This is a genomic window from [Clostridium] cellulosi, assembly GCF_036762875.1.
In the GTDB taxonomy this organism is placed as follows: Bacteria; Bacillota; Clostridia; order Oscillospirales; family Ethanoligenentaceae; genus Ruminiclostridium_D; species Ruminiclostridium_D cellulosi.
Genome location: NZ_JBAIZF010000016.1, coordinates 1 through 57671, shown reverse-complemented (window position 1 = coordinate 57671; position 57671 = coordinate 1). Strand labels below are relative to the sequence as shown.

Below are 57671 nucleotides of genomic sequence, written 5' to 3'. Positions count from 1 at the left end.
GCCGTCAGCATCAAGGATACCATAAGGTACGAAAGAACCTGCGGGCTTCTGTCCGCCCTTGGCAACGTTCTTAACAAGATAATCCCTGTCGACAGCAAGAGTCAGAGCTTCTCTTACCTTCGGGTTGTCAAAAGGAGCTTTTTTCGTATTAAACACATAATAGTAAATACCGAGCTGGTCGTAAATCTTTGCGTCGCCGCTTGCCTGAAGATTTGCAAGCTCATTTGTAGGATATGAATCCGCAAGGTCAAGTTCGCCGTTCTTGAAAGCTGCGAGAATGGAGTTTGTGTCATCCATCAGCGTGAAATCAAGTTCAGCACCGACAATGTTCTTAGCATCATAGTAGTTCGGGTTCTTTACGAATACCATTTTGCTGTTGTGTTCCCATGATTTCAGGATATACGGGCCATTGCCGATATATGTTTTCGGATCATTTGCCCATCCGTCTGGATCTTTTTCAACAATGTCTTTTCTAACAGGATAAAGTGCCGGGAAGCCGACAATATCGAGGAAATAAATGCAAGGCGCCTCGAGTGTTACTACGAGGGTATGGTCATCAGTTGCTTTTACACCGAGATCGTCAAGCCAAATTGGAGATCCATCGTCTTTTGCGGAAATATATTTTCCGTTTGGATCAGCGACATAGTTGCCATCTTTGTCTTGAACGGGATTGCCGTCTTTGTCAAACTTTACTTTCTGGGGATTGCCAGATTCATCTATTGCCTGGGAGTTGATAGCTTCCGCATTTTTAATATAATAGAGCTGATACGCATAGGCTGAAGCAGTTGAAGGATTAACTGCTCTCTGCCAAGCATAAACAAAGTCGTTGGCTGTTACAGGTTTGCCGTCGCTCCATTTGGCATCTTCTCTGAGATGGAAAGTATAGGTCAGTTGGTCATCGCTGATATCCCAGCTCTTTGCAACACCTGGGACAATTTTGGCATTCTTGTCGTACTTTGTTAAACCTTCAAATGCATGGACAATATAAATTGAACCGTCAACTGCCTGATTAATTGCCGGGTCAATTGACTTCGGCTCAGAACCTACGCACACCCTGATCGGTGTTTCAGCAGGATTTGTGCTTCCTTGCGATTTGCAGCCAGTTAACACACCGACAATCATCGCAGAGGCAAGCGCCAATGAAATGATTCTCCTGATCTTCATATAACCTCTCCTCTTAATATATTTTTTGAAGTATTTCTCTATTTTAAAATGCAGGAACTATAATGCCCCGGCATTACTTCATGCAATTGCGGCACTACCTCCGCACATTCCGGCTTTGCCATTGGGCAGCGTGTGCGGAACTTGCACCCTGAAGGCGGATTAAGCGGTGAAGGAATCTCACCCTTTAGTATCTGCCTTTTTGTTGTGATTTCTGACTTCGGCTTCGCAATTGGAATTGCAGAAATAAGAGCCTGAGTATACGGATGTATCGGATTTCTGTATAATTCATCACTCGGCGCTAACTCAACGAGTGAACCCAAATACATAACTCCGACTCTGTCGCTTATATGTTTAACAACTGACAAATCATGGGCGATAAAAAGATATGTCAGCTTTAATTTTTTCTGCATTTCCTCAAGCATATTAATTATCTGTGCCTGTATAGAAACATCAAGCGCCGAAACCGGCTCGTCGCAAACGACAAACGACGGCTGCACCGCAAGCGCTCTCGCTATGCCTATACGCTGACGCTGACCGCCTGAAAATTCATGCGGGAAGCGCTGTGCATGGTCGGAGTTAAGCCCTACCATACGCAGAAGCTCCATTATACGCTCCTTGCGCTCTTTTTTATTCTTGTATAACTTATGGATATCGAGGGGTTCACCGACAATATCCGCAACAGTCATTCTGGGGTCAAGAGAAGCGTATGGATCCTGGAATATGATCTGCATCTTCCTGCGGTAGGGTGTAAAATCGCCTTTTGTTACATCCTTGCCCTCATAGAAAATCTTGCCGTCTGTCGGTTCAATCAATCTTAAAAGTGTTCTTCCAAATGTAGATTTTCCGCATCCGCTTTCACCGACAAGGCCTAATGTTTCACCTTTTGCTATGGAAAGCGATATGCCGTCAACAGCTTTGACGACTCCGCGGCTAAAATTATTTTTTACATGAAAATACTGTTTTAGTCCTTCTGTTCTTATAAGTTCCTCGCTCATTTAACAGCCTCCTTTCCCGCTGCTGCCTTTGCTCTCGGATCGTGAAGCCAGCAAGCACTCTCATGATTTTCTGAAATCTTTGTGTAAGGAGGCATGTGTGAAAGGCATACTTTCATACACTTCTGGCATCTTTGCGCAAACGGACATCCCTTCGGAGGATTGAGCAGGTCGATCGGCGTGCCTTCAATCGGCACCAGCGGATCGGAACTGTCAAGTTTCGGTATCGAATTCAAAAGCCCGATTGTGTAAGGATGCGCCGGATTGCGGAATATTTCCTCACACGGTGCAGATTCGACTATCCTGCCACCATACATAACTACAACTTTATCTGCCTTGTCCGCCACAATACCGAGATCGTGGGTTATAAGCATAACGGACATGTTTATTTTCTTCTGAAGTTCTTTTATTATTTCCAGAATCTGTGCCTGAATAGTAACATCAAGTGCCGTTGTAGGCTCGTCAGCAATAAGCATCTTTGGGTTGCCGGCAAGCGCCATCGCTATCATAACGCGTTGTCTCATGCCGCCGGAAAATTCATGAGGATACTGCTTTAAGCGCCTTTCAGGCTCATTTATACTTACGAGCTTGAGCAGCTCTATGGCTTTCTTGTCAGCCTCTTTGCCTTTTAATCCGTAATAAAGCTTTAATCCTTCTTTAATCTGAGCACCGATAGTATATACCGGGTTCAGCGAAGTCATCGGATCCTGAAAGATCATTCCGATTTCTCTTCCGCGGAGACTGCGGATTTCCTGTTTGCTCATCTTAGTGACGTCTTTTCCGTCAAAAATGACAGAACCGCCAACTATACGTCCGGGGCTCTCGACGAGTCCCATTACCGTACTCGCTGTAACACTCTTGCCAGAGCCAGATTCACCGACGACGCCGAGAATTTCGCCCTTGCCGAGTGTATATGATATATCGTTTACCGCCTTTACCTCACCCGCAGGCGTAAAAAACGATACTTTTAGATGTTTTATTTCAAGTAGATTTTCCATTTTTACCTCCTGACGTATTCCCTGCTGATAATCAGGATTTTGGCAGTCTAATTACCTTATTTATTTCTTCATTCTTGGGTCAAGAGCGTTTCTCAGTGCATCGCCGATAAGATAAAATGCAAGTATAATAAGGCTTATCAAAATTGAAGGACAGATAAGCAGATATGAATATGAGTAAATACCGGACAAAGCGTCACTTGCAAGTGAACCGAGTGAGCACATCGGTGCAGAAACTCCAAGGCCTAAGAAGCTCAGATACGCTTCCGTGAATATCGCGGTAGGAATGTTGAGCGTCGCGGTAACAATGATTACGCCCATGCTGTTCGGCAGAAGGTGCTTCCTGATAATGCGTCCCGGTTTAGCACCAAGCGCCTTTGCGGCCGCAACATATTCCTCGTTTTTGACGCTGAGTATCTGTCCGCGGACCATTCGTGCCATATCAGTCCAATACAGCAGTGCAAATGTAATGAAGATGCACAGCAGAGAACCGCCTATCGTCTTTAAGAATGTATTGTTAGGATGCGCGTCAAGATATGCCCTCAAGTTCGGAGATATTACAACCGACAGAAGAATGATAATGAGAAGTGACGGGATTGAAGAAATAATTTCAACAATACGCATCATTATATTGTCTACCCAGCCACCGAAGTATCCGGAAATCGCACCGTATATAACGCCGATTACCAGTATCATAAGGCTTGCCACGATACCAATGGCGAGTGAAATCCTGGCGCCCATCATCAGGCGTACAAACACATCTCTGCCGAAATTATCAGTTCCGAGAGGATGTGACCAGTTGACAAACGGGCGGATAAATTCACTGCCTTTAATTTGCTGGTCATATCTGTACGGCGAAATATAAGGGCCTATTATTGAAACAAGTATTACTACAACAATAAACCAAAAAGAAACGACAGCTACTTTATTTTTGCAGAACCTTTTATATACATCTTTCCAGTAAGAGGACGGCTCGCGCATAACCTGGATGCCTTCGCGCTCCTCTTTTGTGGCGGGCACAAACAGCTCGTCGGAAATCTTTAAATTCTCCATTTTATGCTCCCCTATTTCCCAAACTTAATCCTCGGGTCGATAACAGCGTAAAGAACATCGACCAAGAAGTATATTAAAATAAGAAGTGCAGCATAGAATACCGTAGTTCCCATAATCAATGGGTAATCGCGGTTGAATATGCTCTCAACGAATGATTTTCCGAGGCCGGGAATCGTAAATACCTTTTCAATAACAAAGCTTCCCGTAAGAACTCCTGCGGTCAGAGTACCGAGATATGTAATTACAGGCTGCAGTGCATTCCTTGCGGCATGCTTGATGATGACCACAGATTCACTGAGTCCCTTCGCTCTCGCCGTTTTAATGTAATCCTGATTTATAACATCAAGCATACTCGAACGCATAAGCCTTGCAATAAAGCTCAGCGGGAAAAATGAAAGCGCAAAAGCCGGCAATATATATTTCTGCGGCGTATCAAGCCCGTAAGTAGGAAGCCATTTAAGCTGTACGCCGAAAATTATCATGCTAACAGTCGCTATAACAAATGACGGTACTGAGGTTCCTATTGTCGCCAAAATCATTATGCCGTGGTCCAGCGCTTTTCCGTTTTTAAGAGCCGAACCGATACCCATGATTGTTCCAAGTACAAAGGCAAAGGCAATAGCTACCAAGCCAAGACGTGCTGATACAGGGAAATATGTACCTATCATTTCATTGACAGACCGGCCATGCTGTTTTACCGAATAACCCAGATCACCGTGAAGTATATCTACAAGATAATTACGATATTGGGTAAGCAGCGGCTTGTCATATCCATATTTTACTTCCATATTATGGATTATGTTCTGCGGCAGATTTCTGTCGCTCTGGAATGGTCCTCCTGGTACAAGATGCATTAGAAAAAATGTAGCAGTTATAATAAAGAATAATGTAATTAATGATAGTCCTAATCGCTTTAGAACATAGCGCAAATCAATCTACCTCCGAATATTTTCTCATCAACAAAGCCGCTTCCTTCTATCAGTCCTTGTTTTTGAATAATAAAATAAGTAACAAAAATTTAAATAAATTAGATTTAATGGATAAAACGATTTCGTGAATTTTACAATTGTCCAGCCGTCATATTATCCCTATATTTAAATCAGCATACAATGTATTATATATTGTAGCCACAAAGCGTGTCAACAGCTTTTTGCATATATATCCCACCGTAATATTTATCTAATTAACAAAGATTCGCGCATAAGTGTTTCGTTTTGTTTCATATATTGATATTTTAGCGATGTAATTTGTTAAACTGGCGCTCAAATGTTATAATATAAAGGTGAAAAAGCCAAAAGCTTAATAATTCTATTCTCAATGAATGACTTTGTCAACTTTCAGCCATTTATTTAACTTTTTGGAGGTACTATGAAACTGTTTTTTATCTCGGACATTCATGGCTCTTTATATTTTCTTAACAAAGCGCTTGAGCGATTTAAAGCTGAAGAAGCTTCCCACATAGTTATTCTGGGAGACGAACTCTACCACGGGGCCAGAAACCCGCTGACCCGCGATTACAACCCAAAAGAGGTCGCAGAAACGCTCAATACATATGCGGCAAAAATCATCGCCGTCAGGGGCAACTGTGACAGCGAAGTTGACGAAATGGTGCTCAAATTCCCGATGACGTCGACTTATTCGTCAATACTCTTTGAGAATAAAAGGCTGTTCTTGACGCACGGGCACATTTTTAACGATAAAAAATTGCCCCCTCTCAGCAGCGGGGACGTTTTCTTCTTCGGACACACCCACATTCCGGTGGCAAAAAAGGAAAATGGGATTACGATAATTAATCCCGGGTCCATATCGCTGCCCAAAGAAGGCAATCCAAACACCTACGGTGTTCTTGAAAATGGCACCTTTTACATCAAGAAGCTTGACGGTTCAGTATTCAAGCAGATTGCTATTTGATTAACCCTGGCTCACCGGCTTAGCAACACCGCGAAACGGTGCTGATCGCATTTCGATAATATAATATTACGCTTATATATTGCATTTCATTCTATTTTTTGTCATTTTTCTATGGAATAATTTTGTCGAACAATGTTTCAATTTGATTCCTCAGATGAATAATAGGATTTGAGACTTGCATAACTCAAAATTGTGAGTTGTGCAAGCCTCTTTTTTAGATTATGCATATTATTTGAATTGGCGGATAAAAATATTGTCTCTGTCAAGAAGACTTTCTAATGTGTCAAAACCCAATTTTTGGAGAATCATGAGCACATGTGGATTGTCAGCCGGCGTTTTACATGACGCAGATTTTGCATAATTATTTATGTGTTCCCTTGCCTCATCAACCGGTATAATTCGCTTCGGACCGCCTATACATCCGCCTTTACAGCCCATTCCCTCGATGAAATTAGCGTTAATATTTCCCTTTTCTATTTCCAAAAGCATCTTTTTGCAGTCGACAATGCCGTCTGCCTGCTGTGCCTTAAGTGCGATTTTCCTGTGTGGATTGAGTCTTTCTACGGTAGACTTTACAGCCTCACTGACACCACCCGTTTTTGCATAAATACGCCCGCCTTTTGAAGAATGGTCGCTTTCGTCCTCTGGCATCTCGGCGGGGTCTATGCCGCAGACCTCAAACAGCTCGGCGGTCTCCTGAAAGGTCAACACATAATCAACGGCGTCCTTGATATCCTCTTCCCTTGCCTCCGCCTTCTTCGCAATGCACGGGCCGATAAACACTGTCACGGCTTCTGGATGAATATGCTTTATTGAGCGCCCGCAGGCTACCATAGGCGACACCGACGGCGGCACATGGGGAATCAGCGAAGCATACTTCTTCTTTATCAGCGCGACCCACATGGGACAGCAGCAGCTCGTCATAATAAAATCGTTGTCGTCTTGAATGGCCCGGTCAAACTCCAACGCCTCTTTAAGCGTCAGTATATCGGCAAATAAAGCCACCTCAATCATTCCGTAAAACCCGGCCGCCTTGAATGCGCTCCTGAGTTTGCCGGCCGTTACTTTTTCACTGAACTGGCCTGAAAAAGCAGGCGCAATCATCGCATAAACAGGGGTCTTATGCTCGGCGAGCAGCTTCATTAATGGTATTAGATCTACTCTGCCAGCAAGGACATGATTTTCACAGTCTTCTATGCAAAGCCCACATCCCGCGCAGTCCGTTGAAACGATGAGTTTACCGTCTTTATCGCGCTTTATCCCATCAAAAAGGCAGTGTAACTCACATTTCGCTTCGCCGTCAGCACAGACACAATCGGAAAGCTGAACGACAGGCCCGTATCTTTCAGGGTGCAGAAGGCTGTCAAGCGCTCTTTGCTCTTCCTTTGGCACCTCATTCTTTAATTTCTCGGCAGTTTCCTCAAGCCTGTTGTTCTTTGCCGCCTCAAGCAAAGTCTTTCGCATCTTATCAAAATCGCCCATGCATGCAGTCATTCCTTTCTCTTTAGCGTAAAATTGTCTGGCGTCCAAGACTATAATGAATAAACTTACATTTTTGCAATTTGGATTTCGGGACTTATCTTTTATTAATTATATGCATTTCTACAGTTTTTACAGTTAAAAACGCAATAAAAAATCCGGTTCAAACCGAACCGGATTTTTTGTCTTTGCGCAAAAATTTCCTGTTTACATCAATGTACGGCATGATATAATATAAGGGAACGACGTTCCTTTTTGATATTATATGGAGTGGTTATTATGCGAAAGGTTTACGTCGCAGTAAATGCTGACTTTACCGCAGACGGCAAGGTTTTGCCGCGTTCCTTCACTTGGGAGGACGGGCGGAACTATGAAGTCGACCGCATTATTGATATACGCCCAGCAGCATCTCTAAAAGCAGGAGGCTGCGGAATCCGATATACCTGCCGGATACAGGGAAAGGAAGCTTATATGTTCCTTGAGGGCAACCGCTGGTTTATGGAGGGCAAGGATTAATTACTTGGCAATAAAACACACCCTATCGTCAGCGTTTCTTCGTAAACTCGTAAAGCGCTATGCCCGCTGCAATCGAGAGATTGAGTGAATCTATCTCTCCGGAATGTTTTATAACGACGCTTTTGCCTATCTGTTTGTAATGCTCGTCAAGGCCCGTCGCCTCGTTGCCGAAAATCAGCGTAAAGGGCTTGTCCGAACGCGGCGGCATATCCGAAAGCGACAGCTCGCCGTCAAGCATGAACGGATACAGCTCGTGAGATGTGAATATCTCTGCATATTGTTCAATCGTATCAAAATGGGAAAATCTTATACGGAATATGGCGCCCATTGAAGCGCGGATAACCTTCGGGTCAAGTATATCGGCACCGCCGCCGATAATTGCAAGGTCATGGACGCCGAAGCCGAGCATAGTTCTCATTATTGTGCCGAGATTGCCCATATTGCTCGGGTTTTGCAGCGCCACATGCGGGACATTCTTTTGAAGCTCGCACTCATACTTTTTGAAAGCCCCTATGACAAGGCAGCTCTCCTTTGGGCTTAAACGGGAGATGACTTTATCGTTTATTTCAAGCTCCACGTTATTTTTTCTGCAGAGATTCTCTAATTCTTCGCGTCCTTCCTCCCTGTAAGAGGTGCTGGCAAAAACCTTTATGACCTTTTCGGGCTTTGATTTTATTAGTTCTATTGTCGGAAATGCTCCGAATGAATAGGAATGTTCAAAATCTTTTTTATACGATTTAAATACTGTTTGCATTATAATCCTCCGATTTGATTGCAGTCATAGTTTAAAGAAGAAGCGTGCGCAGTTCATTGATGTTCTTTATTTCATAGTCCGGCTTGATAGTACCGTCGCTGCAAGTTCCGCTGGGGTTGACCCAGCATGTCGCAGTGCCGGCGTCAATGCCGCCCTTTATATCTGCCACGAGTGAGTCCCCAATCACCAGCGCGGCGCGGCGGGGAATATCGCTGTAAATCCTGAAAACATAGTCAAAAAAGCCTTTTTCCGGTTTTGGATACCCCGCGTCGTCGGATATTATTATGTGTTCGAAATATTTTCTGATGGACGACGATTCGATACGCTTCCGCTGCATATATGCTATGCCGTTTGTCACAATAGACATCCTGTAACGGCCAGACAGCTCCCTGCACAGTTCCTCTACCCCGTCATATAAAAACGGGCAGAAAGCGAGATTGTCTATATAAAGCGCGTCAAACTCTTCGGGGTCGCAGTCTATATTGAATTGGGACAAAAACTCTTCAAACCGGCTTTTCTGCATTTTAGGGCGTGATATTTTGCCGCTCTCATACATATTCCAGTACTTTATATTGATTTTATCAAAGGTGTCCAGCATTTCGGCACTGCACTCTACGCCGTAATGCTCAAGACAGCGCGAAAGCGACACGCGCATCGCCTTATTAAAATCAAAAAGCGTCTCATCAGCGTCAAACAAAAGCAGCTTATAGTCAGCCATCAGAACACACTTTCATCAAAATTTAGCCTTGTTTTTATTATAGCACAACCTGATAAAAAAAGAGAGCCAGACGGCTCTCTTTTAATATATGCGTTCCTTAAAGCAGGATGCAAATAAGCCCTCCGCAGCCCTCGTTGATTATTCGCTCGAGTGTCTCCTGAATCTTAAGTCTGGCGTCCGCGGGCATATGGTGGAGCTTATTGTGCAGCTCATCGGTGACAAGCTCGTGGAGCGACTTGCCGAAGATGTTCGAATCCCATATCTTATCCGGGTTATCTTCAAATTCTTTGAGGAGGTAGTTTACCAGCTCCTCAGACTGCTTCTCCGAGCCGACAAGCGGATTGATTTCCGTAACGACGCGGCATTTTATCATATGTATTGAATCGCTGCTGGCTTCGAGGCGTACCCCGAAACGTCCGCCCTGTTTAAGCATTTCTGGCTCTTCGAGTTTGAGTTCCTCTACCGTCGGCATTACGATTCCATACCCAGTCGCGTTCACTTCTTCGAGGGCGCCTTTTATCTTGTCATACTCCTTTTTCATCTTTGAAAGCGACATCATAAGCTCAATCAGGTCGCCTTCACCTGAAATGTTAAATCCGGTCGTCTCTCCAAGCACCTGATAAAACAGGCCGGGCGAAACAGTAATTGCGATTGATGCAGTACCGCTCCCGAGGTCTACGCCTGTAACCATAACATTAGTTACATTTTCATTTTGGGCGATGCTTTCAACCGTATTGCGGACTTCTCTTATCTTTGTAATATTCTTCGCGGCTTCATTTATTGTATTATACAATGAAGAGTGCAGCCAGTGGTCCATATCGAGGGCCGCTATCCAGTCGGGCAGGTCGACGCCAATTTCCTTGACCGGGAACTCGAACAGGACAGTCTCAATTATGCTCCTTATCTCGTTTTCCCCGAGCTCAAGGCAGTTTACGGGAATTACCGGCACGTTGTACTTGTTCTCCATCTCAGCGCGGAGGGCCAATGTCGAAGCTGCTGTAGGCTGCGTACTGTTGAGCAGTATTACAAATGGCTTATTAATATCCTTAAGCTCCTCAATTACCCGTTCCTCGGCCTCGGCATATTCATCCCTCGGGATCTCCCCGATACTGCCGTCGGTGGTGACTACAAGCCCTATGGTAGAATGGTCGGTTATTACCTTCCGGGTCCCGATCTCCGCCGCCATATTGAACGGAATCTCCTTGTCATACCACGGCGTCATAACCATGCGCGGATTGTCGTTTTCTATATATCCGAGCGCGCTCGGCACGATATAGCCGACGCAGTCGATCATCCTTACCCTGAAAACTGCGTTGTCCTTAAGCCTTATTTCCACAGCCTCATTTGGAATGAATTTAGGTTCCGTCGTCATTATAGTACGTCCCGCAGCGCTCTGCGGCAGTTCATCGGTTGCCCGCTCCCTCTTATAGGAATTCTCTATGTTCGGAATCACGAGACTCTCCATAAACCTTTTGATGAACGTGGATTTTCCCGTGCGGACCGGACCTACAACGCCAATGTAAATATCACCGTCCGTGCGCTGCGCTATATCCTGATATATGCTGCGGCTTTCCATACTTATCCCCCTTGTCAATTAATTTTTGTGCCGCTGCGGCAAGCTGAAATGAGTATTGCTTTCAGTTTTTCGCGCAGTGCTTTTTGGGTATAAGCAGCATTGAACGCTCTGGAAGCGTATCTTCTTCAAGATTGTTTTCGCGTTTGATTGCCTCCACCGACGTATTGTAGCGCTTGGCAATGTTCCACAGGCTCTCCCCGCCGTCGGCAAAATACAATGTAAGCGTTTTCTGTTTTATCTCCCGCGGCTTTGTCTCGTCAAGCGACATATCAGCGACGACATTTTCGCTGTCAACACTGAACACTATCGCGGACACCATGCAGTCACAGCGGATATCAATGCCGCCGGGAACAATGCTGAAGGTGGCTGCGACGACTGTAATATCCGGTTCGCAGCGGATATTGGCGCTCGGAGCACTCATCGGCTCGTTAATGGTAAAGGGAGCGGATCGTTCAAGGCATACTGGCCCGCCATTCATATCCGACGCCATTACCGATATACTCATTTCGCCGGTTATGACAAGATTCTTGCCCTCTGCCTTTGCCGTCACGGTTTCGGGTTTGACTACACAATCGGTAACGCTTGAAAAACCGTCGCCGGGCGCTTCAACCGAAAGTTTTACCGTTTCATTAGACTTAATGACGTCTGTAATGTATTCGACGGAAAGCGGCTTCATCTGGATTTCCATTTCATAAACAGGGCTATACGCATCTGCAACGACTGTAACCTCGCCGTTGCTCCGCGCGCTCGCCATAGCGTTTATTTCCGCCTTGACCGACATTATCCGGTTTTCACCGTCTTCATTAGCCGCCATCTCAACATTTATCTTTTTAACCTCATATTTAACGCTGACAATGCTTTGCTCATCAACGCCCTCGAGGTCAATTATCTGGCTCAGCGGCAGGGAATGGTCCATAACCTCAAGCCTTGAATCTTCCGCTTCCGGCGAATAAAGCGTATGTAGAACCAATTCGCCCTTTGTAATGATTTTATTAGCAATAACCTTGTAATCCTGCACAACCGCTGCCGCGTCACATCTCACTATCGAGGCAACAGGAGGTTTGCCGTAGCTTACCTCAAGTTCGTCCTCGATGCTGAATGGACGCTCGGCAAAACCTATCGGGCTGCTGACTTTTATGCGCCTGCTGAGCATCTCGACCCTGTCGTCGTCACACCCTGTGACAATTTCCTCGTCCTTGCGGCTCCATACCTTCGCAGAGATTGAAACCGAAGCCTTAATCTGAAATCTTCTCGGACTGATCGGCCTGCAGTTGACATAATCAACTCTGGCTTTCGCTTTCGCCATATCGTTGCGGTCGACGCCAGCCGCTTCAAAGGTGTGTGTAAGTGTGCTCTCATAAGTAAAACATCTTATCGAGCTCGAATTATCGGGGATATATATGATTCTGACACAAAACGTGCCGCTGACATTTAGACGTCCCATATCAAGCGTTTTTGTATCTATTTTTGCACATGCCTCAGTATTGAGTACCCTCGCGATATCCGGGCAGTAATCCGGCAGCAGGACATCGCCTTCAATGGGCAGGTCTGCTGTGCCATCAAACGCCAGTTTGTTTATACGAACAGCAGCTCGGTTTACTGGTAAGTCCATATCTCCATCTCCTTTTCAGAATCGTATCATGGACAAATCGGCGCAGTCCTCGATTTTTCGCAACATTTGCGCTTCCTTGTCACCGATTCCATGACATGCAGTAATGCAATATAAATATATTTGGATATGCACTCCGATATGCAAAAAAAATACCGCAAAGCCGAAACTTTGCGGTAAAATGCCTGTAATATTACCCGGATTTCTAATCCTGGCTTTTTATACCGAACAGTAAACGGAAAAAGCCGCGCAGAAATTTAGGGCTTTTCCAAACAACAACTTTCATAAAAACCCCCATTCTGCCGCCGGCACATATTTTTTCAAACAACCAAAGCCCCGCTTTGGCGGCAAAGCGGAACTTTATATGACATTATGCCGCCTTTATGTATTACCTCTTAAGGCAGCAGAACCCAATAATTATTATTGCAAGCGATATTACAATTACAAGAACAGAAGCGGGTAAAAAGCAGGCTAAGAGAATTCCGATTCCGAGAAAAATGGCAGATATTGCGACAGCAAATAGGCGCATTTTCATGTCGCATCACTCCACTTTTCCTCTAAGGCAATAACGGTCTAAAGCCGTTTGTTATATAATATGCAAGGCCGCACTTTTTGATACAAATTTTCACATTCATGCGTTTGCGGCTCACCCGCCAAAAAAGCGCCTTCCAGCGGGCAGCAAAAAGCCCCTCAAAGCCTAAAAGCTTTGAGGGACCGATACTGGTTTAAGTATTATACCGCTTTTTTGGAAGACGTCTTGACATCATTTATTATATTAAGTATTCCATTGTAGGTTAAGAATTTATACTTAGCAAGGGTTTGGTGCGGGATTTGTATATCGAACGCTTTTTGAACCTTGAAATACAGCCATAATAAATCGCGGGGAGTTAGGTGAAATTTTGATCCCAGTAAATTTTCGCTGCGGAGGCTTACGTCATCGGCGAAATAGTTCCCCATTGAAAATAGTTTATCGAACAATTCGCAGAGCTTTTTATCGTAAGCACTGCCAATCAATGACTGATTCATTAATCAGTACCTCCCAGCAAACATCTATATCCCGAAAACACTAATAATTATTCAATGTAAATATCGGCAATATTTTTATATATTTTATAGTTTCTGGGGAGGTTTTAGTTAAATCCTATAACAATCCCCGCTTTTTATTATATCAGATTATGAAAATTATTAAAATAACCAATCCATAAAAAAATTGACTATTATTTTTGAATAAACATAATTCCAATCGTTTCGGGCCCAGAGTGGGATGTTATTGTAGCACCCGCTTCGGTTTCGATGATTTCGTCAAAACTGATATATTGATTTATCCTGTCACGCAAAGCGTCAAGCTGTTCGCGGCTAACGCCATATGTATGAGCCAAAACTACTCTTCTGGTGTCAATATCGTCCTTGTCTTTGAACAAGGTATCAACATATTCCATCCGGACTTTTGAAAGCGGCCCTCTGAATTTCTTGCCCACTCTCATTGTTCCGCCGTCGACCACAATCTGGGGCTTGATTTTTAAAAGATTTGCGCCGAGCGCCGCTACGCTGGAGCATCTGCCGCCTTTTTTAAGATAATCGAGCGTATTTATAACAAATGATGTGTTTACTTTCTTTGTAAATTCGGCGGTGCTTTCTGCGATCTCAGCGGCACTTTTACCCTGCATAGCGAGCTCTGCTGAATTCATCACGCAAAGCCCTACGCCGGTGCAAAGGTTCCTCGAATCGACAACATACACACCATCAATGCCCTCAGAAGCAATTACCGCATTTTGATATGTGCATGACATATCGCTTGAAATCGTATGGCAGACTATCTCATAGCCTTCATTATGCCACTTTTCAAACTCTATTTTAAAATCTTCAACAGTGGCTCCAATAGTGCCCGGAAGCTCGCCTGTTTTTTCTACAAAATCATATATAATGCTCGGTGTTACATCTATCTTATTGTCTTTATATACTTTGCCTCCCAAATTTATGTACAGCGGAATTATGCCAATATCATATTTTTCAATGATTTCAGCTGGCAAATCGCATGTACTGTCTGAAAGTATTTTGACCTTTGCCATATTTTTTTATTAACCTCCAAGCAATACTTTTTATAATATCAAGCTTGTATAAGTTTAACACACTAAACAAAAACAATCAATAACATTGCAAACTATTGCAACCCCAACGCATAATCTATTTTTTGCCTACGTTGACAATAATAAGGCTGGGTATCATAATATTATCAAAGACAAATGGGAAGGTAATAGAATGGAATATTTTGATGTAGTTATAATCGGGGCCGGACCGGCAGGAATTTCCGCGTCCCTGTATACAGTTAGAGCTAACCTTAAAACGCTGGTCATAGGCTCATCGGGAAGTTCGCTCGAAAAAGCAGACAAAGTCGAAAACTATTATGGATTTGAAAATCCGATAAGCGGAAAAGAGCTGCTTGAGACCGGTATTAAACAGGCTAAGCGCTTAGGCGTCATTGTTGAAAAAGATGAAGTCACTGCTATTGAATTCGACAGAGTGTTCACGACAAGGACTGTTAAAACAGAATATCTGTCTAAAGCCGTTCTCATTGCCACCGGATTGCCGCCGAAAAGGCCGAAAATACCCGGCATGGATAAGTTTGAAGGCAAGGGGGTCAGCTACTGCACCACCTGCGACGGGTTCTTTTTTAAAAATAAAAAAGTAGGCATTTTAGGCAACGGAAATTACGCCGTTCAGGAAGCAATGGAGCTTTTACCGTTTACTAAAGACATAACAATTTTCACAAACGGTAAAAGCGCAGATTTTTCAGGGGTTTATGCGAAAGAAGCTGAAAGATATAAAATTTGTATCGACAAAGTAATTGAACTGTCCGGCGGCGAAAAGCTCGAAGAAATCGTGCTTGACAGCGGTTCGGAAAAGCTTGATGGCCTCTTTGTGGCGGGCGAGACGGCTTCAAGCATAGATTTTGCCACTAAACTCGGCGTCGCCACTAAGGGAAACATTATCATAACCGACAGCAGCAAAAAGACAAATATCGACGGCTTATTCGCGGCCGGCGACTGCACCGGCGGGTTCAAACAGATATCCGTCGCGGTTGGAGAAGGCGCTATTGCCGGAAGAAGCATAATAGAATATATACGCCGCAACAAATAGTTTACCTTGCCGCTCATATTTCCGGGAACTTAGCTGCCAATAAATTTTTTAATATGTCTTTTGTGTTTTGCATATGCTGTAACAAAGCCAGATTATTAAGACGGTTAGGTAGTGACTAATATGAGCGTTATGCCGGATTTTCATACTGTCCGCGGTTATCAAATTCTTGAGCAAAACCGGAAACTGCTGACTCCAGCGATGGAAGATTACCTTGAAATGATTTACAGATATAGCTTATCGCAAAATTACATGCGTGTAAATACCCTCGCTCAGCTTTTAAACGTGAGGCCGCCTTCGGCGACAAGCATGGTCAAAAAACTGACGGAACACGGGCTTCTCAAGTACAAGAAATACGATATCATCATTCTTACCGACAAGGGTGCCAAGCTGGGACGGTATCTGCTGGAACGGCATAGGATTATTGAGACTTTTCTCAAAAACCTCGGTATCAGCAAAAATCTGCTCATTGACACCGAGCGCATTGAACATATCGTATCCGACGAAACGCTTGAAAGGATTATACATTTTAATAAATGCGTAAGCGAAAAACCCGGCCTTTATGCCGAGCTTGCCGCTAAAACAGACTAATATAGGGCCGCGCCTTTGCGCGGCCCTTTTTTCTGTCAGTAAACGCTGGTAGCAAAAGCCATGAGATTGACATAGTCTGAATAAGACAAGTATTTTAGAGGCGCCTAAATTGTTTATTGAAAGTTAATGTCTCAACAAAACATCAATCTCATGGAGTGATAACCTTGGAAAGCGAAACTGATTTCAATCTGCACACCCAAAGCAACCGCATCGCTGTAAGGCATTTTTCCCGCAGAAAAACAGGGTTTGCAAACCTTTTAAAATACATAGGGCCTGCATTCGTAGTGAGCGTAGCCTATGTGGATCCTGGCAACGTCGCAAGCAACATAAGCGGCGGCTCAAAATTTAATTACGCGCTCATATGGGTAATCCTATGGAGCAACATTATGGCAATATTCTTGCAGACCTTATCCGCAAAGCTTGGAATAGCTACCGGACATAATCTGCCGGAAATGTGCGCTAAAGTATTCCCAAAAAGCTTAAACTGTTTTTTCTGGATGCTGGCTGAAATTGGCGCGATGGCGACTGACCTTGCGGAATTTCTCGGCGCTACGTTGGGATTAAACCTATTGTTCGGCATACCGATGTTTTATGCGGCACTTCTCTCCGGCGTTTTGACTTTCTTCATCTGCTATATGGAGAAATACGGTCAGAAGATTGTCGAAATAATAATAACAGTTTTGGTCGCAATAATCTGCATAGCCTACTTAATTGAAATCTTTCTTGCAAAACCAGATTGGGCACAGGTTGCGCTTCATACGCTCATACCCTCGATCCCGAACAAGGAAGCCCTCACAATAGCGGTCGGTATGCTCGGCGCAACTGTAATGCCCCATGTAATCTATCTACATTCGGAGTTGGTCCAATGCAGATGCAAAAAAGGCTCTTTTGAAGAAAAAAAGCACCATCTAAAAATGGAAAAAATCGATATAGTGATTGCAATGAATATCGCATTTTTTGTTAATGCGGCAATGGTCATAGTTTCTGCCGCAGTTTTTCACCGCAGCGGCATTGTTGTCGAAACGATGCAGCAGGCCCACAAGTCACTTGAACCACTATTGGGTTCGCTGTCAAGCGGGGTATTCGGCATTGCCCTGCTCGCCTCCGGGCTCTCTTCTTCAGCAGTCGGTACTATGGCCGGGCAAACTATTATGAGGGGGTTTATCAATTTAAATATCCCCGTAAATCTCCGAAGGCTTATTACCATGCTTCCAGCGCTGATTATAATCGGGTTAGGGTTAAACACGATGTACGCATTAGTAATCAGCCAGGTGGTGCTGAGCTTCATTCTGCCGATACCTGTCATACAACTGCTGATAATATCCGGCAGAAAAGATTTGATGGGCAGTCTTGTAAACAAACCTTGGGTACAGGCATTGGGTATTATTATAACCTGCGTAATAGTTGTCCTCAACGCCTTGCTTGTATTTTTTACGATAACCGGCCGAGGCTGATTTACATTAAATAAAAATTGTATGGGTCGATGTTTCATTGACGGCGGATTTGATACATTCCCCCACTATTTTAAGCCCGTCCGTCAGGCGCTCACTTGAAGCAAAGCTCAGGCGGAGATGGTGCTGATATCCTGCGGCAGGGGTGAGGTAGAAAGAGCTGCCGGGCGCTACAATTACCTTTCTCTGCTTGCATTTATAATAGATGTCCATATCGGTCACGTTCGAGGGCAGATTGAGCCAAACGCCAAAGCCGCCTTTTACCTCGGCATGGCCGATTCCATACCGTTTAAATGAATTGACCGCCCGAAGGGTTATCTCAAGGCGTTTGCGATAATATCCCACAAGGCCCTCTATGTTCTTATTCCAAAAGCCGTTTTTGAAATAAACGGCAAGAGCACGCTGAATAAAACCTGAACCTGATAAGTCTGTAGCATATTTTGCCTTTGCCATATTTTCAAAGAGTTTTTTGGGGGTTATGATAAATCCCGTCCTGATACCCGGCATCATCAGCTTTGAAAAGCTCTTTACATAGATAACCCTGCCGCAGGTATCTTCCTTCTTGAGTGGAAAAAGCCTTTCCCCGACCAAGTTCAAATCACTGAAAAGGTCATCTTCAACGATATAAAAATCATATTTTTCGGCAAGCTCAATCAGGCGGCGCCTTTTTTCCGCCGAAAGGCACACGCCGGTCGGAGTCTGATAAACCGGCATGATATAAAGGAACTTCGGTCTGCAGTTTTTTGCATAATATTCGGTGATATTAAGGTCAATTCCGTCATGTTCGACCGGAATACCAAGCATCTTTGCGCCATGGATGGTAAAAACGGACCTGATTCCTGTATATGACGGCAGTTCCGCCATAACCGTGTCTCCATGCTTTATAAGCGCCTTTGAAATAACGTCCAGTGCCTGCTGCGCGCCGGACGTTACAAGTATTTCGTCGGCGGAACAGTCTATGCTATAATGACTTTTCGAAAACTCACTGAGAATTTCCCGCAAAGGGCGGTAACCCTCACTTTCTTGATAAGAAAAAGCATATCCTCCGTCTGTGTCGAGAACCTCGTTCACAGCCTTTTTAAAATCAGAGACCGGAAAAACGCCGGCGCTTGGCGAATTACCTGCGAGATTTATCATATCGCCGGAAACAATAAGACGTCCGCTTTCAAATTCTTCCCGCAAAAAAAGCTCGCTCGCTTCTTCGTCGCTCTGTGCCGTCTGGGCGGGCGATGGCATACAATAAGTGCCGCTCCCCGGCTTTGTGTAGACAAGCCCATCCTCCTCCAGACTTTTGTATGCGGCAACAACAGTGGATATATTTACGCCGAGATTTTTGGCAAGATGCCTTACTGCAGGAAGCCTGCTGCCTCCTTTTATCGTCTGATCCTCTATTTTCTTTTTGATGCCGCGCGCTATGGATTTATACAAAGGTTTCGCATTCTTATCAAATTGTATCGATACAATTTCATTCATAATATCACCAAACTGCTTGAAATTGCCTTTTATGGTTAACTATAATGATACCATAGCATTAATTGTAACGCAACAGTTTGGAGGAATAATTATGAGTGACAGATATGAGCTCAACAAGAATCTTGCCCAAATGCTAAAGGGCGGCGTCATTATGGACGTTACAAACCCGAAAGAGGCGGAAATCGCGCAGGAAGCCGGTGCTGTTGCCGTTATGGCCCTTGAACGCGTTCCGGCGGATATCAGAAAACATGGCGGCGTGGCAAGAATGTCCGACCCGAAAATGATTAAGGAAATCAAAAATGCGGTTACCATTCCCGTAATGGCAAAGTGCAGAATCGGGCATTTTGTCGAGGCGCAAATACTCGAGTCCATCGGTGTCGACTATATTGATGAAAGCGAGGTCCTGACACCCGCGGATGACTGCTTCCACATCGACAAGCACGCTTTCAAAACCCCGTTTGTTTGCGGCGCACGCAACCTCGGCGAAGCATTGAGAAGAATCGGCGAAGGCGCTTCCATGATACGCACAAAGGGCGAGGCAGGAACAGGCAATGTCGTTGAGGCCGTCCGCCATATGCGCACAATCATGGCCGATATCCGCAGGATTTCAAGCCTCCCTGCCGAAGAGCTTATGACAGTTGCAAAAGAACTCGGTGCGCCTTACGAACTTGTCGCTGAAGTCGCAAAAACCGGGAAACTACCGGTTGTCAATTTCTCTGCGGGCGGCATTGCAACCCCGGCAGACGCCGCACTGATGATGCAGCTCGGCAGCGATGGCATATTCGTCGGCTCCGGCATTTTCAAATCTTCCAACCCAAAAAAGAGGGCCCGTGCTATTGTCAAGGCAACTGCATATTACGATAAGCCCGATATCATTGCGGAAGTTTCAGAGGACCTCGGTGAAGCAATGCCCGGAATTGACCTTTCTGCTTTAGATGAAAGCGACCGCCTTGCAAACAGGGGCTGGTAACATGAAAACAATAGGGGTACTTGCCCTGCAGGGCTCTTTCAGAGAACATCTTAAAATGCTGGGCAAACTCAGTGATATAAAGCCCATTCCGGTACGGACTTTGAGCGAACTCAATGAAGCGGACGGACTTATTATCCCCGGCGGGGAAAGCACTACTATAGGAAAACTGCTCAGGGATTTTGAGTTGCTCGAGCCGCTCAGGGAAAAAATTAATAACGGTCTGCCTGTCTGGGGCACATGCGCCGGTATGATACTGCTTGCTGACAGCATTGCGGGCGGAGAACCGGCACATCTCAAAGTAATGGACATAACAGTCAGGCGAAACGCCTATGGCTGCCAGCTTGACAGTTTTTCCACAAAGATTATTGTAAGCGAGGTTTCAAAAGAACCTATCAAGGCAGTATTTATCCGCGCGCCGTGGATAGAACAGGCCGGAAAAAGCGTTAATGTGATGGCCTCTCTCGACGGCAAAATTGTCGCAGCAAGACAAAATAACATCATTGCAACGTCCTTTCACCCAGAACTGACAGATGACTTGAGTTTTCACCGTTATTTTGTAAGCCTTATATAATTCTAAAACAGGGCCGTAAAATACGGCCCTGCTGTTTTTTAGGCGTTACTGAGCTTAAACGGATAAACCATTGATAATTTTTATAAAACAGCGTTATGTTGCAAGTCAGGTATATTTATAATATGAAATAAAATACATAATTGGTAATTTAATGTTTATATTATATAATTTTATATCTTAAATCATAAATATTGACAATCAAATTGGCATATGCGATAATCAAGCTAATAGTTATTTTTGCCGTAAATTCACAAAATACATTACGAAATTAAATTTCAGACACTTTCAAATAAACCATCCGCAAATTCATCAAAATGTTTCGGCATAAAATTTATGGGAGGTTCATGATTTGATAACTAAAGTTACACCCAGAAGCTGCAAATTGACACCTTTTGAAATTTTAAAACAAAAATTCGGCAGCATTATTGCGATGTCAGGCTGCGCCGACGCAATTTACAGTGATTCATCATGCAAGAATGTGATTGGCATAACGGGACTGCCGATTAAGGCTCCGGTTATCCAGGTGCTGCTTGAAAACAGTAAGTTGGCCGCGTTTTTAAATGAATATGTCCAAAATAAATCGGTTTGCCTGGCATTAGAGGGAATGCGTTATTGCCTTGTCTTTGAGGACGGGCAAAAAGTGAAGCTGCCCCAAGAATTAGACGACATTATCCAGTCAACTGTCAGCGACGTCAAAAATTGGGCCGGTACATTGACTGAAAACGGAGAGCATGTCATCGACCTTAAAAAGCCCTCTCCCGGGCCGCATTTTTATGTCAATCTCTTGATTGGAAACAGGCTCGGTTTCAACAGAACTTTGCAGACAACGCCAAAGAGCGTAGTCGACCGGTTCGGCAGAGGTTCATTCAGGTCGCACGCTGCAACACAGGTGCTTGCAACAAGATATGATATGCGCCAAGAGGAAAACGGCTTCCCGGCAAACAGGCAATTTTATTTATATGAAAACGGCAAGCAGATTTTCTATTCCGGGTCCGTTGACGACGACAATATCCTCGAAGCAAAGTGCATCCATTCCTGCAACAGAACGGTTATAAAATATAAAACGGCATGCAAACTCGAAATCACCAGAACAATTTTCCTCTGCCCTCAAAAGAAAGGGCTGCCCCTTGCAACTGAAATACAGATAATCAACATAAAGAATAATTCCGAACGGAAAAGGAACTTGAGCATTACATATACCGGCATGTTCGGAACAGCCGCGACACACGCGATTTTTGAAGACGTCACCTATACCAATGTTATTATGCAAAGCGCCGCCCTTTATAATGACAACGGGGAATTTATTGGCATTACGCCCGACTATTACCGCAAAAAGTATAATGAAGATACGCGCTTTGTGACAATGTTTGTCCGTAAGGATGGTAAGCGTATATTCCCGAAGAGCTTCTGCACAGATTACAATGATTTTGTCGGCAACGGGACATTGGAACATCCGGCGGGCGGCGAGCATTTAAACAATAAGCTGAACCGCAAAGGCCCGGGTTTCTTCGCGTTGGGAACGCCTTTCACCATTATGCCCGGACAAGACATCGAGATAGACACGTTTACTGGAATGTCTTCAAGCAAAGACAACCCTAACTACGACGACACAACGATGCCGAAGGAGCTTGAAGCCCTGCTCCGCTATTTTGAAGCCAGTGACTCCGTGCAGTCGGCACTGCGAGAAGTTATTGATTTTCAGGAAAAATACTGCAAATACATCGAATTCAAAACTGAAGACAAGATGTTTAATGCCGGATTTAATAAAAATCTGGCGTTCCAGATACTTTACCAGACCTTTATGTCGCGCTCATTCTGCCAGACCCAGAAAGGCTACCGCGAGATTGGTTTCAGGGAGATACAGGACCTTTACGCGTCCATGTACTACTTTATCAATCTCGGCTATCAGGATTTTGTGAAGAACCTGCTGTTCGAGTGGACATCAAACGTCTACAAGATGGGATACGCGAACCATAATTTCTACTGGGTCGGCAAACAGCCGGGACTCTATTCTGACGACAGCCTGTGGTTATTGCAGGCTTATTACCGCTATATTATCTATACTAAGGACACATCAATCTTGAACGAAGAAGTGCCGGTCGCTGACGGCAACAACGAAAAGAGGGCTGTCCGCGATACTCTTAAGGCGATAATCCAGTATTCCGCCTTTATATCTGTCGGAAACCATGGTCTCCCGCTCCTTGACTTAGCGGACTGGAACGATTGCCTGAAGATAGACAATGACTATGTCGACGGCGCACAAAAGGAAAAGCTTTATTACAAGCAACTAAAAGAAACCGGCGGCAAATACGGTGACCGCTTTATGAGTGATTACTCCGAGAGCGTTATGAATGCGTTTCTTCTGAAAGTCGCCGTAGACGATCTTGCCGAAATAGCGGAACTTGACAAAGACGCCGAACTTGAGCAGAGCATGAGGAAAATCTCCAGCGCCCTTTCAGAAAAAATCCAAAAATATGCTTGGAAAGGCAATTTCTTCGCGCGCGTGCTGCTTAACCGCTATAAAGACGGCTCTTTCACTTACATCGGCGCAAAAGGCGATAAACTTTCGGCCGACCCGAATATCGACGGCACATACTTCCTCAACAGTTTTTCCTGGGCAATACTGTCCGGAGTCGCAACCGACGAGCAGATAGGCATTATGGTCGATACGCTTAAAAAGTATATGCTGACCCCCTACGGAATCCGCCTTACAACCCCTGCTGACTTAAACAAGCTTGCAAATGATACGGCAACTGACCACTATTTCTATGGCGACAGAGAAAACGGAGCCGTTTTCAAACACGCCTCGATGATGGCGACTGCTGCGCTTGCAAAAGCGGCTAAAAGCGTTAAGGACAAGGCGCTTGCCAAGGAAATGGCAAGGTTAGCCTACTATATGATTGACCTCGTCTTGCCTTACAAAAACCTTGAAGACCCGTTTAAACTCGCTGGAAACCCCAGAATATGCACTCAGTATATCAACGCTGATTCCGGTGAGAATATCGGGCCTCTGCTCAGCGGAACCGCAACGTGGCTCAACCTTACAATCACTTCGCTGGCAGGCATTGAATATGTAAAAGACGGCATTATGTTCAGCCCCGTTTTGCGCGAGGATGAAACACGCCTTGAGTATTCTCTGAAAGCGCCTGGCTGCTCTTACAACATAACTATCACTAAGCCCCGCGGTTTTGCAAGGCTCATTGATTCTGCCTACGACTTACGTATTGACGGCAAGAAAACAGACAATTGCATAATTCCTATGTTCACTGACGGCAAAGAGCACTCTGTAACCCTTGAATTCAAATAAACATCGCGAATATTTTATAGCAGCTCCCCGTTTTCGGACTGAAAGTCCGGAAACGGGGAATTTATTAATTGTGAGGGATTTAAATTAAATTGAAAAAGCCTTATGCGTCATTTTGCGCATAAGGCTTTTTATATATAGGCAAATTATTATGACAATCTTGTTTTAAAATCATCGTAGCCAAAGCTGCGGATTATTTTGCAGTCTCCGTTCTTATCCCTCAGAGCTATGGACGGGAGGCGCATGCCGTTGAAGGTGTTGTTCTTCACCATCGAATATATAGCCATGTCGCCGAAAGTGAGCCTGTCCCCTACTTTGAGCGGTTCATCAAACGAGTAATCTCCGATGATGTCCCCCGCAAGGCAGGTAGGCCCGCCCAAACGGTAGGTGTACTTTTTCTCATGGGGCTCACCCGAATTTAGGAGGGGAGGACGATATGGCATTTCGAGTACATCGGGCATATGGCATGCAGCGGAGGTGTCGAGGATGGCAATATCTATGCCGTTTTTGAGCGTATCGAGGACTGTGGTTATCAAGAAACCGGCGTTGAGCGCAATAGCCTCACCGGGTTCGAGATAGACTGTGACGCCGTATTTGTCCTGTATCCTCTTGATACAATCTTCAAGCGCTTCAATATGATATCCCGGCCTTGTAATGTGATGACCGCCGCCGAAATTGAGCCATTCCATTTGCGAAAGCCACGGGCCGAACTTTTCTTCCACTACCTCTACGGTACTTATCAGCGCGTCAGAGTCTTGCTCGCAAAGTGTGTGGAAATGCAAGCCAGACACGCCGTCAAGAAGTTCTGGCTTAAAGTTAGATAGTGTTACCCCGAGTCGTGAACCGGGAGCACATGGGTCATAGATTGCATGCCCTTCCTGCGTTGAAAACTCGGGATTAATGCGCAGCCCGACACTCTTCCCAGCTTTAAGCACCTTGTCCTTAAATTTTTCAAGCTGGGAGAACGAGTTGAAGATTATATGGTCGCACAGCGATACTATCTCGTCAATTTCATCGTCACGGTAGGCCGGCGAAAAGATATGGTTTTCCTTCCCCATCTCTTCCCTGCCGAGCCTTGCCTCATATAAGCCGCTCGCGGCAGTACCGCTTAGATACTGCCCGATCAGCGGGTAAAGCGCATACATCGAAAACGCTTTTTGTGCGAGCAGAATACGGCAGCCCGTTCTGTCCATTACACCCCGCAGAATCTTAAGATTCTTTTCGATAAGCGCTTCATCGACAACATAGCACGGGGTTGGAAGTTCATCTATCCTCATCAGTCTACAAGCTCCGGATTAAAGCTTTCCTTCCACGGCAGCCCCCATTTGTTGAGCTCCTCCATAAACGGGTCGGGGTCAAACTCCTCAATGTTGTGGACGCCTGGTTTTTTCCACTTGCCCGTCATCAGCATCATTGTGCCTATCATTGCAGGTACGCCGGTCGTATAAGCGACGGCCTGGGAACCAGTTTCCTGATAGCATTTCTCGTGGTCGCATACGTTATAGAGGTAATAAGTCTTTTCTTTGCCGTCCTTCTTGCCGCGGAAAATGCAGCCTATATTGGTCTTGCCCTTTGTGCGCGGGCCAAGAGTGGCCGGGTCTGGCAGTACAGCCTTTAAGAACTGGAGCGGTACTATCTCCATGCCTTCATAATTTATAGGCTTTATTGAAGTCATACCCACATTTTGCAGGCAGCGGAGATGGTTGAGATAGCTTTCGCTGAAAGTCATGAAGAAACGAATGCGTTTTATGCCCGGTATATTGAGCGCCAAAGATTCGATTTCCTCGTGATGGAGCAGGTACATCTTTCTTTCTCCGATTTCCGGGAAGTTATAGGTGCGCTCGATCTCCAGCGGTTCAGTTTCTATCCACTCGCCGTTTTCCCAGTAGCTGCCGTTTGCTGTAACTTCACGAATGTTTATTTCAGGATTGAAGTTGGTAGCGAACGGATATCCATGATCCCCAGCGTTGCAGTCTAGGATATCAATATAATTTATCTCATCAAAATGGTGTTTGAGGGCATATGCGGAAAATACGCCGGTTACACCCGGGTCAAAGCCACTGCCAAGAAGAGCTGTTATGCCGGCCTTTTCAAAACGCTCACGATAAGCCCATTGCCATTTATACTCATACTTTGCGGTATCCTCTGGCTCATAATTCGCAGTATCAACATAATCGGTTTTTGTCGCAAGGCAGGCTTCCATGATAGAAAGATCCTGATATGGCAATGCGAGATTAAGCACTACATCAGGCTTTTCCTTATTTATCAGTGCAATCAGTGCGTCAACATCGTTTGCATCAATCTGTGCTGTCGTTATCTTTGTCTTTCCGCCGTCAAGCCAAGCCTTTACAGCGTCGCACTTTGATTTTGTACGGCTCGCAATGCAAATTTCATCAAATACTTCGCTATTCTGACAACATTTAAAAATGGCAACTCTGGCTACTCCTCCGCAGCCGATTATCAGTACTTTTCCCATCCTTATTACTCCTTTTTACAATTCCCCAATTTTCATTCAACAGCCTTCAAAATATCTTCCACATAGGTAGGCAGGGCAAATGCCCCAACATGAAGCTTCGTATTATAATATTTCGTCGGAATACACAATACATTCCATGCAGCAGAATTAAAATCGCGTATTGGATGATATTTTTTCGAGGCAAAACCAAACAGCCAATGCCCTGACGCATAGGTAGGTATATGGGCCTGATATACACGGCTGATAGGGAAACTCTGCGCTATGCGCTTATGAGCGCGCTGCATTGCCTCTGCGTCATTTTCATAGAACGGGCTTTCATGCTGATTTACCATGATTCCGTCCTCTTTGAGCGCTTTATAGCAGTTGCCGTAAAACTCTTTAGTGAACAAATCCTCGCCAGGACCGAACGGGTCGGTTGAATCAACGAGTATGAGGTCATATTCGTTCTCATGCCGGCGCGTATATTTCAGTCCGTCCTCATAATGGATATGAACCCTCGGGTCATCTAAGCGGCACGCTGTTTGAGGCAGGTACTTTTTGCATACCTTGACCACAAGCTCATCTATTTCAATAAGGTCTATATGCTCGATTGTATTGTATTTAACAAGTTCCCGGACAGCACCGCCGTCTCCACCGCCTATGACCAAGACGCGGCGGACACAAGGATGAACAGCCATCGGAACATGGGTTATCATTTCATGATAAATAAATTCATCCTTTTCGGTCAGCATAATGTACCCGTCAAGCGTCAGTATCCTGCCGAATTCTTTTGAATCGAACACGTCGATTCGCTGAAAGTCGCTCTGTCCGCAATAGAGCTGACGGTCAACATTGATAGAAAATTTTACATATGGTGTATGTCGTTCTGTAAACCAAAGTTCCATTCTTCAGACTCCTTTCAGCACATTTAGACGTTTTATTTCAATGTCTTCGGGGCCTGTTAAAGAACAGCCCTTTTCTTTTGCATATTTAATATAACGGAGAATATCTTTAGTAACCCGTTCACCGGGCGCCAATATCGGTATCCCCGGCGGGTAGCACATGACAAATTCACTGCATACACGGCCTTCTGTCTCATCTAAAGGAAGGGATTCCTTTTCCGCATAGAACGCATACTGCGGAGTAGTCACAACCTGCGGGCTGATATACTCCTGAGTAAGCATTCCGGCCTTATCCCTTTGATAAAGCCGTCTTATTTCAGACAGCGCTCCAACAAGCCGTTCAATGTCGCGTTTTCTGTCTCCCAGAGAAATGTAGGCCAATATGTTGCCTATATCGCCGAACTCTATCTGTATATCATACTCATCTCGCAGAATGTCGTAGACTTCAACACCGGCAAGGCCGACATCCAGAGTATGAATTGAGAGTTTTGTCACATCAAAATCAAAAACACTGTCTCCGTTAATAATCTCTTTGGAAAAGGCGTAAAATCCGCCGATTGCATTGATTTCGTCACGCGCGTATTGGGCAAGCTCAGACACATGCTCAAATATCTCTTCACCGCGCAGCGCAAGGTTGCGCCGGGATATATCAAGGCTTGACAAAAGCAGATACGAGCCGCTTGTCGTTTGGGTTAGATTTATTATCTGCCGCACATAGCCTTCATTCATCGCGGAACCGATTAACAGCAAAGAACTTTGCGTCAGGCTGCCGCCGGATTTATGCATACTTACAGCCGCCATATCCGCTTCCGCATCCATCGCTGTTATGGGCATATTTTTTCCAAAATAAAAATGCGTACCATGTGCCTCATCGACAAGCACAAGCATACCGTGTGCATGAGCCAGCTTTACGATTGAACGCAAATCGGAACAGACACCGTAATAGGTGGGATTATTCACAAAGACCGCTACGGCGTCAGGGTTCTCAGTTATCGCCTTTTCAACCTGCTTTAATGACATTCCGAGCGAAATGCCGAGGTCAATGTTCACATCCGGGTTGACGTAAACCGGTTCAGCCCCGCAAAGTACAAGAGCATTGATAACACTACGGTGCACATTCCGCGGCATTATAATCTTATCGCCCTTTTTGCAGGCGGAAAGTACCATTGCCTGAACAGCGGATGTAGTGCCGTTTACCATAAAAAATGCATGCGCTGCGTGAAAAGCCTCAGCAGCAAGCTCTTCCGCTTCCTTTATTACTGAAACTGGATGCACCAGATTATCGAGCGGTTTCATTGAATTGACATCAACCGAGACGCACTTTTCGCCCAAAAACTCTGTCAGTTCCGGATTTCCTCTCCCGTGCTTATGTCCCGGTACATCAAAAGGCACTACTCGCATCTGTTTAAAACGCTGCAAAGCGTCATATATAGGCATACGGTCTTGTGAAAGCCGTTTCATGCACCCTTCCCCCAAGTTATTATTTTGCTAAATACATTCGGAATTCTTCTAAGACTATTATTTGGATATTTACCAAAGTAAAAACGCAAGTGCAAAGCGGCAACCGCTCAATCACTTGCGTTTCCGATACATGGGCAATTTTGTTTATCATAAAGCGCGCTCTGATTCAGGGACACTTTAATATTCAAAATGCGGGACTTTCAGAGTCTATATAGCAAAAACTTACTTTTACCACTCTTATTGACCGTTTCACAAGTTGAGTGTGCGATTTTGCACTGGTTTTAAGTAACCAACTTATAAAATTTGAGCTTTAACTCAATCAATAAGGCAACGAAAGTTGCCAATCGGCATTTGACCCGGCTGTCCGTATGGCCTTTCCTTTCAATAAAGAAAGTGGTCAAAAAATCTTTGCATAGTAAGGCTCTTACTTACCGTCAGTTTTGAAAAAACTCGTATTATAAGACTTACAGCTTTCATTATATTTAGCTATTCCCCAAAAGTCAAGGATTTTTTTATATTCTATATTTTCTTCATATTTTGCATAATTATTGAGGGGAAAAAGTATAAAAAGCTCGCAAGTTTTATACAATTTTTTATTACGGAGGGAAGCAACGTGAATACCTGCAGCGTCATTTTGATTACCACCGCATCGTTTATTATCGCGTTTATCGGAGGAATACTTTTCAGCAGAAGCTTTGAGAATAAAACTATAAACGCAAAAAGTCTCAAAAGAGTAAGTTCGGGACTTACGTTCGCCCAGGCCCTTTCAATGGCAATAAAGCCGTTTTTGCCCGGTTATGCAGACAATGTAATCGACATTGTCCTCAAATTTGCAGAAGAAGCTGTAAAACGCGCGGAAAAGTCATACAAGGCTGCCATCGAAACCAATCCCGGCGCCGACGACCACCGAAGGTCAGAAGCTCAAAAGCTGATCATAGACAGCCTTGCCATGAACGGTATCAGCATAACGCCCGATGTACAAAAGCTCATTGACGCTGTAATCCCGCTTATTGTACGCTCCCTTCCCCCGACCCACTGCAGGACCGGCTCGGAAAAACGGTAAAATATTCGCTCACGAAATATACACTTTTTTGTTAATTGAAAGGCACAACGCATATCTTAATTAAGGACAAATTGTAGGGCGTGTACATAGTATGTATTAGTGATAAAAAAATCCGGGTAACAATTATATCTTACATCTTGGAGTGGTTAGCAATGAATAACGAATCATACAACTGCAATTTTGTCGAGCACTTAAGCCAATTTATCGGTGAAACAGTCACTATCTACACCACCAGCGGCGGCTTATCAGGACAAGGCGTCACCGGTGTTGTCCTCGGTGTAAATGACTGCTTTGTAAGGCTTATAACTGCCATTGGTCCTGCACCGACCAATACCCTTCTGGGCGCAAATACATATTCCAGCAGAGGGTGCCGCAGACGCTGCAGAAGAAGCAGAGGGTTCTCCAGTGTCTCTGGAAGCAGCTGCTTCAACGATTTCAGCGGTTTAGGTGGGTTCGGCAATTGCTGCAGAACCGGTGCTGTAACCGATATTCCGATTGACAGGATAGCGCAGTTTGTCCACAGCGCAGTATAACGCATTAATACCCCACCCGATGTAGGGGTATTAGTATTTGCCACAAGTATCGTCAAAAAGCAAATACCGCCGCCTGTTCATTCAGGCGGCGGTATTATGTTTTGTGCGCTCTCGTGCTTAAAAGTATATTAGTGGTTTTGTTCTGCGGCCATCGCGTCTGCCTTGGTCACATGCACTGTACCGAAAGGATGCTGCGGCGGCGCATAAATTGAATAAAGTTTCAGCGGTTCGTTGCCGGTATTGATTACGTTATGCCATATACCCGCAGGCACGATAATAGCGTCATCCTCCGCAATTTCTGCCTGCATATTCATATCATCGCGCCGATAGCCCATTTTGACAAGCCCCCGGCCTTTCTCAACTCGCAGAAACTGGTCAAGGTTCGGGTGATTCTCAATGCCGATATCTTCACCAACATTGATGCTCATAAGTGTTACCTGAAGATGACTTCCTGTCCATATTGCTGTGCGAAATGTATTATTTTGCTCCGCTGCCTTTTCTATATTGAGCACTAAAGGCCGCGGGCCATAGTCTTTAAGCACATATGTAATATCATTTGAATTGCTCACCTTTATCAACTCCTTTCTATCCGCTTATAGCATAATATGCTGCGCGCTTTCAAAATGTAAATGCGGAGAAAAAGTGAGAGAACACTATTCAAAGATAGCAACCAAATAAATCTAAATGGAGAATAACCCGTAGTAACTCAAATTTTAATACCGGCCTAAAAAATTTTTTTGATTTGTTGTTAAATTTTTTTAAAGTACTTAACAAAATTCACTCATGTGCCATCAGCCTGCATGATATCTAAGTTAACGATTAATTCGATAACTTAACAAAGTTTAAGTTAAGTTTAATTTTTTGTTTACTATGCACATTTTAACGCTGCTTTTTATAATATTTTTTATACATTTCGCTTGACAAGGGTAATTGCGTGTGCTATATTTGTTGCTGTAAAGTGGCAGCAGCCTATGGAAGAAGTGGCAATTCATGAACATGAATTTTACAAATCATGGTGCCTCACTTTACGCAAAACGGCTGATAACTTTGGTTGTTTCGTATATTAACTCGCCTTTCCATCAATGAATATTAAAGAAATATCTTTTTGTAGAAGTTCTCGTTCACGTGAGGAATTCAACTTAAGCACGGAAACCAAATACCATATTCTGCACTTTATTTCAGTTTTTACTTGCAGGCCATTCGCTCTGATAGAAAATTTTAGAATGTATGGATTACATAGCCTTGAATAGCTTGATCGCAGCCCGCCCGAATCCTCCATTTTAGCCGCCTGTTATTTCCGCCAAAAACGCCAATGGATCCTGTCGGTCCGCCTGGCTTTTTGGAAATATAATAACAATCATTTCATGAAAGGAGATTGGAAATGATAAGTTTCAAAAAATTAATCGCGGGTATCATTTCATTTGCTGTTATGCTGACTTCAGCGATAGCGATTGCCTTACCTGCATCAGCTGCAAGCAAAACAGTAACAATTTATTTTAAGAATACGCAGAACTGGAATACAGTTTATGCGTATATTTGGGCGGGTTCTGGTCCTGTAAAGGGCACACCGGCATGGCCTGGCCAAAAGATGACCAAAGTTTCCGGTACTGACGACTGGTACGAAATCAAATACACTGGCGGTACCGCTTTCAATGTCATCTTTAATGATAACGCCCAGCCAAAGCCGAACCAGACATCTGACCATACTCCAAAGGATCTCTCTCCAAACAAATCTGCTTACTGGTTCGTACCATCCGGCAAGACTGAAACAGACTCCAATGGTCTGACGCCTGCAGGTACTTCAGTTACCGTATATTCTGATCCGCAGGCAGGTTTCCCGACTCCTTCAACAGAAAGCACGACATCTAAGAGCGAATCCTCTTCTAAATCTTCATCCAGCAGCTCAAATGTTTCATCCCCGAATACAGGCGACGCCAGCGAAAGCACACTGATTACTGCAGCAACCGCAGCTTTGATTGCACTCGCTGGAGTAGTTACAGTTTTAGTACGTAAAAAAGCAAGAGAGTAATTTACAGCAACGGGTATAAAAAAACCGGGGGGCACAGCAAAAATGCTGTACCCCCGTCTTTTAGAATATGTATTACAGTTGCTCACTGTCCAGCAGAATACGGTTTGAGCTGCCGGCCTGATAATCCAAAAGTAGCATTTCCTGCAAAATCTCCGCGGCGACAACAGCCTTGGTTTTGTTCGGAACATGCAGTATTTGGGAACCAGGAGAAAAGATATGAGAATTCCCAAGTCCGGCACAGATCACAAGGTCCTGGCAAGGAAAAAGCTTTTGAGCCTGTATTCCAAGCATATCACCTATGACAATTCCCTTTTGCCCTTCATGTTGTCGCAGAAATTCGGGAAGGTCGGTAGAAGAAGTGTTGATAAATATATCATTTGAGGAAAAATACTGCAAAAAATGTTCCATGAGATTTTGGCTGCAGAAATCTTCTGTCAGCAAAAATGGATGTTCGGTTTTCAATAGCCTTTTTGCCTGCGCGATGAGAGAATCGTAATTTGGACGAATCTCGCAGAAAAGCGGGTCTATTATCATACAGTCCAAAAACAAAATCGGTACATAACACCCCGTCGTAATTTTCCGAAACATGCGGTTGTCAGTATCGATCATAACAACAGCATCCAGACTGTGCTTTTTTACAACACCCATATCCTGCGGTAGATTCTTAGTCGTAATAAGAATGGTTTCATATCCCCTGGCTCGCAGCTGATTGCTCAGCTCTGCGGCAAGGTCATAATAAAGTATTTTTTTCCCTATTGTGTTTGTTTCTTTCAAATTGATAATAACACCGATGAGTCCGGTTTTAGTTTTTTTGCAGCGCGTACACAGTGAGGTTCATAGTGCAGCCGTGTTGCTGCCTCCAGAACTTTCAGCCGAGTTTCATGGCTGATTTTTTCCCTCTCAGAATGATTCAATACATAGGAGACTGTTGCAACGGAGACACCGCAGTCCTTTGCGATATCCCGCATGGTAATTTTACGATACTCCATATACAACTCTCTCTTTCCTGTGCTGCGATTTATTATATCACCAAAAAAATCAATTCGCAATTTTTATTTTTTGTGGGAAATACTTAGGGAGGCCGAAATATGAAGAAAAAAGTCTGTTCTGTCATCCTTTCCAGCATATTCTGGGGAAGCGGACAGTTCTTCATTTCGAAAAAGAAAATCCGGGGACTACTTTTCTTCGGAGCGCAAGTCTTGATGCTTGCAATCGAACTGCTTACCGGATACTGGTTTAACTGGTTTGCCGGCCAGATCGACTATTTTGACATTGGCATTTACGGCGGATATTTTACAAAAGGGCTTTGGGGACTGATTACGCTCGGGACAACACCCGGTGTTGGCGGAGATCACTCCACCTTGCTGCTTATCAACGGCATTATTACGCTGATGGTTCTGATGGCATTCGCCGGAGTTTATGTCTGGAATATTCACGATGCATACAAACTGGGTAAACAGTTGGATGAAAAAGGTATCGTTATTCTGCCGCCTGGAAATATTCAGCGGCGTAAAGCATTCCCGTACCTTGCTCTATTTCCGGTTGGCGTGATTATCGCGTTGATTGTCTTTATGCCGATTGTGTTTTCTGTATTGACTGCTTTTACGAATTATGACGCAAATCATATGCCGCCGGCACATCTGGTAAGATGGGTAGGCTTTCAGAATATCGTTAAGCTGTTTAGCGTGCCAATTTGGTCAAAGACCTTTTTCAGTGTGCTAATCTGGACAATCGTCTGGACAGTTTGTGCAACGTTTTCTACATATATTCTTGGGCTGTTTCAGGCCCTTTTGTTAAACAGCCGTTACGTGAAACACCGTAAAATTTTTCAGGCAATCTACATCCTGCCCTGGGCAATTCCCGGAATGATTTCGCTCCTTGTATTCCGCAACTTGCTGAATGGCCAGTTCGGGCCGCTCAATCAGTTCCTTATGGATATCCATCTAATTAAGCAACGTATTCCGTTCCTTACCGATCCGACTATCGCGAAAATTTCAGTTATTATGGTAAATCTGTGGCTGGGCTTCCCCCAGTTCATGGTTATGCTGCTCGGCATTATGTCTAACCAAGATACTAACCTTTACGAAGCAGCAGAAATAGACGGCGCAAATAAATTTCAGGTGTTTGCATACATTAAACTGCCTTTACTGACATTGGCAACAGCACCGCTGATCGTCATGAATTTGGCAGGAAACTTTAACGCATTCGGTTCCATCTACTTCCTCACAAACGGCGGGCCAACCAATCCGTCCTATCAATTTGCCGGAGATACTGATATCCTCATCTCTTGGATTTACAAGCTGACTCTGGATCAGCGCATGTACAGCATGGCGGCTGTTATGAATATTCTTATATTTATTTTCATTGCTGTTGTATCTGTGTGGAACTTCCGCCGAACCAATGCATTCAAGGAGATATAAAGTATGAAAAACAAGATTTACTCTTTTTTAGTGCATCTGGAACTGATTATTATGGCGATACTGGTGCTGGTGCCGATTATATGGATTGTGCTTTCGGCCTTTAATCCGGGCAACGGCCTTGCTACCAGCTCATTGATTCCGCAATCACTGACGCTGGATAACTTCCGAAGACTATTTGTAGAGACAAATTACGGCCTATGGTTTCTTAACTCTATGTCGATTGCCGTCTTGAATGCCATTCTCAGCGTTATCTTGATTTTAATTACGGCTTGGATTATGTCCCGCTTCAAATTTAAGGGAAAGAAAGCAAGCCTGATGACAATCCTATTGCTGTCTATGTTTCCAACCTTTTTGTCCATGGCGGCATTATATACGCTCTACCTGAACTTAGGCCTATTAGATAAACCGATTGCTTTAGTTATAATCTACGTCGCCGGTGCAATCCCGTACAACGTCTGGCTCGTAAAAGGCTATTTGGACGGCCTGCCGAAGGAAATAGATGAGGCAGCCTACATTGACGGCTGTTCTTACTTCACTACCTTCCGCAAAATTATCCTGCCGCTTTCTAAACCTATTATTACATATTGTGCTGTATCGCAGTTTATGATGCCGTGGATGGATTATATTATGCCGAACTTTCTACTCTCAAGCGACACGAGCAAAACATTGGCAGTCGGCTTGTACGGCTTAATTACAGGGCATGAAAACACGAATTTCACTATGTTTGCAGCCGGTTCTTTGATTATAGCTGTGCCGATTACGATTTTGTTTATTGTATTCCAGAAGAATTTGGCACAGGGCATTGCTGCCGGTGCCAACAAGGAATAAAGTCTATTCACTTAAGGAGGATTGAGAATATGAAATTTAGGCAAATAATCGCTTTATCTCTCAGCGCTTTAATAGCATATTCCATGGCTGGGTGTCGCCCACTGCCACAGAACGCGAAAACTTCAGGCAGCACTGCCTCTTCCGGTGAACTCAAACCAGAAAGCGGCGCAAAGCTTACTTTTCGTATCAGTAGTTCCAATCAACTGAATTTTGCAAAAAACATCGCTAAAAAGTTTGAGCAAAAATATGGCGTAAAGGTTACCGTAGAAGACGGCGGTGTTTATGATCAAAACAAGGTTAACTTGGAAGTTGCTTCTAATATGGGCCCAGATGTCTTTATGAGCCCGCATGACAAAACTATTGAAAGCCAGCGTTCAGGTTTGCTTCTAAAACTCGACGAGCAAATTACAAAAGAACTGAAAAATGAAGTCAATGAGGTTGCAATGAAGACAGTCACCGTAGACGACGGCGTCTATGGCGTACCTGTGTCTATTGAAATATATGTCATGTTTTACAACAAGAAACTGGTTTCCGGCGATCCCGCTTCCAGTTTTGAGCAGCTTCTTAAAGAAGCAAAATCATTTAATAACGCAGCGCAAAATAAATTCTGGTTTTTGTCTAACGTCAGTGAAGGCGCAACCATGTTTCCGATGCTGAGCGTATATGGTTATAGGCCATTCGGCGAAGATGGAACAGATGACAACAAACCAGCATTTGATACAGACGAATTTGAAAAGGGTTTGGAAGTGTTGAAAAAATATCACGACCTGATGCCTATTAGTTCAGGTGACCTTGCGAACTGGGACTTCCTAACCAATCAGTTTATTACCGGAAAGACAGCTTATTTCATCGGCGGCCCGTGGAATGTTAAAGCTTTCCGCGACGCAAAGATTGACTTTGGTGTTACATCTCTGCCGACATATGACGGTAAAAAAGAAATTTCCTTTGCCTTCATCCAAAATGCACAAGTTTCTGCTTATACAAAGTATCCGAAAGCTGCACAGCTCTTTGCAAAGTATCTGGTCTCTCCGGAAGCAGCAGAACTGCTTTACACTGACGCTTCTTGCATTACTTCCCGCAAGGATATTTCTCAGGTCAAAGGCCTTTCAGATGATGAACAGCTTAAAGCAATTGCTAAGTGCTTCGACGATTCTATTCCAATGCCAACCGCAAAGCGTCTCAGCTACTTCTGGACGATTACATCAAGTATCGGGCCGGCAGTTTTCGACGGCAAAATGACACCGAAAGCTGCTGCAGCAAAGGCCAAAAGTGACTGGGATTCTTTGCTTAAGGCAGAATAAACCCTAAAATATCAAAATTGCTCGGCTCTGCAGCTAAAGCGCTGCGGTGCAGAAGGAGGAAAGTTTTGAATCTTCAAAGTATATATCACGTTCCAAAAAGTAATTATGCCTATGCTTACACAGAACATGATTTAGATATACGCCTGCGAACAGCAAAGAATGACTGTACATCAGTAAATCTGGTTATCGCGCAAAAATATCATTGGCAGAATAAAAAAACATTTCCGATGGAAAAGGTGGCTTCAGACCGATTATTTGACTATTATCAGTACCGCTACCATGCCGATGACACCAGATTGGGCTACTATTTCGAAATCAGCGACGGGAAAAGCACCGTAGTTTATTCTGAATCGGGCTTTACAAAAGAATTTGACGATAAAAACGCCTATTTTCATTATTTTCAGTATCCATATATCAACAAAACCGATTTGCATAGGATACCGGACTGGGTACATAGTACAGTGTTTTATCAGATTTTTGTCGATCGCTTCTACAATGGTGATCACAGCAATGACCCAAAGATTCTTGAACCGTGGGGCAAGCCGCCCACGCCGCAGAGCTTTTACGGAGGCGATCTTCAAGGTATTCTTGAAAAATTGCCTTATCTGCAGGAGCTGGGAATCAACGGCATATATCTGACTCCAATATTTCAGTCTCCCAGCAACCATAAGTATGACACCACGGATTACCGAAAAGTAGATGAATCCTTTGGCACCAAAGAGCTGCTCTGTACTTTAGTAAAAAAAGCACACCAAATGGGTATCCGTGTTGTGCTTGACGGTGTTTTCAACCACTGTTGCTGGACATTTCCCCCTTTTCAAGATGTGCTGAAAAACGGTGAGAAATCACCATATAAAGACTGGTTTCATATTGACAGTTTCCCGGTGGGACGTTTTACTGAGGAAGAAGCACATGATTATACAAAGCCGCTGGATAGTTCACGATTAAACTACCGTGTCTTCGGAATTAGTCCCAGTATGCCAAAACTTAACACGGAAAATCCCGAGCTAAAAAAGTATCTGCTTGACACCGTAGCAATGTGGACCAAAGATACCGGCATTGACGGCTGGCGGCTGGATGTTTCTGATGAAGTTAATCACGGATTCTGGCGCGACTTCCGCAAAACGGTAAAAGAAATTAACCCAGAGGCACTAATTTTAGGCGAAAACTGGCATAATGCATATCCATGGCTGCAGGGTGACCAGTTTGACAGCGTTATGAACTACCCGGTTACAAAATGCTGTATTCAGTTCTTTGCAGAGCATAAGGTAAATGCAGAACAATTTGCAGGGGATCTTTATGAATGCCTAATGCACAATACAGAACAGGTTAACTATGCAATGCTTAATTTGCTTGACAGCCACGATACTATGCGCTTTTTGACATGGTGCGGCGGAAACAAGCGCCTGCTGCGCATGGCAGTTATGTTTCTGTTCAGTTATGTAGGCATGCCATGTATCTATTACGGTAGCGAAATCGGCATGGAAGGTGGTGGAGACCCGGACTGCCGCAGAACATTTGACTGGAACCGCGAAAACTGGGACTTGGATTTGTTCCATTTTTATCAAAAGGTTATTTCACTGCGCAGAAATGAAAAGGCACTTCAGTATGGAACAATCCGCATGTATGCCAAAGATGACGTATTTTACCTTGTCAGATCATACAAAGGCAGCAGGCTGGTCACTGTAATTAATAATACAAGTCAGAGAAAGGCTGTTTCGCTGCATAATGATTTTGAAGTACTGCTGGGCAAAGAGGATATGGTGAAGGATACACTAATGCCATACAGCGGATGCATTTGCCGATTGTTCTGAAGCACTGATAATGCTGTACCGGAGTAGATTATATTAATATTGAGAAGGTTTACCTTATGTGTCAAAATGTACGACGTGGCAAAAAACTTCCCCGACTTTTAGCGGCGGTACTTGCTGCAGTTGTAACTTCTGCCAGTGTTTTTATCACAGGCGCTAAAAGCCATGCAACTGCATACGCTGCGGCACAAACTGTTTCAAGCGGAGTCGCAGACACAGATGTGGCAAATACGGCAAGCTTCTCAACGGATGTTATTTATCAGATAGTTACAGATCGCTTTTTTGACGGTAATTCCAGCAATAACCCCACAGGCGATATTTATGACAAAAGCAACTTGAAAAAGTATCACGGCGGTGACTGGGCGGGTATAACCCAGAAACTCAACAGCAACTACTTCACTAACATGGGCGTAACCGCATTGTGGATTTCATCGCCGGTAGAAAATATCACGACACTGGATCCATCAAACAATTCAGCAGCCTACCATGGCTATTGGGCGAGGGACTTTTTCCGTACAAACCAGTTCTTTGGTTCTCTCAACGATTTTAAAACAATGGTAAACACCGCGCACGCAAAAGGAATTAAAATAATCATTGATTTTGCACCAAACCATACTTCAACTGCAGAATATGGAGACATGGTGTTCCCTGAGGACGGCAGGCTTTATCGTGATGGGCAGTTGATAAGTGGATTTAAAACCGATACACAGAATATCTTTAATCACGAAAGCTGGACAGATTTCAGCACCTATGAGAACAGCATTTATCACAGCTTATATGGCTTAGCAGACCTTAACCAAATGAATTCCACTGTGGATACCTATCTGAAGGATGCAATTAATAAGTGGTTAAATCTTGGTGTTGACGGTATTCGTGTGGATGCTGTTAAACATATGCCGCTTGGGTGGCAGAAAAACTGGCTTAGCAATATTTATACCAATAAGCCAGTATTCGTCTTTGGTGAATGGTATAATGGCGGCACGTCCTCTGATCCGCTGATGGACAATTTTGCAAATACCAGCGGCATGAGCGTCTTGGATTTCCGTTTTGCCAATGCTGTCCGTAATGCGCTTGGCAATGGAAGCATGACCATGAAGGATTTGTACAACGTCGTAACAGCAACCAGCTCCGACTATAAGCAAGTAAACGATCAGGTTACCTTTATTGATAATCACGACATGAGCCGCTTTATGACACTGTCAAACAACAACCAGCGTGCAGTGGAAAACGCCTATGTAGTGCTGCTTACTTCTCGTGGCGTGCCGACAATATACTACGGCTCCGAGCAGTATGCAACCGGTTCCGCTGATCCTTATAACCGCGGCGACATGCCTTCCTTTAATACTAACTCTACTGCATATAAAGTAATCGGCAAACTGGCACCTCTGCGCAAGAGCAACCCAGCCCTTGCTTACGGTACAACAAGGGAACGCTGGCTCAACGATGACGTTTATATCTATGAACGCGAATTTAATGGCAGCGTGGTGCTGACTGCAGTAAACCGCAACCAAAGTGTTAGCTACAATATATCCGGCCTGTTAACCAATCTGCCTGCCGGCACCTATAATGATGTACTTGGCGGTCTTCTCGGAGGCAACAGCATAACTGTTTCCAGCTCAGGTGCAGTTCAGAACTTTACGCTTGGTGCAGGCGCTTCTGCAGTTTGGCAATACACAAAGTCACAAGTTTCTACGCCGAAAATCGGCAATGTCAACCCACTTATCGGCATTGCAGGCAACACAGTAACAATTTGCGGACGTGGCTTCGGAACAACTCCAGGCAGTGTTAAATTCGGTACAACAGCAGCAACTATCACATCCTGGAATGATAGCCGCATTACCGCTGTTATCCCTTCAGTAACACCAGGAACATACAATATCACTGTGACAACCTCCTCAGGTTTGACGAGTAACCAGTCCGCCGGATTTGAAGTTATGACCGGCCCTCAGGTAGCGGTCCGCTTTAAAGTCAACAATGCAACTACCAATTATGGGACTAACGTTTATCTAGTCGGCAGCGTAGAAGAACTCGGTAACTGGAATACGGATAAGGCAATTAGCCCAATGTTTAATAACACATCCACTATTGGTACATATCCGACTTGGTTCTATGATGTCAATGTACCTGCAGGAACGACCATCGAGTACAAATTCATTAAAAAGGACAGCAGCGGCAATGTCGTATGGGAAAGCGGAAACAACCACAAAGTTGTAACTCCCAGCAGCGGTACTGCTACAGTAACGGTAGATTGGAGTTACTGACGTCTTACTGCTACTTTTATAAATTAATTGTCAGCAGTCAGCAAACGAATTTTAACCCCCTATAGACACAACTTGTGGCTGACGTTAAAAAGAGGCATTCTGCAACAGCAGAATACCTCTTTTATTTTGTATAATACACCGAATTGAATCCAACGCCGCAGCGAGCTTTATCCATCATCTTTTATAATAGTAATTAACGTGCATTTGTTGTGAAAACCAACAGCCGCTCACCAGCTTTCAAATATTTTAACCCAAAGTTTTGTCATTTTGAAGTTGGCTTTTAGCTAAAGAGTTTATCAATAAGTTGCGGTATTTTATCTGAAGCAATGCGTATTGCCCTTTGTCGCTCTTGCTCTGTGTTACCTGTACCGTCCACCAGCAGTTCTTCATAGTTATTGATACCCATGAATTTCATCATATCCCGGACGTATTTTGTTCCCTTACAGAGAAACGGCTTTGTAAACCATGAAATATTTGCGCCGGAGGACTGGACATAAATAAATACCCTGTACTTGTCACCCAAAAGGCCATGGGGCTTATTGTTTTCAAAGGTGATTGTTTTTCCAGCCTGGATTATGCAGTCAAGATATTCTTTCACAGGCGCCGGGAATGATAAACTCCACATGGGAGCCGCAAGAACATAGATATCTGCTTCCCTAAACTGGTTGCAAAGCTCTTCAATTCTTGCAACCTCTTTCTGTTCTTCTTCACTTAGCCTATTTCTGGCATCTGAACTGACAACTGCGCTTCTGCCTGAAAAATAGCAGCCTTTTAACTGCGGGATATGTTCTTCATATAGGTTTAATTCCTCTAATTTCGTATCCGGCAACTTCCGCATAATCGCATTGACCAATTTTCTGCTTACTGTCCGGCTTGAGGACTGCTCTTCACTCTTCGAGTTTGCTATAATATAAAGCAATTTTCTCATGATCTCACCTTTTAGTACCTTTTTATATTAGTACTATTATGTATCTATTAAATCCCTTTATACTTATTTCAGCGCCAACAAACCATCTATAAAAATTGAGATATGTCACTGACATATAATATAAGTCTTTAGAAATAAAAAAACCGGATGCCATACTTCCGTTTAACAGAAAGTATGGCATCCGGTTATTATATCGGTTGTCACTTACCTGAGGGTCTCGAAGTTATGAGCTCAAATTACGCTTTTTTTCTTTCGCCTGCGTATTACGACCTCAGCGGCGAAGAAAATTACGCAAACAGCCGCCGCGGCGGAGCACATAAAGATAAGTTTTTCACTATCTCCTGTCAGCGGCAAAATGCCGCGCGGCTGGTCGGTAGGAGGTTTATAGGTGTTTGTAATGGTGGTGATGGTATCTCCTTCTTTTACCGAAGCCGTATATCCCTTCGGTACTGCCAATTCCTTTACCGACCACTTAAAATTATCGCTGAGGCCTGACCATGAATACGACCAGTTGTTTACCTCATTAAGCACAGCGACATCTACAAGGATTCCGTCCCTATATAAGCCAACCTGAACAGAGGGCGGACGTCTCTGACTATTTCCCTCGTCGTCCCAAATCTTCCTTGCAGTGCGCGTCGTGGTAACAATTTCGCCGCCTTCTGTACTAAAAACTGATTTGGGCTGTGCGACTATATTATACCGCCAACCGCCTTCTTTCTCATACATCGGCAGATAAATAAAAAACATATCAGAAGCGACTTTCACCCTTGCTTTATGGGAACAAACCTTGACCAAATACAGCCCAAGCGGCAGATTGTCAAATTCGGCAACTCCGTTTTTATCGGACACCGCCGTTATTCCGGATAATTTGTGTGTCATAATATAGACCATAGCCTTGCCCGCGGCGCTTATTTGCTTTTCGGATGTAGACAGGTCGTTTATATCAATCCCGCAGGCAGAATACTCTTTGAGCAGCGCCAACGAATCGGCATTGCAGGTTTTATACTCTGCAACACGGTAGAGAGTCAGTTCCACGCCGGCAATGGGCTGCGATGTGGTGCACGAAATCTCACATAGTTTTAATGACGCCGTCTGGTTTAAATCAATCTGCGGCGCCTCGGCTGACGACACCTGACGTACAGGGAGTATTATCAAAAGGATAAAAAGGCACAGACTTGCTGCCACCCACCGTATTAATTTTTGCTTCATTAAGATCGTTACCTCCCTGCAGCAGTTCGTATTTACACTATCCGTCTTTTGCCGAACTTAAAAATAATTAACCGAATTAAAAGAACAAGTATAACTGATGCCAAAATTAAAATCCACAAGGGTACCATCTGCAGCTCGTTCCGTATATCTGTTGCGTCGGCCTTTTTTTCACTCGAAGGCATTGACGGCACACGGATACCCCGGACGAGCAGCCTATGGGAGTTGATTCCATATGGCGTACATGTCATAAGGGTAGCGTAATCTTTCCCTGGTACGGCGTTGAGCGGTTCTGTTTCAGTCGGCTCTACAACATTGATCTGGTCAACCTGATAAGCAAGGGTTTCGCCCAAAACATGAAAGCAGAAATAATCACCGATCTGGAGCTGATCCAAATCTGTAAACAATTTTGCCTGGGGCAGGCCCCGGTGGGCGGTAATGACAGTATGCGTGCCTAAACCGCCGACGGGCAGAGCTGACCCTTCCAGATGTCCCGCTCCTTTTTGCAGCACATCCTGACTCGTCGTGTGATAAATCGGCAGATATACATTGATTGAAGGAATCTCAACGTATCCCATAATGCCGTTGATATTCAACACGTTCATGTATTCTGAGTTTTGGCTGCCGCTTGTCATATCAGTAAAGGAAAATGCGTCTTTTTCAATCACACCCGTGAGCTTTGCATTATATCTCTTTGCTGACTCAAGCATGTTCCGGCGGTTATTGTCGTCAATATTGGATACTGTTTGATTATAATTCTCGATCTCGACCGAAGTTGTCATCCTGCTTATCAGATTGCATACATGCGGGTAAAGCAGCACGCAGACGCCAGCCACCATCAAAATCAAGATTAGAACAAACGGCAGTCTTTTTTTCAAATATCGTACAGCTCCTTAAATCTTCCTAAGGCTTTTGTTAATCCCTAAAGGCAGGTTGGCCGCTGACCGCGGCCTTACCTGCTCAGTACATATCAGCGGGCGGCTGATTTGCGCTTTCTGCTGTAAACTACAAACATAGTACCCGCAGCGGAAATCAGCATGACACCGAGGACGGTAAACAAAGTCGTACCCATTCCGCCGGAGCCTGGCAGCTTAAAGCTGCTATTCTTAATAGTCGTGGTCAGTGTGCCATTGCAGTTATCAACTATAATAGCATTTGTACATTCGCCTTTTACAACCCAGATGGCTTTATACGAAGCGGCAACTTCGGCATTGCCGTGTTTGACAATTTCAAATTTTGTGTTTGGGATTCTCAGCGACCCACTGTTGTAAGCCTCGACATCAAAGACAATATCATTCATCTTGTTGTAACCAGCAGGGGCTTTGACCTCTGTCAGGACGTAATGGCCCTGCTGAATCTTGTCAAATACCGCAATTCCGTCATCACCGGTTGTCTGGGTATCTACCTTTACACCGTTGCGGTAAAGTTCAAAGACCGCGCCTTTAAGCCTGTTGCCTAACGTATCTGTTTTTACTATGACAAGTTTATTGGTATATGTTATAACAGTATCATAGTCGGTTTCACGGATATTTGACAGGTTTGCTGTATATTCAAGTTTAACCGAGTTGGGATTGCCGGTGCTTCCGAAGTTTACATTCGCAAGAGCGGCTCCCTTGCCGAGAATAGCGGAATAAGTGACGCGAATACGGTAGCCTTCCTTGCCCCATGCTATCAGGTTGCTGTCGCTGTTGGCTCCATTCATCGAGATTACAAATGTCTGCCCGTTATCTTTATAGCTTATAGTGTAATCTGTTGCTTCCTTGAGGTTCTTCACAACGGTTATACTGCCGTCTTTAGCTACGTCGACAACATCGACTTTAATCGGGGTATCTGAATCAAAAACAAGGCCATCACTCAAAGTATCTGTGATCTTATATGTAATATTTGTCGCGTCATCCGGATATACAGGGATAGTTGACAATGAGCGGTAATTGACCTTGTCCCCTACCGCCGCTGTGTTTGAATCAACATAGATCTTATTTTTCGAATCCGCCGGGTCAGGAACCTCTATCTTCTTTTCAATGTTAGCAGCTGATACCTTGACTTTGACTTCAGTTTCAGCTTTATCTATGAAAACAAGTATAGGATCTGAAAGAGCAGTTCCGTCGGCTTCACCGACACTTGTCTGTACTATTAAATAGTATCCGTAAGGCAAACTGCTGAATTTTCCGTCTTTTGACTGTGCGGTCGTCACTGCCTTTGGATTCATTGACAGGATACCAGCTTTGACGTCGGCAGCAAATTTTGCCGCGGCTGTGCCTTTGTCACGCAGGTTGCCAATCGCTCTCATGATATCTGCGTCATCAGATGAGGTAATTCCTAATGCATTCTTTATAATGCCCTTGAATGTTCCATTCACTGCCATATTTCCGGAATTCCATGAAATAATTTGATAAGCATCAAACGTGGAATTGCTCATGACATTTCCATGCGAATCCTTTAAAGTCAGTGATCCTGTTTTTGCGGCCGCAAAAGCAGTAACTATGCCGAGACTCATTACCAGCATAACCGACAGGAATATCGCACAAAACCGTTTTAATAATCTCATAATCATTTTCCTTTCTACTAAAGATTTAAAGATGTTTGACTGTTTAAAAACTAACTTATTAGTGCCTTATCCCTCCTTCTCAAGATAATCAAAAACAAAGCTGCTGAGATGATACTGACTAAGCCAGTACTGGTAAATTTATCTGTACCAATTCCTCCAACACTCGGAAGTGTATACGTAGGCAGATATGTATTTGTAATGGTGATAATATCGCCGCATGCCTTTTTACTTGTTGTAGTGTTCGATACATAACCGTCGACAGGCCGTTCCACTACTTTATAAAAGCCTGAATTCGGCAGGTTTGTAAAAGTATATTCCGGCCAGCTTCCGTCAGCATTTCTTTTTATTGTTACCGTTTGGAGCAAAGTACCTCTTATCCCGGCATCGCCGCTTTCGGAATGATAAAGGTCTATTATGATTTGCGAAGGCCGCTTATGCGCCGCATCGTTGTTGTCAGACCAAACCTTTTTTACTGTAAGGCTGTATGGTATATTAAAGTTCAAATTGCGAGTTACCGTTTTGGAGGGCCAGAACGTCATTTTGTGAATTTCTCCGCCCGGGTTTTTCACTTTATGTGCATAAATAGCCCCGGTCATACTTGAATTGACAATGACCTCTGCCTCGGGTGCAAGAATTGTTCCCAGCATGCCCGAGTTTTCATTAACATTGCCACTATACGGGGTATAATTTCCCGAACGGTCTTTATTGAAGAAATTCCAGATAACGCGACCGGCGATGACGGATTTTTCATCCCATGAGGCATAATCAACCCCGCCGATTTTACATTGAGGTATAGTGACGCTTGAATAGCCGTTGCAGTTGACATTAATGACGAGATACTGGTCTTCGCCTAAGGGTATTCCGGTTTTATCAAGGTAGTTTATATCACTCTCGTGAAGTGCCTCAAGAAGCGCATTACGAAGTGCGTTTTGACCTGAACTCTTGAGCTCTGCATTTATCACCTTGACATTGCTGTTAAAATCACCAGAGCTGAGCTCGGATGACAGGCTGTTCAGCCTTGTAAATATGCCGTCAAAATCAATCGGGAAACTTTCCGTTGCTATACTGACTTTATTGTTTGTTCCTCCGCCGATTTTCCCAAGGGCTTTTCCATTATTCTTTCTTATCAGTATGTATGTGCCGTCACCGGTAGTTTGATATGTTTTTTGGGGGTCTGTTGAACTGTTGAGCCGATAATCATTGCCAAAGACAACACGCTGCTGAAAATCCCCAGCCGATTGGAAAACCTCGTCCTTGAAGGCAATTACGTTTTTTATATAGGAATCGTTACTGCTCGAAACCGCCTGTTCACCTGTAACATTGCTTTGAGAAATGATATTGTTTTGACTGTCGAGCAAAAAAACATAATAAACTTTTGACGCATCAAGGCCTGTTGCCGTAATATGCTCGCTGCCGTTCGCATCTGTTATTGTCAATTCCTTTTTAAAAACCGGATTCCCTGTTCTGTTGGGATTATCAAATATGTAAACTGAATAGGTTCTGCCGACATTTAAGCTGCCTGCGTCGATAGAAATATTCAAATTGAATTTTCCTATGTTCTTAAATACCTTGTTTGAATTGCCAACATTGCCGCTTATGACCTCAAAATTGTTTACTGCGATATTGCCCTCCATATGGCACGACATTGTATAGTACTGGGCAAATACAGCGAAATCCTTGACAACACCTAATCCGTCCGCGATTGTATCAATTGAAAATTTCGGCGCTGATGACTGCTTCAGATTGCTTTTTGATTCTTTGGGCACATCTTGATTGGATTTATCTTCACCTGAATTGCTGTCGGATTCAACAACTACAGCCTCGGTGGAACCGCTGGCAAAAGACGATTCAGGCTTATCCGTATTTAGGCCTGACTCAGCCTTGCTTGTACCATCTTTTTGGGTGGCCTCATCATACGTGTTTTCGGTTATCTCGGCACTTGAGCTTTCAGGCGGCGATACCGCATAGGTCTTTACAACAGGCCCAATAACAAGCGATATAACGGTTGCTATTGATAGCGCAAACACTTTTATGCAACGACAAAATGGCTTGAGGCGCTTTATTGATTTCACTGTTTCATCAGCACCTTTCAACTCATGGCATTTTGAATATAAACAAAGCGGTACCTGCTACACGCCTGAGGTTAACAACGCCAATCCGGCGAGAATCTAATGCTTTCCCACCTTCATCGCCGAGTATAAAAATTGATTCAACCGGTACCGTCGTCGGATAATCAATCGTACCCCGCCCGTCTGCAGTGTTTTCAATCTTATATGACTTTTCGCTGCGATTGCCGCTCACAACAAGCGCATCTGCTTTGTTATTTATGTCTATCTTGTCGCCGCTTGCCGCTATGACGCGCCCGGCAAGATATCTTTTGCCGCTAAAGGCAGCAATTATTGCGGTATCGTTAACCTTGGGTCTTTTGTTTAGGCGGTTGAAAATAATAATGTTTCCTGCTTCGGCGCCGGGTTCTCCTTTTTCAAACGCAATGCCAAAAACCTGACCGAATAATATGTAAGCGATAATCCCGGCCAAAAAACAGTCTCTAAAAAGCCGCAGGACGCTCGTTTTGTTAATCCTGCGGCCTGTAATATCACTTTGTTTTTTTTGACTATGTATTTTTAATTTAAGAGGTTTAACGGCTTCATTTAGCAACTTTCGTTCCATCAATTTTTTCTCCAACAAAAAGTCCCGCAGTTAATTATATATTTGGTTAAATATGGAATTTGTCCGATTTTGACATTTGAGTTAAATTTTTTTATTACACTTGCTTGACCTATTCATGCTTATTTTCTCAATTGTCTTGTAAATTTGTACTAATTTTGTAAATGAGGCGTATAGAAGGGCGAATTTATCATGTACAGACAACGGTATATTGACAATAATTTTAAGTAATGGTATATTACAAAAAACTATTGAGGTATGATGACATTGAAGGTTAAGAAACGGCTGTTTTATTTTTGCTTATTTTCTCTTCTGACTTGTGTAGAGATCTTAATTGCCCTATTTGCCCACGATAACTTCATAAGGCCCTATGTCGGCGATATCATCATCGTTATGGTGATATATTGCTTTATAAGAATCTTTGAACCGAAAAGAATAAAATTACTGCCGCTGTTTATATTTATTTTTGCTTTCGCCGTTGAGGTTTTACAGCTCTTTCATATTGCAAGTTTGATAGGCATTAAGAACAGAGTTTTGAAAATTATAATCGGCTCTAACTTTGACACAGCCGACATACTTTGTTATTTAATCGGTTGTGCTTTGCTTGCCGTTTGGGAATACACAGTAAATCAAAAACAACATTTCGGTAATAAAAAGGCCCGCTAAAACTCTCCATTTCAGCGGGTCTTTAAAGTTATTAATGAATCTTGCAAAATAATACACTATATTTAGAAATAGAATACGACTCTTTATTTTTGTCAAAGCCTGTCATCATGTCTTATCGCCGTTCGGATATTCAGTGACTCCGGCTTTCTTGAACAGCATATAAATACCTTCTATATAACACAAAAAGAGATTCTCAAAATGAGAATCTCTTTTTTAATTTTAATTGCCCTTCTATTGATGGTACTATTATAACATGTTTACGAAGGCACTTTTCATATCACTTCTTGGCTCGCCTTACATCCATTCATCAAGACCTTCCGGATATATGGGAGCAAGAATCTTCAGTCGCCTTGTCATGATGACTGTTTTTACTACGCTGTGAAATGTTGATAAACAGTGGCCTTCATCTCCCTAAATGAGGCTTAGGAGAACGCGCCATTCCCGTATATCCGCCATACTGATTAACCTGATTAGCTGTTGCCTCAACGTGTAGTGGTGACCCGTATTTCAGCCTTTTTCCACGGCTGATTCGATTACAAACTTGTTCGCACTACATACAGATCATACACCCACTGCCTTTCCCTTTTATTTTGCTTTATTACATTTTAGCATGTGCATTTTTTGACTTCCTTCCAAATTAATAATAAGGAAAGAATGCTTCATATAGTCAGTGCGGCTAAGTTTTATCTGCATACCAAATCTATTAGTAACTAAGAGACAAAATCGCCAAAGGCTATTCTCATAAAGTCCATATTGTAAAAATTTATAATAAAAATTATATATTTTCCATGTCTTGTTGTATGACCATTATACTTGTTATTAGTATATTTGTCAATACAAAATCGCTTTATCTCTCCATGACAAACTCTTCCGATCTATACGCAATAAATTCAGCACGTTTTTATCTTCTTTCCCTGTACCATTGTCATGACAACATCAAGGTTATCATTCAGTAGATTAAGGTCAGCGTCATATCCCTCTTTAATGTAGCCCTTAAAGGAACTCACACCGGCTATTCTTGCGGGATTGACTATCGCCATTTTTAAAACTGAACAGAGATCAACGCCAACTTTTTGAACCATATTCTTGACTGCGTCCTTAATGGTAATGATACTGCCGGCAAGCGAGCCGTTCTCGATTCTCGCAACACCATTTTTTACGATCACTTTCTGCCCGCCAAGAGTAAAATTACCGTCCCCAAGGCATGCGGCAGATAAAGAATCAGAGATAAGAATACATTTGTCCGGACCCTTTACTTTTACAATAAGCTTTAATATATCCTTATCGATATGCACTAAGTCAGATATAAATTCAACATACACATTGTCATTCAGCAATGCGCTTCCTACAACTCCCGGATCCCTGTGATGAAGCGGGTTCATGCCGTTAAACAGATGGGTACATAACTTTAGCCCTTTATCTATACTCTTGTTAAAAATATCAGCCGGACAACATGTATGGCCCGCCGATACACATATGCCCTTCTGCGCAAGGTACTTTATAAGCTCAACACCTTTTCCGACCTCTGGGGCAAGCGTCACCCGTTTTATGCCGCGATAATCGCCTTTTACGAAAGCATCGAAATTCTCGATTGAAGGCTCTAAAATATATTTTTCATTTTGCGCCCCTTTTCTCTCTTTGTTGATAAAAGGGCCTTCAAGGTGAATACCGAGAATATTGGCGCCGCTGTTTTCTTTCATACAGGCTCTGATGTTTTCAATTGCCTTTTGGGTAACCGGAGCTGACATTGTAACCGTGGTCGGCAAAAACGAAGTCGTGCCGTTTTCTGCAAGGACAGCCGCAATCTTTTTAATTGATTCCGGCGTCCCGTCCATGACGTCACATCCGCCACAGCCATGCAAATGGATGTCTATGTAGCCGGGAACAAGAAGTCTTCCTTGCCCGTCTATTATCTCCTCATAATCTGATGAATCGCCGCAATCCGTTCCTGAAAATATTTTCGCAATCTTTGAGCCCGATACAGCAATGCTCGATTGCCCAACAATCTGCTCGCCATCAAAATATCTTACATTCTTAATAAGAATCATAATTGTATTCCTTCTTTGCCCGACAGATTATTACTTGCGCTCCTTCTCTTGACGCACAAATTATCTACAATTTCCTCGTCTTTATGGCCACTGCTGTTCACCTATGCATATAAAGCCGCACTGACACAGGGCTGAGCAGAAACCTTTACTTATTGATTTGAATAGGAGTACCTTAAAGAGCGCGCCACTTCAAACTGCAAAACCTCTGTAAATGCTGATAGCCTCGTTACAAGCACTTACAGAGGTTTTCTTAAAACATAATGGGATGGATTTTCAGCGCCTCTTGCCATTCCGCCAAAGCATATGTAAACGTTTTCATATATACCTTCCCACTTTGGGTGCCGTTTCATGGCAACACACACATCATTCAAAAGTCATATTTTCAATATAAAAGTTCTGGAACTCCGGTTTGTTTGACAGTTCGATATATGCCGCGCGGCGTGTTATTGTCTCCGCCTTTTCACGATATCTTTTTGAAAGCAGGTAGAGTACCGCGCCCATTCCGGCCGTATTGCCCACAAAACTAATCTTATCCTTTAACTCCGACGGGATAAGCCCTATATTAAGGGCGCTTTCTATATTCATATAGCTGCCAAATCCTCCGGCGACATATACTTTTTCTATGTCTTCGCAAGAAACACCGCTTTCTTTTAATAATACTTGTATGCCTGCCGCCACAGCTGCTTTTGCAAGCTGTACTTCCCTTATATCTTTTTGAGTAATTGCAATAGGATGACCCTGCTGCGATTTTTCAGCCAATATAAACTGTCGCCCGTCGTTGTCTTCAATAAGTCTGTCGCGCAGGTCAACATTGCTTATCTCTTCCTTATCCGCAAAACGGCCAGTATGGTCAATTATATCGTGTTTTAGCAGTTCCGAAACCGCATCAATCACGCCTGAACCGCATATGCCGCAGGCTTGTTCGTCACCTATGGTCTTGCAGATATCAGGTTTATCAAGGTCAACGCTGTAAATAGCGCCTTTTACACCGCCTACCCCGCATTTTATATTCCCGCCCTCGAAAGCAGGCCCCGCGGCAACAGCGCAAGAGGTTACTCCCTGTGAACTTCCAAGTGCTATTTCGCCGTTTGTACCAAGGTCTATCAAAAGCGAATATTTATTTGATTCCATCATTCCGCAGGCAAGTATCCCTGCAGTGATGTCGCCCCCGACATAGCTTGCGATTCCAGGCATTACGCTGACTATGCCGTTTATTTTTATGCCTACTTCTTCCGCGCGAAATTCAGCGGCTTCAGTAATTATTGGAGTAAATGGCGCGACGGCTATGCTTTTTGTGGGCAGCCCTAAAAAGAAATGAAGCATTATTGTGTTCCCCGTCACAGTCATTTCATATATATTATGCCTTTTTACGCCGCTTCTGGTGCACATGCTGTCGACCATACCGTTTATTTGATTTTTAATCAGGTTTGAAAGTATCTGCGTGCCGTCCGAATTTTTATCAGTAAAATCAATGCGTGAGATTACATCTGCACCGTAGCGCCGCTGGCTGTTGGTTTCCGCTTCTTTATCAATGATTTTGCCCGATGATAAATCTATAAGGAAACTTACAACAGTTGTTGTTCCGATATCAACCGCAATTCCGAATTTACTGGAAGTCGTATCACCGCTCTCAACATCAATAAGCGTGTTATTATACGTCGTAACAGTAAAATCACATCCGGAAAGTTTTATTTTCTTATTCAAATCCCTAAGAACAGCAGGATTCGCTGTTATTCTATTGATGCCCATTGAGTCCGAGACGCGTTTTAAGTCTGACCTTCCATCATTAAAATCATCTTTCTTCAATACGATATGGCACTTTCTAACGGGGGAAGCTATCTTGATTTTTTTCTTTTTCCCCTGCGTTAAAATTAAATAATCCTGCGGCACATTTGATACGGATATTTCTATAGGCGAAGTGATTTTTAATCGGCAAGAAAGCCTGTAACCTTCTTCAATTTCCCTATGGGTTAAATGTGTTCTGTCTTCATCAGTAACCTCCGCAACGCCGGAAACTACCTTGACCCTGCATTTCCCGCAGGTGCCATTCCCGGCACAGGGAAAATCGCCTATTAGGTTGTTTTCTTGTAGTACATTCAGCAGTGTTTCGCCGCGTTTTGCCATAACGGTTTTCTTAAAATCACCGTTGCTGACTGTAATCTGATATTTCATACAATACTCATCCTTGTTTAATTCAAAATATCCGTCATCAACGCTGCCGCCAGAAATTTCAAGAAGAATTAACCTATTAAGATTATCGTAACTTAAAGGGGCAAGGTTGTCAACAAATGTTTGCTGAAAATAGTGTCATAGTGATAAAAAGCCCCGAAAACCTTGGCAAAGGTTTTCGGGGAGAAAATTTATTTTTTAAACACAAACAAATATTCATGTGCTAATAATAAAAAGTTGTATTTGATACTATTTGTTTTCCAATATCCTGTTGCTTTACAATTATGCTGTTCTTTTATAATAATCTCCTTTAGTTTAAACCCTGCTGATTCAAAAATTTTCATAACCTCAAAACTCATGGGGATTACATGGCCCCTTTTCCTTGTATCACCCATAAGAATTGCACAGAACTTGTTCTTTTTTAGAACTCTAAAACTTTCAGAAGCTACCTTGTGCATCTCAACCAAAAAATCTTTTACGTTAAGATGAGATAGATCAGCTTCTATATCTTCGCTGTACCTAATAATATTGGCATACGGCGGATGTGTACAAATGAAATCAATACTTTCGTTTTTAATAAAATATAGATTTCGAGCATCGCCATTATATAAATAAACCTCTCCTGCATTATCATAATCAAAATCAATTTTCTCTTGGCAGCGTTCCAATGCTCTTGGGTTTACATCAACACCTATTATATTTCGCCCTAATAATTTTGCTTCGACAAGAGTTGTACCACCGCCAACAAATTGATCAAGAACCAGATCTCCCTTTGAAGAATATCTCAGCAATAAATTTCGCGGGATATACGGCGACCAATTGCCGCGATATTTAGCATCATGTGTAGCCCAATTTCCTCTCTCTGGAAAACTCCAAACTGTATTCATTTCAAGTTCGAAATTATCAGGTTCCCATTTTACAATTCTTTTCATATAAATACCTTATCAATTATTCCGTTTTCAAGATCTTTAATATTATAAATGTGCTCCATTACATCAAAGGTTTCTTCAAGGTTATTACGTGCACTTTTCCATCCTATACCATCAGTGAACCATACAAAAGTAAAACCTTCTATAGATTCTGCTTCCAATGCTAATGTTTTGTAACTTCGTGCTGTCTCGTTTAACTTTGAGCCACCAGCAGAATAAAAATTGGTTTCTATTGCATATATCATATTATCAGTTTTTACTACATAATCAAATCTTTTTTCGGCCTTACCCTGATTTGATATTGCAGATAAATCAATATTATAGCGCTTTTCAATACTACTAATGCATTCTTCTTTAAAATAATTTACATTCTTTATAAAACCTGCTTTTTTGATATAACTTTCCACTAAATTTTCCATAAGGTGACCGCCGCGATTTTTCCGGCCATTAGAATCAAGCCCTGTTTCCACACCCGTAGCATAGTCAACAAGATCTGAAACTATGTGATTCTGAATAAGATCAAATAGCCCTGTTTTTCTCATGAAAATTTTATATTGCTCTATCGAATAATTAAGCTTATTGAAAGAGTATGTAAATTCTCCATCACAATCAACCGCATGAATCTCATGTTCTCTTACTGCTAACAACAGAGGAATGCATTTTAATATTTCTGGATACCTTTTGAGCAATTCTTCAAAGTCATTTTCGATGTTTTTTGAACCGATAAGGGAATTAAGAATATTGAGCTCAACTTTTATTGATGAAACATTGCGATATATCTTTTCAAAATCTACATAATACCCGTAATCTGAGATACTTTCCCTAAATGTTTCTAACCACTCATTAAAGTTTCTTTTCAATTTATGTCACCTCAATAGTTGGTTATCAATAATTCGCTAATTTTACCACGTAAAGATGCATTACAGTTTATCATTCTTGAAGCCTGTACGCGAACTATTTTATGCTTTTGATATAGTTTTTCAAAAAAGTTGTCATTGCTATCCCAATTTTTAGGATCAGAATTGCTTACGATGACCTTTGCACCGATATTGTCCAATTTATCTACATATTCTGCAAGTTCGATCTGCGCTTTATCATCGAAATTGTTTTCTGTATAAGATGTAAAGTTTGAAGTTTCATTTAAAGGACGATATGGGGGGTCAAAATACACAAAAGTATTGCTATCTATAAAATCATAAGACTCTTTAAAATCTCCACAGACAATCTCAACATTTTGTAATGCTGCAGATACATCAACAAGATTTTTTTTATCACAGATTAATGGCTTTTTGTACGCACCTATAGGAACATTAAACTGCCCTTTACGATTAACGCGGTACAACCCATTGAAGCAAGTTTTGTTAAGAAAAATAAAAAGCGCAGCCTTTTCAACATTGTTACCGCCGTTGATTTTCATATCATTATAACGATCGCGTTTTTGATAATAATAATGCTTTCTTTCATCAGTATCCATAGGGATATATTCTTCCTGCAAGATTTCCAATTGTTTCACAAGTTCTGATACATTATCCCTAATAACTTTATAGGCATTGATTAATTCAGCATTAATATCGCTAATATATACTTCTTTCAATTTATAATTTGAAAGAATATCAAATAAAACTGCACCACCGCCTACAAAAGGTTCAGCGTACTTATTTATACTTTTCCCTAATTCACGAGGATATTTTTTTCTTATTTCTTCAAGCAATTGTCCCTTACCGCCAGCCCATTTAACAAAAGGCTTCAAGGCACGCTTATCACGTTCTGAAGCGTCAATATATTTTCCATTGGCACGTTCTTCTGAATTGCTCGGGGCGAACCACACATTACCATTCATAGTTTCACCAGGCACTCTATACTCAGAACATGAAGTAGTAAGGCGTCTCTGTGAAATGTTCGATTTATTTGCAGTTTCTATATCTGAAAGATAACTCATATATTTTCTCCCATTTTATACTCGAATATATTATATTTCATATCTCGAATAATAACAACACCTTGTATTGTATTGTTCTAATGCAGTAATTTTAGTGGTATTAAAGCTGAAAGCCGTCGTCCAGATGGACAACGGCTTTCTTGAGTAAGAAGTTACTTATTCTTTTTTCACTTTCTCTTAAGTACCTTTCTTATGCGTTCTTCCGCCCATCGATCGTTTTTTTGTCATTTCCTCAGGCGTTTCATTGTCAATCCAGTGTCGACCGTTGTACTCTGGTAGCGCGATACAACATAATTGTACAACATTTCAATAACTTAATTTTGGTGGAATGGCTTTTGAATCCAATTCTCTAACTTCATTATTAATCGCAATTCTAGCGTTACCAACTGTTATAATACTTTCTGTTGATAGTGAACCATACGCACTTAATACAAAGTTTTTAGCTTTATCCTCAAATAGTTCATTACTAATTTGTAATTTCATATTTTTATAACTCGTTGAATTTTTTATTCCTTTCAAATAATAACTGATAGCACTATTTTCTGGTGCGTCTATACTTTCAAAATCTTTAATCTTTTTCTTTAAATCCTTCACAATAAAAATCATATCATCCAAATTTACTTTAATTCCATCTCGCGTTTTTTTAGCTTCAAGATTATCCATATAAGCTATAAAATCTTTTACCTTATCAATCGCTTCATTTTCTCGTTTTATCTCATTTATCTTATTCTGACTTTCGGAAATCATTTGATTAATCTTTTTAGTTTTGAAAAAACATTTATTACATTCGCTTAATGCAAGGCTATATTTACCATTATCATAATATTCTCTCGCCTTGCTTAATTGGCAACTATCATAAGAATATACCAATCCAAAACCTATAAGTACGATGAGGCAAAGTCCACCTAAAATGCAAGACAATGTTGTTACAGTCTTCTTTTTGCTTTTCTTTTTTTAATTTTAAATCCGCAATGAACACATATTTTTGCAGTATCAGAGATTTCCTTTTGACACTCAGGACATTTAATCAGAGTCATATATGTACCCCCTATTTCAACCAATTATAACTCTTTAAATTATCTAATTCAACATTATTTTTCATATTAAACTACAATTTCCTGTAGGATTACAATAGATGTGTTACACTAGCGGATAAAAAAAGATAGCGAATAGGAAAAGCCTGTGCTATAGTTGAGCTGCAACCCACCAACAAAGCAAGGAGGTTTCCTATTCGCTATGAATAAG

Annotated in this window: 52 protein-coding genes and 1 pseudogene (1 of these 53 running past the window's edge); 17 read left to right on the top strand and 36 right to left on the bottom strand. The window is 43.0% G+C overall.

Going from position 1 to position 57671, the window contains the following annotated elements; genetic code table 11:
• The 5 genes in view from V6C21_RS04315 to V6C21_RS04295 are tightly spaced (at most 60 nt apart) and all read right to left on the bottom strand, a layout consistent with a single transcriptional unit that may run on beyond the window.
• Positions 1 to 1164 carry the 5' portion of a peptide ABC transporter substrate-binding protein gene (locus V6C21_RS04315; RefSeq protein WP_479268421.1) on the bottom strand. The gene continues 591 nt to the left of window position 1, outside the view, so the window shows 1164 of its 1755 coding nt (coding positions 1-1164); it begins with the start codon at positions 1162 to 1164; its stop codon lies off the left edge, out of view.
• Between the two features lie 38 nt (positions 1165 to 1202).
• Positions 1203 to 2159 (bottom strand): ABC transporter ATP-binding protein, encoded by a 957-nt coding sequence (locus V6C21_RS04310; protein WP_034837267.1) that lies wholly within the window; start codon positions 2157 to 2159, stop codon positions 1203 to 1205.
• A complete protein-coding gene (locus V6C21_RS04305) occupies positions 2156 to 3154 on the bottom strand; it encodes an ABC transporter ATP-binding protein (protein ID WP_034837264.1) in 999 nt (332 codons plus the stop codon). Before V6C21_RS04305 ends, V6C21_RS04310 begins: the two co-directional genes overlap by 4 nt.
• Positions 3155 to 3214: 60 nt before the next feature.
• Positions 3215 to 4204, bottom strand: a complete 990-nt coding sequence (locus V6C21_RS04300; RefSeq protein ID WP_034837262.1) for an ABC transporter permease — start codon at positions 4202 to 4204, stop codon at positions 3215 to 3217.
• An 11-nt stretch (positions 4205 to 4215) separates the two neighbouring features.
• Complete coding sequence (locus tag V6C21_RS04295) at positions 4216 to 5133, bottom strand: ABC transporter permease subunit (protein ID WP_034837260.1); 918 nt, start codon at positions 5131 to 5133, stop codon at positions 4216 to 4218.
• 439 nt (positions 5134 to 5572) lie between these two features.
• Here V6C21_RS04295 and yfcE point away from each other — a divergent pair, with 439 nt between their 5' ends.
• Positions 5573 to 6115, top strand: a complete 543-nt coding sequence (gene yfcE, locus V6C21_RS04290) for a phosphodiesterase (protein WP_034837258.1) — start codon at positions 5573 to 5575, stop codon at positions 6113 to 6115.
• A 228-nt stretch (positions 6116 to 6343) separates the two neighbouring features.
• Here the strand turns inward: yfcE and V6C21_RS04285 are convergent, their stop codons facing one another.
• Entirely contained in the window at positions 6344 to 7609 is a 1266-nt protein-coding gene (locus V6C21_RS04285) for a [Fe-Fe] hydrogenase large subunit C-terminal domain-containing protein (protein ID WP_479268420.1), read from the bottom strand.
• Between the two features lie 264 nt (positions 7610 to 7873).
• Between V6C21_RS04285 and V6C21_RS04280 the strand changes: the two genes are divergently transcribed.
• A complete protein-coding gene (locus V6C21_RS04280; RefSeq protein ID WP_479268419.1) occupies positions 7874 to 8110 on the top strand; it encodes a hypothetical protein in 237 nt (78 codons plus the stop codon).
• A 28-nt stretch (positions 8111 to 8138) separates the two neighbouring features.
• On the opposite strand, the gene V6C21_RS04275 is transcribed toward V6C21_RS04280, so the two are convergent.
• The 8 genes from V6C21_RS04275 to V6C21_RS04240 all read right to left on the bottom strand — a co-directional run bounded on the left by V6C21_RS04275 (position 8139) and on the right by V6C21_RS04240 (position 14836).
• On the bottom strand, positions 8139 to 8864 hold the full coding sequence (locus V6C21_RS04275) for a TrmH family RNA methyltransferase (protein ID WP_034837252.1): 726 nt from the start codon (positions 8862 to 8864) through the stop codon (positions 8139 to 8141).
• Positions 8865 to 8895: 31 nt separating this feature from the next.
• Positions 8896 to 9582 (bottom strand): YjjG family noncanonical pyrimidine nucleotidase, encoded by a 687-nt coding sequence (locus tag V6C21_RS04270; protein ID WP_479268418.1) that lies wholly within the window; start codon positions 9580 to 9582, stop codon positions 8896 to 8898.
• Positions 9583 to 9679: 97 nt separating this feature from the next.
• Positions 9680 to 11158: a stage IV sporulation protein A gene (spoIVA, locus tag V6C21_RS04265; protein ID WP_034837247.1), complete on the bottom strand. Its 1479-nt coding sequence runs from the start codon at positions 11156 to 11158 to the stop codon at positions 9680 to 9682.
• Positions 11159 to 11219: 61 nt separating this feature from the next.
• Positions 11220 to 12770: a DUF3794 and LysM peptidoglycan-binding domain-containing protein gene (locus tag V6C21_RS04260; RefSeq protein WP_479268417.1), complete on the bottom strand. Its 1551-nt coding sequence runs from the start codon at positions 12768 to 12770 to the stop codon at positions 11220 to 11222.
• A gap of 202 nt (positions 12771 to 12972) precedes the next feature.
• Positions 12973 to 13053, bottom strand: coding sequence for a stage V sporulation protein SpoVM (spoVM, locus tag V6C21_RS04255; protein ID WP_479268452.1), 81 nt, complete (start codon positions 13051 to 13053; stop codon positions 12973 to 12975).
• A gap of 102 nt (positions 13054 to 13155) precedes the next feature.
• Positions 13156 to 13302: a hypothetical protein gene (locus tag V6C21_RS04250; protein ID WP_479268416.1), complete on the bottom strand. Its 147-nt coding sequence runs from the start codon at positions 13300 to 13302 to the stop codon at positions 13156 to 13158.
• A 197-nt stretch (positions 13303 to 13499) separates the two neighbouring features.
• Positions 13500 to 13793 (bottom strand): hypothetical protein, encoded by a 294-nt coding sequence (locus V6C21_RS04245; protein WP_051492313.1) that lies wholly within the window; start codon positions 13791 to 13793, stop codon positions 13500 to 13502.
• A gap of 191 nt (positions 13794 to 13984) precedes the next feature.
• Positions 13985 to 14836 carry a DegV family protein gene (locus V6C21_RS04240; RefSeq protein ID WP_034837241.1) on the bottom strand — a complete coding sequence of 284 codons (852 nt, stop codon included), beginning with the start codon at positions 14834 to 14836 and terminating at the stop codon, positions 13985 to 13987.
• Between the two features lie 190 nt (positions 14837 to 15026).
• Between V6C21_RS04240 and V6C21_RS04235 the strand changes: the two genes are divergently transcribed.
• From V6C21_RS04235 to V6C21_RS04225, 3 genes are all read left to right on the top strand, one after another.
• A complete protein-coding gene (locus V6C21_RS04235; RefSeq protein WP_034837238.1) occupies positions 15027 to 15905 on the top strand; it encodes an NAD(P)/FAD-dependent oxidoreductase in 879 nt (292 codons plus the stop codon).
• Between the two features lie 120 nt (positions 15906 to 16025).
• Complete coding sequence (locus tag V6C21_RS04230; protein WP_034837236.1) at positions 16026 to 16493, top strand: metal-dependent transcriptional regulator; 468 nt, start codon at positions 16026 to 16028, stop codon at positions 16491 to 16493.
• A 209-nt stretch (positions 16494 to 16702) separates the two neighbouring features.
• Complete coding sequence (locus V6C21_RS04225) at positions 16703 to 17947, top strand: Nramp family divalent metal transporter (RefSeq protein WP_045085991.1); 1245 nt, start codon at positions 16703 to 16705, stop codon at positions 17945 to 17947.
• A 6-nt stretch (positions 17948 to 17953) separates the two neighbouring features.
• Here V6C21_RS04225 and pdxR read toward each other — a convergent pair whose 3' ends face one another.
• Positions 17954 to 19417 carry a MocR-like pyridoxine biosynthesis transcription factor PdxR gene (pdxR, locus tag V6C21_RS04220; protein ID WP_479268415.1) on the bottom strand — a complete coding sequence of 488 codons (1464 nt, stop codon included), beginning with the start codon at positions 19415 to 19417 and terminating at the stop codon, positions 17954 to 17956.
• Between the two features lie 91 nt (positions 19418 to 19508).
• Between pdxR and pdxS the strand changes: the two genes are divergently transcribed.
• The 3 genes from pdxS (at position 19509) to V6C21_RS04205 (ending at position 24265) form a co-directional block, all read left to right on the top strand.
• Complete coding sequence (pdxS, locus tag V6C21_RS04215) at positions 19509 to 20387, top strand: pyridoxal 5'-phosphate synthase lyase subunit PdxS (RefSeq protein WP_034837231.1); 879 nt, start codon at positions 19509 to 19511, stop codon at positions 20385 to 20387.
• A gap of 1 nt (position 20388) precedes the next feature.
• Complete coding sequence (gene pdxT, locus V6C21_RS04210) at positions 20389 to 20958, top strand: pyridoxal 5'-phosphate synthase glutaminase subunit PdxT (RefSeq protein WP_479268414.1); 570 nt, start codon at positions 20389 to 20391, stop codon at positions 20956 to 20958.
• 349 nt (positions 20959 to 21307) lie between these two features.
• The gene (locus tag V6C21_RS04205) at positions 21308 to 24265 is read left to right on the top strand and encodes a GH36-type glycosyl hydrolase domain-containing protein (RefSeq protein ID WP_052659865.1); all 2958 of its coding nucleotides are present in this window, start codon (positions 21308 to 21310) and stop codon (positions 24263 to 24265) included.
• 146 nt (positions 24266 to 24411) lie between these two features.
• Here V6C21_RS04205 and nspC read toward each other — a convergent pair whose 3' ends face one another.
• Genes nspC through V6C21_RS04185 form a run of 4 tightly spaced genes read right to left on the bottom strand, consistent with a single transcriptional unit; the run spans position 24412 to position 29080 of the window.
• Entirely contained in the window at positions 24412 to 25539 is a 1128-nt protein-coding gene (gene nspC / locus V6C21_RS04200; protein WP_479268413.1) for a carboxynorspermidine decarboxylase, read from the bottom strand.
• Positions 25539 to 26738 (bottom strand): saccharopine dehydrogenase family protein, encoded by a 1200-nt coding sequence (locus tag V6C21_RS04195; protein ID WP_034837215.1) that lies wholly within the window; start codon positions 26736 to 26738, stop codon positions 25539 to 25541. The genes nspC and V6C21_RS04195 overlap by 1 nt, the downstream gene beginning before the upstream one ends.
• Before the next feature lie 32 nt (positions 26739 to 26770).
• Entirely contained in the window at positions 26771 to 27622 is an 852-nt protein-coding gene (gene speE, locus V6C21_RS04190; protein ID WP_034837213.1) for a polyamine aminopropyltransferase, read from the bottom strand.
• Between the two features lie 3 nt (positions 27623 to 27625).
• On the bottom strand, positions 27626 to 29080 hold the full coding sequence (locus V6C21_RS04185; RefSeq protein ID WP_034837210.1) for an aminotransferase class I/II-fold pyridoxal phosphate-dependent enzyme: 1455 nt from the start codon (positions 29078 to 29080) through the stop codon (positions 27626 to 27628).
• A gap of 613 nt (positions 29081 to 29693) precedes the next feature.
• On the opposite strand from V6C21_RS04185, the gene V6C21_RS04180 reads away from it, so the two are divergent.
• Both V6C21_RS04180 and V6C21_RS04175 read left to right on the top strand, forming a co-directional pair.
• Positions 29694 to 30143 carry a hypothetical protein gene (locus V6C21_RS04180; RefSeq protein ID WP_045085565.1) on the top strand — a complete coding sequence of 150 codons (450 nt, stop codon included), beginning with the start codon at positions 29694 to 29696 and terminating at the stop codon, positions 30141 to 30143.
• Positions 30144 to 30295: 152 nt separating this feature from the next.
• Complete coding sequence (locus V6C21_RS04175) at positions 30296 to 30676, top strand: hypothetical protein (protein ID WP_045085566.1); 381 nt, start codon at positions 30296 to 30298, stop codon at positions 30674 to 30676.
• 128 nt (positions 30677 to 30804) lie between these two features.
• On the opposite strand, the pseudogene V6C21_RS04170 reads toward V6C21_RS04175, so the two are convergent.
• Positions 30805 to 31242, bottom strand: a pseudogene (locus V6C21_RS04170) (cupin domain-containing protein); the annotation flags it as partial.
• A gap of 815 nt (positions 31243 to 32057) precedes the next feature.
• On the opposite strand from V6C21_RS04170, the gene V6C21_RS04165 reads away from it, so the two are divergent.
• On the top strand, positions 32058 to 32705 hold the full coding sequence (locus tag V6C21_RS04165) for a starch-binding protein (RefSeq protein ID WP_479268412.1): 648 nt from the start codon (positions 32058 to 32060) through the stop codon (positions 32703 to 32705).
• A gap of 72 nt (positions 32706 to 32777) precedes the next feature.
• On the opposite strand, the gene V6C21_RS04160 is transcribed toward V6C21_RS04165, so the two are convergent.
• Both V6C21_RS04160 and V6C21_RS04155 read right to left on the bottom strand, forming a co-directional pair.
• On the bottom strand, positions 32778 to 33479 hold the full coding sequence (locus V6C21_RS04160; RefSeq protein ID WP_479268411.1) for a hypothetical protein: 702 nt from the start codon (positions 33477 to 33479) through the stop codon (positions 32778 to 32780).
• A complete protein-coding gene (locus tag V6C21_RS04155; RefSeq protein WP_479268410.1) occupies positions 33476 to 33694 on the bottom strand; it encodes a LacI family DNA-binding transcriptional regulator in 219 nt (72 codons plus the stop codon). The genes V6C21_RS04160 and V6C21_RS04155 overlap by 4 nt, the downstream gene beginning before the upstream one ends.
• Before the next feature lie 99 nt (positions 33695 to 33793).
• On the opposite strand from V6C21_RS04155, the gene V6C21_RS04150 reads away from it, so the two are divergent.
• The 5 genes from V6C21_RS04150 to V6C21_RS04130 all read left to right on the top strand — a co-directional run bounded on the left by V6C21_RS04150 (position 33794) and on the right by V6C21_RS04130 (position 41326).
• Positions 33794 to 35125 carry a carbohydrate ABC transporter permease gene (locus V6C21_RS04150; RefSeq protein WP_034837194.1) on the top strand — a complete coding sequence of 444 codons (1332 nt, stop codon included), beginning with the start codon at positions 33794 to 33796 and terminating at the stop codon, positions 35123 to 35125.
• A 3-nt stretch (positions 35126 to 35128) separates the two neighbouring features.
• On the top strand, positions 35129 to 35953 hold the full coding sequence (locus tag V6C21_RS04145; protein ID WP_034837192.1) for a sugar ABC transporter permease: 825 nt from the start codon (positions 35129 to 35131) through the stop codon (positions 35951 to 35953).
• A 29-nt stretch (positions 35954 to 35982) separates the two neighbouring features.
• Positions 35983 to 37254, top strand: coding sequence for a sugar ABC transporter substrate-binding protein (locus V6C21_RS04140; RefSeq protein WP_479268409.1), 1272 nt, complete (start codon positions 35983 to 35985; stop codon positions 37252 to 37254).
• Positions 37255 to 37319: 65 nt separating this feature from the next.
• Positions 37320 to 39068 carry a glycoside hydrolase family 13 protein gene (locus V6C21_RS04135; RefSeq protein WP_479268408.1) on the top strand — a complete coding sequence of 583 codons (1749 nt, stop codon included), beginning with the start codon at positions 37320 to 37322 and terminating at the stop codon, positions 39066 to 39068.
• Between the two features lie 56 nt (positions 39069 to 39124).
• On the top strand, positions 39125 to 41326 hold the full coding sequence (locus V6C21_RS04130; RefSeq protein ID WP_479268407.1) for an alpha-amylase family glycosyl hydrolase: 2202 nt from the start codon (positions 39125 to 39127) through the stop codon (positions 41324 to 41326).
• A 280-nt stretch (positions 41327 to 41606) separates the two neighbouring features.
• Here V6C21_RS04130 and V6C21_RS04125 read toward each other — a convergent pair whose 3' ends face one another.
• The 6 genes from V6C21_RS04125 to lepB form a co-directional block, all read right to left on the bottom strand.
• On the bottom strand, positions 41607 to 42254 hold the full coding sequence (locus V6C21_RS04125) for an FMN-dependent NADH-azoreductase (protein WP_034837184.1): 648 nt from the start codon (positions 42252 to 42254) through the stop codon (positions 41607 to 41609).
• A 231-nt stretch (positions 42255 to 42485) separates the two neighbouring features.
• Entirely contained in the window at positions 42486 to 43463 is a 978-nt protein-coding gene (locus V6C21_RS04120; RefSeq protein WP_479268406.1) for a Cna B-type domain-containing protein, read from the bottom strand.
• 32 nt (positions 43464 to 43495) lie between these two features.
• A complete protein-coding gene (locus tag V6C21_RS04115) occupies positions 43496 to 44338 on the bottom strand; it encodes a class C sortase (RefSeq protein ID WP_479268405.1) in 843 nt (280 codons plus the stop codon).
• Positions 44339 to 44430: 92 nt separating this feature from the next.
• Entirely contained in the window at positions 44431 to 46008 is a 1578-nt protein-coding gene (locus V6C21_RS04110; protein WP_479268404.1) for a SpaA isopeptide-forming pilin-related protein, read from the bottom strand.
• Between the two features lie 50 nt (positions 46009 to 46058).
• A complete protein-coding gene (locus V6C21_RS04105) occupies positions 46059 to 48035 on the bottom strand; it encodes a Cna B-type domain-containing protein (protein ID WP_479268403.1) in 1977 nt (658 codons plus the stop codon).
• Positions 48036 to 48102: 67 nt separating this feature from the next.
• Positions 48103 to 48678, bottom strand: a complete 576-nt coding sequence (lepB, locus tag V6C21_RS04100) for a signal peptidase I (RefSeq protein ID WP_479268402.1) — start codon at positions 48676 to 48678, stop codon at positions 48103 to 48105.
• Positions 48679 to 48942: 264 nt separating this feature from the next.
• Here lepB and V6C21_RS04095 point away from each other — a divergent pair, with 264 nt between their 5' ends.
• Positions 48943 to 49341: a ribosomal maturation YjgA family protein gene (locus V6C21_RS04095; RefSeq protein WP_479268401.1), complete on the top strand. Its 399-nt coding sequence runs from the start codon at positions 48943 to 48945 to the stop codon at positions 49339 to 49341.
• A 403-nt stretch (positions 49342 to 49744) separates the two neighbouring features.
• Here V6C21_RS04095 and V6C21_RS04090 read toward each other — a convergent pair whose 3' ends face one another.
• The 8 genes from V6C21_RS04090 to V6C21_RS04055 all read right to left on the bottom strand — a co-directional run bounded on the left by V6C21_RS04090 (position 49745) and on the right by V6C21_RS04055 (position 57463).
• Complete coding sequence (locus V6C21_RS04090) at positions 49745 to 49852, bottom strand: class II D-tagatose-bisphosphate aldolase non-catalytic subunit (protein ID WP_479268451.1); 108 nt, start codon at positions 49850 to 49852, stop codon at positions 49745 to 49747.
• Between the two features lie 379 nt (positions 49853 to 50231).
• Positions 50232 to 51389, bottom strand: coding sequence for an N-acetylglucosamine-6-phosphate deacetylase (gene nagA / locus V6C21_RS04085; protein WP_479268400.1), 1158 nt, complete (start codon positions 51387 to 51389; stop codon positions 50232 to 50234).
• Positions 51390 to 51752: 363 nt separating this feature from the next.
• A complete protein-coding gene (locus V6C21_RS04080; RefSeq protein ID WP_479268399.1) occupies positions 51753 to 53561 on the bottom strand; it encodes an ASKHA domain-containing protein in 1809 nt (602 codons plus the stop codon).
• A 188-nt stretch (positions 53562 to 53749) separates the two neighbouring features.
• Positions 53750 to 54490 carry a DNA methyltransferase gene (locus V6C21_RS04075; RefSeq protein WP_034837163.1) on the bottom strand — a complete coding sequence of 247 codons (741 nt, stop codon included), beginning with the start codon at positions 54488 to 54490 and terminating at the stop codon, positions 53750 to 53752.
• A complete protein-coding gene (locus tag V6C21_RS04070) occupies positions 54487 to 55347 on the bottom strand; it encodes a type II restriction endonuclease (RefSeq protein WP_034837160.1) in 861 nt (286 codons plus the stop codon). Before V6C21_RS04070 ends, V6C21_RS04075 begins: the two co-directional genes overlap by 4 nt.
• 11 nt (positions 55348 to 55358) lie before the next feature.
• Positions 55359 to 56426: a DNA adenine methylase gene (locus V6C21_RS04065; RefSeq protein ID WP_034837157.1), complete on the bottom strand. Its 1068-nt coding sequence runs from the start codon at positions 56424 to 56426 to the stop codon at positions 55359 to 55361.
• A 306-nt stretch (positions 56427 to 56732) separates the two neighbouring features.
• Positions 56733 to 57347 carry a hypothetical protein gene (locus tag V6C21_RS04060; RefSeq protein ID WP_479268398.1) on the bottom strand — a complete coding sequence of 205 codons (615 nt, stop codon included), beginning with the start codon at positions 57345 to 57347 and terminating at the stop codon, positions 56733 to 56735.
• 5 nt (positions 57348 to 57352) lie between these two features.
• On the bottom strand, positions 57353 to 57463 hold the full coding sequence (locus V6C21_RS04055) for a zinc-ribbon domain-containing protein (protein ID WP_479268397.1): 111 nt from the start codon (positions 57461 to 57463) through the stop codon (positions 57353 to 57355).
• Positions 57464 to 57671 lie beyond the last annotated feature (208 nt).

Excerpts from the sequence above, each read along its gene's own strand:
- V6C21_RS04285 (WP_479268420.1), bottom strand. The coding sequence starts at position 7,609 with ATGACTGCATGCATGGGCGATTTTGATAAGATGCGAAAGACTTTGCTT.
- V6C21_RS04305 (WP_034837264.1), bottom strand. The coding sequence starts at position 3,154 with ATGGAAAATCTACTTGAAATAAAACATCTAAAAGTATCGTTTTTTACG.
- V6C21_RS04145 (WP_034837192.1), top strand. The coding sequence starts at position 35,129 with ATGAAAAACAAGATTTACTCTTTTTTAGTGCATCTGGAACTGATTATT.
- V6C21_RS04075 (WP_034837163.1), bottom strand. The coding sequence starts at position 54,490 with ATGAAAAGAATTGTAAAATGGGAACCTGATAATTTCGAACTTGAAATG.
- pdxT (WP_479268414.1), top strand. The coding sequence starts at position 20,389 with ATGAAAACAATAGGGGTACTTGCCCTGCAGGGCTCTTTCAGAGAACAT.
- V6C21_RS04230 (WP_034837236.1), top strand. The coding sequence starts at position 16,026 with ATGAGCGTTATGCCGGATTTTCATACTGTCCGCGGTTATCAAATTCTT.
- V6C21_RS04185 (WP_034837210.1), bottom strand. The coding sequence starts at position 29,080 with ATGAAACGGCTTTCACAAGACCGTATGCCTATATATGACGCTTTGCAG.
- V6C21_RS04150 (WP_034837194.1), top strand. The coding sequence starts at position 33,794 with ATGAAGAAAAAAGTCTGTTCTGTCATCCTTTCCAGCATATTCTGGGGA.
- V6C21_RS04110 (WP_479268404.1), bottom strand. The coding sequence starts at position 46,008 with ATGAGATTATTAAAACGGTTTTGTGCGATATTCCTGTCGGTTATGCTG.
- V6C21_RS04130 (WP_479268407.1), top strand. The coding sequence starts at position 39,125 with ATGTGTCAAAATGTACGACGTGGCAAAAAACTTCCCCGACTTTTAGCG.
- V6C21_RS04140 (WP_479268409.1), top strand. The coding sequence starts at position 35,983 with ATGAAATTTAGGCAAATAATCGCTTTATCTCTCAGCGCTTTAATAGCA.
- V6C21_RS04120 (WP_479268406.1), bottom strand. The coding sequence starts at position 43,463 with ATGAAGCAAAAATTAATACGGTGGGTGGCAGCAAGTCTGTGCCTTTTT.
- V6C21_RS04270 (WP_479268418.1), bottom strand. The coding sequence starts at position 9,582 with ATGGCTGACTATAAGCTGCTTTTGTTTGACGCTGATGAGACGCTTTTT.
- nspC (WP_479268413.1), bottom strand. The coding sequence starts at position 25,539 with ATGAGGATAGATGAACTTCCAACCCCGTGCTATGTTGTCGATGAAGCG.
- V6C21_RS04125 (WP_034837184.1), bottom strand. The coding sequence starts at position 42,254 with ATGAGAAAATTGCTTTATATTATAGCAAACTCGAAGAGTGAAGAGCAG.
- V6C21_RS04080 (WP_479268399.1), bottom strand. The coding sequence starts at position 53,561 with ATGAAATATCAGATTACAGTCAGCAACGGTGATTTTAAGAAAACCGTT.
- V6C21_RS04250 (WP_479268416.1), bottom strand. The coding sequence starts at position 13,302 with ATGAAAATGCGCCTATTTGCTGTCGCAATATCTGCCATTTTTCTCGGA.
- V6C21_RS04300 (WP_034837262.1), bottom strand. The coding sequence starts at position 4,204 with ATGGAGAATTTAAAGATTTCCGACGAGCTGTTTGTGCCCGCCACAAAA.
- V6C21_RS04195 (WP_034837215.1), bottom strand. The coding sequence starts at position 26,738 with ATGGGAAAAGTACTGATAATCGGCTGCGGAGGAGTAGCCAGAGTTGCC.
- V6C21_RS04260 (WP_479268417.1), bottom strand. The coding sequence starts at position 12,770 with ATGGACTTACCAGTAAACCGAGCTGCTGTTCGTATAAACAAACTGGCG.
- nagA (WP_479268400.1), bottom strand. The coding sequence starts at position 51,389 with ATGATTCTTATTAAGAATGTAAGATATTTTGATGGCGAGCAGATTGTT.
- V6C21_RS04235 (WP_034837238.1), top strand. The coding sequence starts at position 15,027 with ATGGAATATTTTGATGTAGTTATAATCGGGGCCGGACCGGCAGGAATT.
- V6C21_RS04275 (WP_034837252.1), bottom strand. The coding sequence starts at position 8,864 with ATGCAAACAGTATTTAAATCGTATAAAAAAGATTTTGAACATTCCTAT.
- V6C21_RS04065 (WP_034837157.1), bottom strand. The coding sequence starts at position 56,426 with ATGAGTTATCTTTCAGATATAGAAACTGCAAATAAATCGAACATTTCA.
- V6C21_RS04155 (WP_479268410.1), bottom strand. The coding sequence starts at position 33,694 with ATGGAGTATCGTAAAATTACCATGCGGGATATCGCAAAGGACTGCGGT.
- V6C21_RS04175 (WP_045085566.1), top strand. The coding sequence starts at position 30,296 with ATGAATAACGAATCATACAACTGCAATTTTGTCGAGCACTTAAGCCAA.
- V6C21_RS04245 (WP_051492313.1), bottom strand. The coding sequence starts at position 13,793 with ATGAATCAGTCATTGATTGGCAGTGCTTACGATAAAAAGCTCTGCGAA.
- V6C21_RS04165 (WP_479268412.1), top strand. The coding sequence starts at position 32,058 with ATGATAAGTTTCAAAAAATTAATCGCGGGTATCATTTCATTTGCTGTT.
- speE (WP_034837213.1), bottom strand. The coding sequence starts at position 27,622 with ATGGAACTTTGGTTTACAGAACGACATACACCATATGTAAAATTTTCT.
- V6C21_RS04240 (WP_034837241.1), bottom strand. The coding sequence starts at position 14,836 with ATGGCAAAGGTCAAAATACTTTCAGACAGTACATGCGATTTGCCAGCT.
- V6C21_RS04310 (WP_034837267.1), bottom strand. The coding sequence starts at position 2,159 with ATGAGCGAGGAACTTATAAGAACAGAAGGACTAAAACAGTATTTTCAT.
- pdxR (WP_479268415.1), bottom strand. The coding sequence starts at position 19,417 with ATGAATGAAATTGTATCGATACAATTTGATAAGAATGCGAAACCTTTG.
- pdxS (WP_034837231.1), top strand. The coding sequence starts at position 19,509 with ATGAGTGACAGATATGAGCTCAACAAGAATCTTGCCCAAATGCTAAAG.
- spoIVA (WP_034837247.1), bottom strand. The coding sequence starts at position 11,158 with ATGGAAAGCCGCAGCATATATCAGGATATAGCGCAGCGCACGGACGGT.
- spoVM (WP_479268452.1), bottom strand. The coding sequence starts at position 13,053 with ATGAAAGTTGTTGTTTGGAAAAGCCCTAAATTTCTGCGCGGCTTTTTC.
- V6C21_RS04055 (WP_479268397.1), bottom strand. The coding sequence starts at position 57,463 with ATGACTCTGATTAAATGTCCTGAGTGTCAAAAGGAAATCTCTGATACT.
- lepB (WP_479268402.1), bottom strand. The coding sequence starts at position 48,678 with ATGGAACGAAAGTTGCTAAATGAAGCCGTTAAACCTCTTAAATTAAAA.
- yfcE (WP_034837258.1), top strand. The coding sequence starts at position 5,573 with ATGAAACTGTTTTTTATCTCGGACATTCATGGCTCTTTATATTTTCTT.
- V6C21_RS04280 (WP_479268419.1), top strand. The coding sequence starts at position 7,874 with ATGCGAAAGGTTTACGTCGCAGTAAATGCTGACTTTACCGCAGACGGC.